Origin of the sequence: Paracidovorax oryzae ATCC 19882 (assembly GCF_000687165.1) — a bacterium.
GTDB classification, from domain to species: domain Bacteria; phylum Pseudomonadota; class Gammaproteobacteria; order Burkholderiales; family Burkholderiaceae_C; genus Paracidovorax; species Paracidovorax oryzae.
In genome coordinates this window covers 1-56,647 of the sequence record NZ_JMKU01000023.1, presented here as the reverse complement: position 1 = coordinate 56,647, position 56,647 = coordinate 1, and the positions used below count along the sequence as shown (strand labels likewise).

The window sequence follows — 56,647 nt, the reverse complement described above, 5'->3', positions numbered from 1 at the left end:
ACGCCTGCATGAACGGCCTGCTGCTGCCCGACCGCCAGGTGTTCCTGGTGGACACGCACGTCAACTACGACCCGACGGCCGAGCAGCTCGCCGAGATCACCGTGATGGCGGCCGAGGAAATGATGCGCTTCGGCATCAAGCCCAAGGCGGCGCTGCTGTCGCACTCCAACTTCGGCTCCAGCAACCAGCCCAGCGCGGTGAAGATGCGCCAGACGCTGGACCTGCTGCGCGTGCAGGCCCCCTGGCTCGAGGTGGACGGCGAGATGCACGGCGACGTGGCCCTGGATGCCGCCCTGCGCACCCAGGTGATGCCGCACAGCACGCTGGCCGGCAGCGCCAACCTGCTGGTGCTGCCCAACATCGATGCCGCCAACATTTCCTACAACCTGCTCAAGACGGCGGCCGGCGGCGGCATCGCCATCGGCCCCGTGCTGCTGGGCGCGGCCGAACCGGTGCATGTCCTCACGGCCAGCGCGACCGTGCGCCGCATCGTCAACATGACAGCCCTGACGGTGGCCGACGCCAACGCCGCGCGCTGAACTGCCCGGCCATAGCGAGCGCTAACTTTAAAGCGCCTTGAAACCCTCCAGCGCCTGCCCATTTTTTGGGCAGGCGCTTGCTTTTTGGGGGTCTTTACGTCAAACTACTGGCTCGAAATTTCGGGTAAACCCGTAGTTTCTGAAAGGTGTAGTTGATGCTGAAGGCCATCGCCATCCGGGCGTACACGGCAGGTATTGCATACGCTCTGGGTGCCGCGTTCGTTCTGGCCCCTCTCTCGGGGGAAGCCCGGAATGCTCCGTCCCCGGGCGGAACCGACACCATCGCATTGGCCGAACTTCCCCCGCAAGGACGCGCCACCTTCAGTCTCATCCGCGAAGGCGGCCCCTTCCCCCATGACAAGGACGGCAGCGTCTTTGGCAACCGGGAACGCCTGTTGCCCCCGTACAAGCGGGGCTACTACCGGGAATACACCGTCAGGACACCGGGAGCGAGCAACCGTGGTGCACGGCGGATCGTATGCGGCGGCCCCCCGCGCACGCCGGACGCCTGCTACTACACCAGCGACCACTACGCGAGCTTTCGGAAGATCGTGGAATGACTTGGCCCCCGAGCCCAGCGGGCAGGAGCCGATGCACAGAACGATCGCAGGCCTGCCGACTCTTTTCCTGAGAAACCGTGCCATCCGGGCGGTTTCCGGCGATATTCCTCATTGGTGACTACATAAAGAAAGAGCAGCGGAGATGGAAATGCCACTTCGTACCGACCAGGACAACCCACTGCGCGGCGTGCGCCCCAACATCGTGCAGTCGATCCGGGCCTTCCGCGTGCAGGATCTGCAGGCCTCCGCCCAGGCGCTGGGCCAGCACTTCCTCTATGCGAACCTCGCGCATGCGCAGACCAAGCAGGACGTCCTGGAACTCATCGCCAGCCAGTTCATGTTCCCGGCGCACTTCGGCAAGAATTTCGATGCGCTGTACGACTGCATGACGGATCCCTTGCATAAATCGGGCCCGCAGCCCGGCTTCATCGTGGTGCTGGAGCAGATCCCCACGACAGTGAAGTTCGACAAGGAAGCGCGCGAGCAGTTGCTGGACATCTTCCGCGAAGCGGCGGACTACTGGGGCGACCGCAAGATCGCTTTCCGGTGCTTCTATTCTTTTCTGTAGCCCGTTCTGCATCCAACAGCCAGGCAGAACGGGCGAACGAGGCTAAAGAAGCCGCCGCGGAGCCCATCCAGATCGCTGTCGCTCCGGGCGCCGAGAAGATGCCTACCGACAAGCTCGTGGACGTCTCTCCTCTGGCATTGCGCATGAGCAGCCCGTTCAATGCGGGTTACTGGCTCGCGGCCGCCTGATTCGGTACATCCCCCTGAGGCGCTGCGCGCCTTCCCCCTTCTCTCTACGCGCTTCGCGCTACGGGAAGGGGGACGCAGCCAGCGCGGCGGGGCGGCCCTTGCGCGGCTGCTGCTGGCCTGGGCCGTGACCGTCTCAAGCGCCGTGACGGCATCTTGCTGCGGGGTTACATGGGGCAGGCTACCTCTGCGTTGCTCCGGACACCCTCACACACATCTCAGCCCACATCCCTTCGGCGGACCAAGGCCGCAGCCTTGATGGCCCCTGTTCAGGCGCAGGCCTGCGCCAGGGCCACGTAGTCGCCCACGGGGACTTCCTCGGCGCGGCGCTGGGTGTCGAAGGTGCCGGTGAACTGGCGCGCCTCGAGCCAGCGGCCGAGGGTGTGGCGCAGCAGCTTGCGGCGCTGGCTGAAGGCCACCTGCACGAGTTCCTCGAGCAATCGGGGCGCGACCGGTGCGGGGGTGGCATGGGGCACCATGCGCACGACGGCGCTGTCCACGCGCGGGGGCGGATCGAAGCTCTCGGGCGGCACGAAGAGCACGTCTTCCATGGCGTAGCGCCACTGCAGCATCACAGAGAGGCGGCCGTAGTCGCTGGTGGCGGGTTGCGCCACCATGCGGTCGATGACCTCCTTCTGCAGCATGAAGTGCTGGTCCTCGACGACGTCCACATGCTCGAGCAGATGGAAAAGGATCGGGGTGGAGATGTTGTAGGGCAGGTTGCCCACGATCCGGATGCGGGACGCGCCCAGGTTCGCGGCCACCGCGGTGAAATCCACCTTGAGCACGTCGGACTCGATCACGTCGAGCTGGCCATGGCCGCGCAGGCGCTGGGCGAGGTCGCGGTCCAGCTCCACCACCGTCAGGCGCCCGAGCCGCTCGACCAGCGGCTGCGTGAGCGCGGCGAGGCCCGGGCCGATCTCCACCATCGGCTGGCCAGGTGCCGGCGCGATGGCGCGGACGATGGCATCGATGATGGCCTGGTCGGCCAGGAAGTGCTGACCGAAGCGCTTGCGCGGGATGTGCTTCATTGCGGCGCGTCGCGGTATTCCACGTAGGCGCGGGCACGGGCTTCCTGGGCCCAGTTGGTGAACGCTTCCTCTAGCTTTTTCTCGCGCACGGCATCGCGCACCATGTCGCGCTGCTCGCGCTGCGTGAGCTTGGCCTCGCGCCGCTCCAGCAGCTGGATCAGGTGCACGCCGAAGCGCGACACGATGGGCTGGCTGATCTCGTCCGGCTTGAGCGCCTCCACCGCCTCCTCGAACTCCGGCACGTAGCGGCCCGGGCCGGCCCAGCCCAGGTCGCCGCCCTGCTTGGCGCTGCCGTCCTGCGAATGCTCGCGCGCGAGCGTCGCGAAATCGGCTTGGCCCGACAGGATGCGGCGGCGGTACTCGGCCAGCCGCTCCGCGGCCGCGGCCTCGGTCAGCTGCGGCCCGGTGCGCAGCAGGATGTGGCGCACATGGGTCTGCACGGCCGAGGAGGGAATGCCTGCGCGCGAACGCTCCAGCACCCGCAGCACGTGGAATCCGGCGGGCGAGCGCACCGGGCCGGCGATGCCGCCCACGGGCACCTGCTGGACGGTCCGCACGAAGAGGTCCGGGTAGCGGTCGGCCGGGCGCAGGCCCAGTTCGCCGCCGATCGGCGCATCGGGCGCATCGGAGAGTTCACGCGCCACCTTGGCGAAATCCTCGCCGGCCCGCACGCGATCGGCGGCCTGCTGCGCGCGCTGGCGGCGCTGCTCCACCACCTCCGGCGTGGCGTTCTCCGGCACGGAGACGAGGATGTTGGCCAGGTTCAGTTCGATCTTGGACGGATCCGATATCGCGGACTGCTGCTGGTCGCGCATGTACTGGTCCACGTCCAGGTCGGTCACGCGCACGCGCGACTCGACGTCGCGCTCGCGCAGCCGCTGGATCAGCATCTGGTTGCGCAGTTCGCTGCGGAAGCGTTCCGGGCTGATGCCGTCGGCCGCGAGGCGGCGGTGCATTTCCGGGATGCTCACGCTGTTCTGGCGGGCCACGGACTGCTCGGCCTGCGAGATGGCGTAGTCGTCCACCTTGATGCCGCTTTCGATGGCCATCTGCACCTGGATCTTCTCGTTGATCAGGCGCTCGAGCACTTCGCGGGCGAGCACCTGCCGCGGCGGCCGCTCACCGCCCTGGGCGGCCAGCTGGTGCTCCACGCGCGCCAGGCGGGCCTGCACCTCGTTGTTGGTGATCGGCTCGGTGTTCACCACGGCGACGATGAAGTCGGCCTGCCGGGCCGCCTGGGCGCCCCGCGCCGAAGGGCCGGGATCCGGCAGGGTGATCTGGGGCGCGGCGCGCAGCGATGGCGAAGCCGACGGCGCCGACAGCCCCGCGCCGCCGGGCAGTCGCAGCCCCTGCGCGCCCGCGGGCGCGACGGAAACGATGGCGGAGGCAAAGCCCGCGAGGCCCAGGATGAATGCTCGATGGTTCATGGAAAAGCGTCGGATGCGGATCGGGGCGATGGGTCTTGGACTGCGGCCGTCAGTCGTAGTTCGTGAACCGGCTCGGCGCAGGCACCGGCTCGCGCAGGTACTGGTAGCGCGGGATGTTCTGCTTGAGCGTCTGGATCGGGTCGGAGCCCAGCGAGAGCCGGGAGAAGCCCACGAACTCGATCTGGAAGAGCAGCCGGGTGGTGGCCGTGGTCACGCTGCTCTGCAGCCGCTCGAGCACCACGCGTCCGATCCAGCAGCAGCTGTCGTACTCGAAGCCGATGACCGTGTCCACGAGCTTGCGGTCCTGCAGGCTGTAGTTCAGGCGGCCGACGGAGTACCAGCGACCACCGCCCTGCCCGCGGCCCGTGCCGAGGTTCTGGCCCTTGTCGCCCCAGAGGTCGTTGATGGGCCACTGCCAGCCCACGTCGATCTGCTCGCTGGTGCCCCGCTGGAAGCGGTAGGCCGCGTTGATGACGCGGTAGTCGCTCGGGTTGTAGCGCGCGCCGACGGTGGAGCGGATGGATCGGCCGGTCTTGGGGTTGTACTGCACGGTGGAGTCGAAGCCCCACTGGCGCGTCCAGTTGATGCCGGCGCCCAGCAGCACGTCCGAGAGGCGCTCGCTCACGGGTGTCTCGCCCGGCATGACCACGTTCTGGTCGCTGAAGCGCAGGCGCTGGGCGATGCCGAAGCGGGCCGCCTCGCCGCCGTCGTCGGGGTCCAGCAGGCGGGTGGTGACGCCCAGCGTGAGCAGGTTGTTGTCGGCGATGCGGTCGTTGCCGCTGTAGCCGTTCTCGGTGTAGATGGTGGCGAAGTTGAAATCGTTCGCCGCCGTGTCGTACACCGGGATCATGCTCTGGTCGCGGTACGGCGTGTAGGTATAGAAGGCCCGCGGCTCCAGCGTCTGCACGAAGTTGCGGCCGAAGTAGCGCGCGTCGCGCTCGAACACGAGGCCGCTGTCCAGGCTGAAGGTGGGCAGCGCGCGCGACGCCGTGCGCTGTCCGGTCGCCGTCAGGGCGCTGTCGAAGTCGTACTGCGTGGCGTGGAACTGCACGCGCGGCGTGAAGAACCCGCCCGGCGCCAGGAACGGCCGGCTGAACTGCGCCATGGCATAGCTGCGGCGGGCATTGGGCTGGCCGGTGAGCGCACGGTCCGCGCGGAAGTCGGTGTAGTCGGCCTCGACGCTGGCGTCGAAGCCGCCGGGCAGCGACGACGGCGTGTAGCCCCAATGGATCTGGGGCATGCGGTCGTAAGGCGGCACGATGGGCGCGTTCACGTCCTGCAGCACCTGCCACTTGAGGGTGCGCAGGCTCAGCGACATGTCGTTGGCGCCCCAGGACAGGGTGGCATCCGCCGGCAGCAGGCGCTGCGTGAGCTGGCTGATGCCGCCGTTGGTGCGGGTGCTGAAGTCGCGCCAGTAGTTGTCGTCGCTCACGCGCGTCGCATCCACGTTCAGGCCGATGCCGCCGATGCCGGTATCGAAGGTGCTGCGGTGCTTCAGGCCCAGCGCCCAGCGGTCGCGGTTGCGCAGCCGGTCCGACGGCATGTAGTCGCCCCGGATCTCGCCGCTGTAGGTCGGTTCCAGGTAGCGGAATTCGCCGCTGGTACTGACGCCCCGCTTGGACATGACCGTGGGCGTGATGGTGGCATCCCGGTTGGGCGCGATGTTCCAGTAGTAGGGCTGCGAATACACGACGCCGCTCACGCTGTCGATGCCCACGGTGGGTGGCAGCAGGCCGGTCTTGCGCTTGTCCGACAGGGGGAACGTGAAGCTGCCGGGTATCGGCAGGACGGGCACGCCCTGGAACTCCAGCACGCCCCCTTCGGCCGTGCCCACCTGCTCTGCGTTGTCGATCTTGATGCTGCGGGCGCGCACGATCCAGGCCGGCTTCCAGGTGGACTCGTCGTTCTTCTGGCAGGTGGTGTAGGTGGCTTCGTGGACCACGGCGCGGTCGCGGTCGATGAAGTCCACGCGGCGTGCGTCGCCATAGGCGCCATTCGCGAGGAAGCGGTAGCTGGCGTCGTCGAAGAACCCGGAAAACGCGTCCACCTGCAATTCGAGCAGCGAACCCTCGTACACGTTGCCGGCGCGGTTGATGCGCACGTTGCCGCGCGCCTTGGCGAGGTCGTCGGGCACCGCGTAGTCGAGCCGGTCGGCGTGGATGATGGTGTCGCCGCGCCGCAGCTCGGCATTGCCCTCGACGGTCGCGTTGATGTCGGGCTGGCCGGAGACATGGTCGCCCCGCACGAAGATCGGCAGCTTCGGCCGCACGTCCTCGGGAATCTTCTCCTGCAGCAGCGGGCTGGAACGCAGGGCGGGAGCGGGCTCGGCCGCGGCACCAGGGCCGGGTTCGGTCTGCGCGAGCGCTGCCAGCGGCAGCCCGCAGACCATCCAGGCGGCCAGGCGAGCCAGCGCCCGCTGCTCGAACCGCGAGGGGGCGGCACGGTTCCGGCGGCGGGCAGGCGGGCGGGAATGCGTCGGTCGGAGGGGATCGGGCAAGGAAGAAAGGTCCATGGATTCAACCGGTCGGCGGCGCGCCCGCTCGGGGCGGGCACCGCAGGCCACCCGGACGGGAGAGACCGGGTTTGTAAAATCGGATTATCCATGAGCCACCCCCGTCCCTCCTCCCCGGCCGCCGATGCCGGAGCCCACGCCGTCGCGTGGCCCGATCCTTCCCGCCGCGCCGCCTTCGATGCATGGCTGGCTCCGCTGGTGGCCGCGCACGGCCTGGTGCCGTCCAGCCTGCGCCCCGCCTCCGCCGACGCGAGCTTCCGCCGCTACCTGCGCATCGATGGCGTGGACGGCGCGAGCCGCATCGTCATGGACGCCCCGCCGGACAAGGAAGACTGCCGCCCCTTCGCGCACGTGCAGCGGCTGATGGCCGAGGCGGGCCTGAACGTGCCGCAGGTCCTGGCCTGGGACGAAGCCCATGGTTTCATGCTGCTGTCCGACCTGGGCCGGGAAACGGTGATCGAGCGCCTCGACCCGGCGCGCCCGGCCGATGCCCATGCCTGGTACCTGCAGGCCACCGACGTGCTGCTGCAGTGGCAGCAGGCGTCGAAGCCGGACACGCTGCCGCCCTATGACGCCGCGCTGCTGCGGCGCGAGCTGGCGCTGTTTCCCGACTGGTACCTGGCGCGCCACCGGGGCGTGGCGCTGGACGACGGACAGCAGGCGACGCTGGCGCGCGCGTTCGACGCCATCGTCGCGGCCAACCTCGCCGCGCCGCCGGTCTATGTGCACCGCGACTTCATGATGCGCAACCTGATGGTGCCCGCCGAGGCCGGCGCCCCCCTGGGCGTGCTCGACTTCCAGGATGCCGTGTGGGGTCCCGCCACCTACGACATCGCCAGCCTGCTGCGCGATGCCTTCATCAGCTGGGACGAGGATTTCGTCATCGACATTACCGTACGTTACTGGGAAAAGGCCCGGCGTGCGGGCATTCTCGGCAGCGCCAGCGCTTCCGGCTGGGGCGACGACTTCGGCGAGTTCTACCGCGCGGTCGAATGGATGGGGCTGCAGCGCCACCTGAAGGTGGCCGGCATCTTCGCGCGGCTCACGCTGCGCGACGGCAAGCCCCGTTACCTGGCCGACACGCCCCGCTTCATCGGCTACATCCGCTCCACGGCCGGCCGCTACCGTGAACTCGTGCCGCTGTTGCGGCTCATCGACGCCATCGAGGGCACCGAAGCCGTGGCCGGCTACGCCTTCGGCCGGGTCTGAGGGGACGGCCGTCCCCACTGCATTCCCCACTCCACCAGCAGCAACCACCGACGACCCCAGCGTGAATATTCCCCGCTTCCATTGCCCCGAGCCGCTGTCCAGCGGAGCCGCGCGGCCCCTGCCCCCCGCTGCCGCGCGCCACGTGCAGGTCCTGCGCCTGCAGCCCGGCGACGCGATCACGCTGTTCGACGGACGGGGCGGCGAGTACGCGGCCACGGTGGCGCGCATGGGCCGGTCGGATGTCGAAGTCCTGGTGGGCGCGCACGACCCGGTGGAGCGCGAGGCCGGCCGCAGCGTCCACCTCATCGTGGGCATGCCGGCCAACGAGCGCATGGACTGGCTCGTGGAGAAGGCCACCGAGCTGGGCGTGGCGCGCATCCAGCCCGTGGCGGCGGCCCGCAGCGTGCTCAAGCTCTCCGGGGAGCGGGCACTCAAGCGGCAGGCGCATTGGCAGGCGATCGCCGCGGCGGCCTGTGAACAGTGCGGGCGCAACCGGGTGCCCCCGGTGGAAGCCCCCGTTGCGCTGGCGGACTGGCTGCGGCTGCCTCCCGCGCCCGATGCCGCACGGCTGGTGCTGTCGCTGCGCGAAGGCAGCCGGCCGCTGCACGACGCTGCGGCGAGTGCCGCCTGCGTGCAGGTGCTGCACGGCCCCGAGGGCGGCCTCGCCCCGCACGAGGAAGACCTCGCCCTGGAGCGCGGGTTCCTGCCCGCCAGCCTCGGGCCCCGCGTGCTGCGCGCTGAAACGGCCTCGGTGGCGGCGCTTTCGCTGCTGGCGTGCGCATGATGGCGGCGCGCATGGAATCCTCCACCCCGGCGGCCGGTGCCGACGCCCCCTGGGCGGACCTGGCGGACGCCGATGCCCTGCTGCCCGGCGGGCCGGACGAAGCATCGGGCGCCCTGTTCGACTTCTTCCGCGACACGGACGCCGCCACGGACGATCCCCTGCTCTGGCGCATCGCGCGCGAGCAGGAGCTGTCGCAGGCGCTCAGCGGGCTGTTCCACGGCCCCGCCGCGCTGGTGCAGCTGCGCCTGTGGGCGTTCCTGCAGCTCGCCCGCCAGGGCGAGTCACAGCTGCCCCGCGAGCGCATCGACGAACTCTTCCACGCGCTGCGGCCCGAGGCGCTGGACACCGTGCTCAAGCGCTTCCGCGACGTGGGCCTGCTGGCATGGGACGACAGCCTGCGTGCTTATGCGCTGCCCCCCCTCGCGCAGAGGGTGGCCGGCCTGCTGGCCCCACTGGCCAGCGGCGACGCGGCCGGGCAGGACGCTGAGGGCGGCGAACTGGCCGCGCTGCTCGGGCAGGTGGTGGGCGCGAACCAGCTCGGGGCGCTCGACGCCGGGCAGCTGCAGATGCTGCAGGCGCAGCTCACCCGGCTGCACGGCGAGTTCGCCGACGCGATCGCGAGCGGTTCGGAATTCCGGCTGCGTGCGGCGCGCCAGCGCTACGACCGCGCGGCCCTGCTGATCGACCGGGCCTCCGACGCCATCACCGCCATCATCGGCCATGCCCACGGCCACATCGCCATGGAACGCGCGGCCCGCGCGCTGGGCCAGGCGCAATCGCGCCTGCTGGCGATGGCCAGCCAGTTCAACCGCGCGCTGCAGCAGGTGGACCGCCAGCGCGTGACGCTCGGCACCACCGGCATCACCAGCACCGACGTGAAGCGCTGGCTGCAGACGCTGCGCCATCCCGCCGCACTGCTCGACACCGCGCTGGCCATGCCGGTAGGTCTGTGCGCCCTGGCCCCGCATGAACTGCTGGACGTGACCGAGGCCGAGTTCGAGCGCGACCGCCCCACCCAGGGCCCCGCGGAAGACCTGCCCGGTGCCCAGGAAGCCCCGGCCGGAACGCTGGCCGCCGTTGCCCTGCCGCGCGAACTGGGCGATCTGTCCGACCTGCTGGCCGCCTGGACGCTGGAAGCGCCCGACGGAGATGCGGCGGGTGCGCCGCGCGACGTGGCCGCCGCATTGCTCGGCGCCGAGCCAGACTCGGCCCGCTATGCCCAGGTGGCCTACAAGGCCCAGCTGCTGCCGCTGCTGGGCGATCCGCAGGCCGGCGTGCTGCCCGGCGCCACCGGCGCGCTCGCGCGCCAGCCCTGGCGCGTGGAATGGGAGGCCGCCATCCAGGCCCTGGACCACCCGCAGTTGGAACTGGTGAGCCGGGGCCGGCTGGTGCCCGCGGACACTCCGCCGGATACCGCGGGCTGAATCCGCGTCCCGTTGCCTGCCATCGTTTTCGTTTCGATTTTTCCTGACTGCCTTTTTCGGATGGACCGCTGCCCATGGACGACGCCGCCCTGCTGATCGCAGAACTCCTCACGCGCCGCTGGCTGCCGCGCAGCCACCCGCGGGTCAAGCGCGCGCTGGTCGATGCCGAACTCTTCGCGCTGATCGAGCAGCGCCTGGCACAGTCCGGGCTGCGCTTCGTGGACAGCATCTACGCCGACCACGTCAGCCTCGCCCTGCTGCAGCCCGCGCAGAATGCCGTGCTGGGCGAAGGCGCGCTCAACGCCAACAACAACCTGGACCTGCCGCGCGACGCGCAGGCCCTGCTGGTGGTGCTCTGGGCCCTCATCGTTTTACCGAAGCGCGAGCGCCAGACCAGCCGCACCGAAGCCGAGGGCGACGGCCAGAACGACTTCTTCCCCGGCGCCAAGCCCCTGCCCTCCGCGCGCCTCGTGAGCCCCGTGCTGTCGTACAAGACGCTGCTGGAGGACTACGGCAACCAGCTCGGCAAGAAGCTGCGGCTGGATGCCAACCTCAAGCTGCTGGAGCGCCACGGCTTCATCACGCGGCGCCAGGACGAGATCGGCGAAGGCCCGCTGCTGGACGTGCTGCTCGACTACGACGTGCTCGCGCCGCGCATCCTCGACGGCGCGCTGGCCGACGTGCTCGCGCGCGAGCGCGCCGCGGCGCCGCCGGCAACGGACGCGGCGGTTGCCGCCCCCACTTCTTCCGGGTCCGAGACCCCCACGGCCTGACCGGGCCTCTCCACCCGCCCATGTTCCACCTGCAAACCCTCGAACTCGTCCACTGGGACTACTGCCAGCGCGTCGCGCTGCCGCTGGACGCCTCCATCATCACCATCGCCGGCCCCAACGGCTCGGGCAAGACCACGCTGCTGGACGCCATGCGCACGCTGCTGGGCCTGCGCTGCTCGGCCCCGCGCGACTACCGCACCTATGCCCGCCATGCCGGCGCGCAGACCGCGTGGCTGCGTGCGGTGGTGGACAACCGCCCGCAGGGCCGCCAGACCTCCAGCCGGCCCTTCGCGCGCCGGCTGCTGTACGCCGACCAGGTCACGCTCGCCTGCCGCATCGACAAGAATGGCGGCGACTGGCAGCGGCGCTACTGCCTGCTCGATGGCGATGTCTCCATCGAGCAGCTGCGCGACACGCCCGAGAAGGATCTCGGCTTCATGGGCGTGGAGGCCTGGGGCCGCGTGCTCGGCGCGGCCGGCCTGTCTCCCGCCATCGCGCGCGTGCTGTCGCTCGAACAGGGGCAGACCGACCGGCTGTGCGAATTCAGCCCGCGCGAACTGCTGCGGCTCGTGTTCGACGTGTTCGGCGACCAGCAGGTGCTGGATGCCTACGACCAGGCGCGCGAGCACCAGCAGCAGCTCTCGCGCGAAATGGCGCAGGCCGAGCGCGAGCTCGACCACAGCCGCGCCCAGCTCACCGAACTGAGCAACCGCGTGACCAGCTACAAGACCTGGCAGCTCAAGCTGGCCGAGCGCGAGCGGCTCGCCACCGAGGTCCTGCCCGTGCTCGGCTGGCATGGCGAGCGTGAAGGCCTGGCAAAGCAGGCGCGCGAACTGCGCCGCCAGAAGACGCAGCATCGCACCGCGCTGGCCGAGCAGGCCGTGCAGAACAAGCGCCTGCTCACGCTGCTGGACGAAAGCACCCGCGCCCAGGCCGATGCCGAGCGCCTGCGCGCCGAACGCGACGAGGCGCGCTCGGCGCTGGACGACGCCACGCGCCACGAGGCTCCGCTCGAGCAAGTGGCCAAGCGCGAGGCCGAGCTGCTCGCGCTCGTGGACAAGGGCAGCAACGCCGACGAGCTGCAGGCCCACCTGCGCCAGCTGCAGGAGCAGGAGTCCGGCGCGCAGGACGAGCGCTCCGCCCTGCAACAGCGCCGCCGGATCGCGCAGGACGCCCTCAAGGCGCTCGAAGGCCAGTCGCTGCCGCCCCTGCCACCCGAGGTGCAGCAGTTCCGCAGGCGCCTCACGGCCCAGGGCATCGGCCACCAGTTCGTGGCCGAAGTGATCGAGGTGGCGGACGAGGCCTGGCGCGCCGCCATCGAAGGCGTGCTGCGCGGCCACCGCTGGGTGGTGCTGCTCGACAAGGAAAGCGACCTGGCCGAGGCCTACGACATCGGCGAACGCGAGCGCTACCGCCATTACCTGGTCGGCCCCGGCGAGAAGCCGCTGCGTGGCGAGCCTGGCACCCTGCTCGCGCACGTGCGCTTCACCGCGCCCGTGCCGCGCTGGCTGGTGCAGCAGCTGCAGCAGTTGCGCTGCGTGGCCGACCCGCGCGAAGGCAAGCGCCTGGGCGGCACCTGGATCACGCCGCAGGCCTACATGCACGACGGCCGCGGGGCACGCTCCATGTGGGTGGAGCCGCGCGACCACCAGTTCGGCGCCGCCGCCGTGCAGGCGCGCCGCGCCGCCGCCGAGCGCGACCTCGCGCAGATCGACGGCCAGCTCGCGCCCGTGCTCGACCGGCTCATGGCCCTGAAGCGGCAGATCACCGACACCCGCCGCGCGCTCGAGGGCCACAGTGCTGCGGAAGAACTGGCGCGCCGCAGCGAGGAGTTCGCCCAGGCACGCGAGGAACTGCCGGCGGCCCGGCAGGCGCGCATCGCCGCGGCCCAGCGCTGGCAGCGCCTGGACACCGAGGCTGCCCGCGAGCACGACCGCCACCGCGCCTTCACGGAGGAGCACCAGCGGCTGGAGCAGCAGTTGCGGCGCTCGCGCAGCGATACCGAACGCGCCGCGCAGGAATGGACCGCGCGCCGCCGCGGGCACGTGGAGGCCGCGGCGCGCAGCCAGGTGCAGCGGCGCCAGTTCCCCGCCCGCTGGACGGCCGCGGAGACACTGGGCGCACTGGTGGACGAATACGTGAACGACACCCAGGCGAAGCTGCGCCTCTCCGCCGTCGAGCAGGAACTGGAACAGGGCACTTGGGAACAGGACGCCACCGTGGAGGAGCGCTACCGCCGGATGGAAGCCACCGTGCGCGAGCAGGCCTCAAGCCTGTCGGACCACCAGGTCAAGAACGCCCAGGCCGGCACGGCCGTGATGAATGCGCGCGAAAGCTATATCGAGGTGCTGCGCAGCACCGTGCGGCGCTACCGCAAGAACATCCAGGAACTCGGCGCCCTGGCGGGCGTGGAGGTGGCGGCCGACCTGCCGCTGCTGGAAAACGACGACACCGTGCTCGCCCAGGCCGGGCTCAAGGTGCATTTCGCGTTCGACGGCAAGGGCAGCATCGGCATGAACGACGGCGAGGCGTCGGGCGGGCAGCAGGTCATCAAGTCACTGATCCTGCTGGTGGGCCTGCTCAAGGACGAGGAAAGCGGCTCGGGCGGCTTCGTCTTCATCGACGAGCCCTTCGCTCACCTGGACGTGCGCAACATCCAGCTGGTGGGCCACTTCCTGCGTTCCACCCAGGCGCAGTACGTGCTGACCACGCCCATCACCCACAACCTCGAGGTCTTCGAGCCCGCGGAGATCACGCTCGTGACCAGCAAGAAGCCCCAGGGCTCGCGCTGGGCCCCGCCCATCGCCGTGGCCAAGCGGCGCGGCGTGCCGCAGCTGGAGCCGATGGCGGGATAACCGCCGGGCGGTCGTTGCACGGGAATTGCGCATGGCCATCGTCACCACCGCCAGGGGCCGCAGCCGCACGCGGGAGAGCGATGCCCCATTTGCCGGGCTCCCTCCGCTGTCGCCCCGCCAGGAGGCGCTGCTGCGCCGCTGGCTTGCCTCCCATGCCGCAGAGCGGCGCTGGCAGACGCTGCTTGATGCGGCGGGGCAGGATCTGCTGGACTCCACGGAGGCGCTGCTGGAGTGCCTCGTGGAAGCCGGCGCGGCGGTGGCCCGCGAACGCCTCGTGCGAGGCACGTGGCAGATCGAGCGGATGGAATGGCGCGATCTTCCGGCGCTCCAGGCCAGCCGCGGCATCCGGACATCGGACGAACGCCGGGCACTGCGGGACGACACCCGGCAGCAGCTGGCAGCCCTGGCGGACGTCCTGCCATGGCTTCAGCCCGCCATCGACAGCTGCCTGGACACCACGAAAAGCGCCGATCTGCTGAAGGCCCGTGCCGAACTGCTGCACGCACTCGCGTCATGGCATGCCGAACAGCGCTTCGGCAAGCGCCGGGACTTCGCCCTGCACGCACGGCAGGGCACCAAGGACATCACCCCGTCCGAGTGGAAATGGCTGGAAGCGCATTTCGCGCTCGAATCCCTCGGCATCGAGAAGCTCGCGTTCATTCTCTGGCTGGGCGGCAGCCTCGCGCTGGCCACCGGGAAGGGACACATCGATGTCGGCGCCGCGGGCTTCTGCGGCCTCCCCATGAGCACGCTGGCGGGAGATACGCGCATTGCGGGCGCTCCCGATCGCTACTGGCTTATCGAGAACCGCACGAGTTTCGAGCGGCAGGTGATCCGGGCGGAGCCGGGAACCTGCGTGGTCTGGCTTCCGGGCAGGCCACCGGATGACTGGCTCGGCGCGCTGGGCTGGCTGCTGGACAGGGCCCCCGCGCCCGCGTGCATCAGCTGCGATCCGGACCCGGCCGGTCTCGATATCGCGCTGACCGCAGGTGCCGTGTGGACGGCACGCGGGCTGGAATGGGCACCGTACCGGATGGAGCCTGCGCTGTGGCAGGACGGCCCCACCCTGCCGCTGAACGATTTCGACCGCGCCTTGCTGGCACGCCTGGCCACGCGGAGTGATCTGCCCGCGCCAGTGGCCGGGCTGCGCGACGTGCTGGAGCAGTTGGGCCGCAAGGCCGAGCAGGAGGCCTGGCTGTGAAAAGTGGCTGCCGCGCCCCGCTCTAGGGTTTCCCCTCGACCGGCAGTCCAGGCGTTGTCCCCACGGGGGTGGCTGGGGTAAAAACCTTTGGCGGCGTCGTTCACGCCCTCAAGGAGAAACCCGGTGTCAGAGCCGCCCCCGTCCCAGGCGCCAGCCAGGCCCCCGTACCCCGGCAGTGCCTCCCTGGTCTCGCGCCTGCTGGACGCCCTGCTCACCACCGAGCCCCGCCAGCGCATCCGGCTGGCCATGGCCGGGCTGGCCGCGCTGCTGATGGCCTGCTGCATCACGGCGATGCATATCGCGGTGGGCGCGGGGCTGGCGCAGCCGGGGCCGGTCCGGATCTGGACGGCCCTGTCGGCCGGCGGCCTGCTGGTGGTGTATGCCCTCATCCGCAGCGGCATCTCGCAGCGCTGGTCGGACCCGTCCCTGACGCTGCCGCAGATCGTCTATGCCATCGCCTGCAATGCCGCGGCCTACGCCATCGGCGGCCAGGCCCGCGGCATCGCCCTGCCGATCCTGGCGGTGATCCTGATGTTCGGCATGTTCGGGCTGTCCACGCGCCAGATGTTCGGCGTGATGCTCTACGCCATGGCCGCGTTCGGCCTGGCCACGGTGTCGGTGGAGCTGCGCGACGAACCGGGGCACTCCTCCGGCCTGTCGATGGCCTACGGCATCATGACGGCCGTGGTGCTGCTGGGCAGCACCTTCCTCACCACGCGCCTGCAGGCCACGCGCGAGGACCTGCGCCGCCAGAAGCACGACCTGGCACGCGCGCTGGAGCACATCCGTGAACTGGCCACGCACGACGAACTCACCGGGCTGCTCAACCGCCGCCACATGCTGGAGCTGATGCGGCTGGAGCAGCGGCGCGTGTCCCGGTCGGGGTTTCCGCTCGTGATCGCGCTGCTGGACGTGGACCATTTCAAGGCGGTCAACGATACCCACGGCCACGCCGCGGGCGACCGCGTGCTGCAGGCATTCGCCCAGGCGGTCCGCCGCTGCGTGCGCGACGGGGACGTGATCTCCCGGTGGGGCGGCGAGGAATTCGTGCTCATGCTCTGCAATACACCGCCCGAGGCCGCCCGCGCGCTGCTGGAGCGGGTGCGGGAGGCCGTGGCGGCACTCGCGGTGCCGGCGGACCGCGGCGACGGAGCCGAAGCCAGCGCCGCACATCTGCGCATCACCGTGTCCATCGGATTCGCGCTGCACCGCCCCCGGCACCCCATCGAGGAAACGCTGGAACGCGCCGACCGGGCGCTCTACACGGCCAAGCAGGAGGGCCGCAACCGGACCGCCGAGGAAGCGCTTGACCCTGACACCGTGGAAGCATGCAAGATCCGGCCATGACCTCCTCCCACCGCCGCCCGCTGGGCCTGCTCGCCCTCTGCCAGGGGCTGTTTCTCACCAACAACGTCGTCTTCATCGCCATCAACGGGCTGGTGGGCCTGCAGCTGGCGCCGCGCGGCTGGATGGCCACCCTGCCGGTGATGGGCTACGTGGTGGGCGGAGCGCTGTCCACGGGTCCCGTGGCCCGGGCCCAGAGGCGCTGGGGACGGCAGGCCTCCTTCCAGATCGGGCTGGCGGTGGCGGCGGCGGCGGCCTTGCTCTGCGCGCTGGCCGTGTGGATGCACGCGTTCTGGCTGCTGTGCGCCGCCACGCTGGCAGCGGGCTACTACAGTGCCAACGGCCAGCTCTACCGCTTCGCCGCGGCCGAGATCGCGCCCGCACCGCAGCGGGACACGGCCATGTCGCTGGTGATGGCCGGCGGCCTGCTGGGCGCGGTGGCCGGCCCCAACCTGGCCAACCACACGCGCGACCTGGTCTCCGTTCCCTTCACCGGGGCCTACCTGGCACTGTTCGTGGTGGCCCTGGTATCCATGGCCTGCATGGCAGGCATCCGCTTTCCGGCCGTTCCACCGGCGCCGGCGGCCGGCGCCGCCACGGGCCGCCCGGTGGCGCAACTGCTGCGCGATCCGGTATTCGCGGTCGCGATGCTGGGGGCAGCGCTGGGCTACGGGGTGATGAACCTGCTGATGGCAGCCACGCCGCTGGCGATGCAGGTGTGCGGGCACGCCTTCGGCGACGCGGCCTTCGTGCTCGAATGGCATGTGATCGGCATGTTCGCGCCGGGCTTCTTCACGGGCCACCTGATCCGGCGCTTCGGCGTGCTGCGCGTCATGGCGGCCGGCGTGGCGCTCAACGCCGCCTGCGTGGCCATCGCGCTCTCCGGCGTGGACCTCGCGCATTTCATGGCCGCGCTCTTCCTGCTGGGCGTGGGCTGGAACTTCCTCTTCACGGGCAGCACCGCGCTGGCGATGCGCGCCTACCGGCCCGAAGAGAAGGACCGGGCCCAGGCCGCCATCAATTTCGGGGTCTTCGCCACCATGGCGCTGACATCCTTCGCGTCCGGCGCGCTGGTCACCACCCAGGGCTGGACGCTGCTGAACTACGGCTCCCTGCTGCCCATCGGGCTCACCGGCGCGGGGCTCGCATGGCTGGCGCTGCGGCACCGGCCCCGGCAGGCGGCATGAAGGCGGCCGCAGGAAAGGCCAAACGCCGCGCGGCCGTGGCGCTGGCGGTCTGCGTGGCCGGCGGGGCCCTTCCCGCCCTGGCACGCCCGCCCACGGCAATGCCATCCGCAGGCGCGGACCCCGCGTTCTCCACGCCGGACCGGCGGCAGCTCCCCGGAGTCGCCGTGCTGCAGGCATTCCTCGCCACCCTGGGACGGCCACAGGGCACGCAGCGCTTTTGCTTCGTGGTCGAGCGCCTGCCCGCCGACCCGGCCACGCCGGAGCCGCAACAGCTGCTGCGCATGGTGTGGACCACGGGATCGCGCCTCTACACCCTGCCGTGGCCGTCCCGCATCGGAGACCGGGACGAGAACCCCCTCTTCGCGGGGCAGGCCCTGGCCTGGATGCGTTCCGCGGATCTCAGGGACGGCGTCGTGGACACCGATGCCGAGCTGTTCGGCAGCAGCTTCCTGGTCACCCGCGCCTGGGCGGACCGCATCACCCGGCAGTGCCGGCGCACCGGCATGCAGGTATGGATCGTGCCGGACCGGCGGCCGGCCCTCAGCTTTCCACGCCCGGCTCCGGCAGGCTGACCACCACCTGCGCCACGGCGGCCGTGAGCTTCTTGGCGTAGGGCACGTGCAGGAACTCGTTCGGGCCGTGCGCATTGCTCTTGGGCCCGAGCACCCCGCAGACCATCATCTGCGCCGTGGGGAAGCCCTGGCTGAGCATGTTCATGAGCGGAATGGTCCCGCCCTGGCCGATGTAGCCGCAGGGCGCGCCGAAGTGCGCCTGGCTCGCGGCGTTGAGGGCGTTCTCGAACCACGGCGTGATGGCCGGCGCGTTCCAGCCGCTGGCGGCGCTGCCGGGCTCGAAGGTCACGCGGGCCTGGTAGGGCGCGTTGTCCTCCAGCAGGGCCTTGAGCTTCTGCACGCTTTCGGCGGCATCCACCACGGGCGGCAGGCGCAGGCTGAGCTTGAAGGCGGTATAGGGGCGCAGCACGTTGCCCGCGTCCTGCAGCGCAGGCAGCCCTTCCGCACCGGTGACGCTGAGCGTGGGCGTCCAGGTGCGGTTGATGAGCGCCTGCACCGGGTCGGTGGTGGTGGGCAGCGCGAAAGCGGTGGAGCCGCCGCAGTCGTAGTGGGCCCAGGGAAAGCGCTTCGTCACCTCTTCGCCCAGGATCGCGGCCGTGGCACGCGCCTGCGCCAGGCGGTCGGGCGGCACCTCGCAATGGAAGCTGGCGGGCAGCAGGCGGCCGGTAGCGCTGTCCTCCAGACGGTCCAGCACCTGCCGCATGATGCGGAACGACGAAGGCACCAGGCCCGACGCATCGCCCGAATGCACGCCCTCGGTCAGGATCTGCACCTTGAGCGTACCGCTCACCATGCCGCGCAGGCTGGTGGTGAGCCAGAGCTGGTCGTAGTTGCCCGCGCCGGAGTCCAGGCAGATCACGAGCGTGACGTCGCCCAGCCGCGGGCGCAGCAGGTCGATGTAGGGCAGCAGGTCGCGCGAGCCGCTTTCCTCGCAGGTCTCGATCAGCCCCACGATGCGCGGATGCGGCACGCCCTGGCGCTGGATCTCCTGCACGGCGGCGATGCTGGCATAGACGGCATAGCCGTCGTCAGCGCCGCCGCGGCCGTAGAGCTTCCCGTCCTCGTATTTCGGCGACCACGGGCCCAGGTCCTTGCGCCAGCCATCGAACTCGGGCTGCTTGTCGAGGTGGCCGTACATCAGCACCGTCTGCTGCGAGCCGGTGCGCGTGGCCTCCACCTCGAAGAACAGCACCGGCGTGCGACCCGGCATGCGCAGGATCTCCAGGCGCAGGCCGGGGACCTTCTGGGCCTCCACCCACTCGGCAGCATTGCGCAGCACGCGGTCGAGCAGGCCCTGCTGCTCCCAGTCGGGTGCGAAGCCGGGCGACTTGGCGGGAATGGCGATGTATTCGGTCAGCTGCCGCAGGATGTCGCCATCCCAGCGCTCGCTGAGCTGGGACAGGGCCTGGTCGGGCTGGAAGGCGGTGGCGGGTACACGGGCGTTCATGGGGCTCTCCTGCTGCGCGGAACGTGCCGCGACGAGCCGATGATTGTGCTACAGGGCCTGCAGGGCGGGCCGGCGCAGGGTCTGCGAAGGCGCCTCCCCGAAGAGGGTCTTGTAGTCCTGGGAGAAATGGCCCATGTGGAAGAACCCCCAGCGCTCGGCGAGCTCCTGCACGGTCTCGCCCGGCGCGGCCGTGCGCAGCGCCCGGCGGCAGGCGTTCAGGCGCACCGCCTTCAGGAACTCGGCGGGCGACTGACCCAGCACGGCGTGGAAGTGGTTCTGCAGCGTGCGCCGGGTGACGTGCAGGTGCCGGCACAGGGCATCCACGTCCCGTGCGTCGCCGCAGCACGGCTGGCCGGCCCATGCACGCGCCGCCATCACCAGCGCGAAACGGCGCTGGGCAGCGCCTTGCGAAGGTGCCGCGGCGGGGGCCTCTGCGGCGGGATCGCTGCACAGCTGGCGCAGCAGGCGCCGCGCCAGCGCCTGGTGCCGGCCGATGTCCGCCGGCTCCGGGGCCGCCTCGGCGATGCCCAGCAGCGATTCGATGGTGGCGCACAGCGCGGCATGCGCCGCGGCGTCCACGGGCACGGCGTGCGCCGGGCCGGACAGCAGGAGGGACGCGCCGTGCAGGCCCATGGCATCGGCCTCGGCACGCAGCCATTCCTGGTCCATGACCACGCCGTAGATGCCGAAGTCTTCCGGCGTGCGCAGCGTGAAGCCGTCGCTGGCCCGGGCGCGCAGAACGAAGCGCTGCGCATCGGTGCGCCGCTCGCCGCCGCAGAAGTGCAGGGGCCGCGCGCAGCGGGCGTCGGGCACCCCGAACCACACCGAGCCCCGCCAGGGCGCGCACTGCTGGCTGGTGGGCGGGGAGGTGTACTCGTGGAAAACCTGCAGGCGCGGGCCGCCCATCCACAACTCGCGCACCCGGCCGGCAAAACGGCCACCGCGCAGCTGGTCGTACTGCTGCGACCAGTCCGAGAGCTGGTCGGCATGCTCATCCACGTCCTCGCTGGCGCGAACCCGCCAGCGCAGTGCGCCCGCCCCCGTGGAAGGCACCAGGGCAGTGCGGGAGGAAAGCGCGGCAGCCATGTCGTGGAGCGTTCGGGCGATGGAATGGGGAATGTGATGCAAGAAAAGCGCCAGCTCCTGCGAGAAAACCCCGATACCGCTATCCCGGATCGGAAAAAAACCGGCACGGCCCGGTTTTTCCGAATCCGGATAGACGCCGGCGGCCCGGAATGGGTGCAATGGCGGCACGTCGCCCAACGACTTATCGAACGCAGCAAGGCACTCCATGCACACCTCCACCCCTTCCGATCCGGCCCACGCACCGCACCTGAAGAAGGTGCTGGGCACCTTCCAGCTCTGGGGCATCGCCGTCGGGCTGGTGATCTCCGGCGAATACTTCGGCTGGAGCTACGGCTGGGCCACCGCAGGCACGCTGGGCTTCCTGGCCGCCACTGTGCTGGTGGCTGCGATGTACACCAGCTTCATCTTCAGCTTCACCGAACTGACCACGGCCATTCCGCACGCTGGCGGCCCCTTCGCCTATGCGCGCCGGGCATTCGGGCCGGCGGGCGGCTTCGTGGCGGGCTACGCCACGCTGGTGGAATTCGTTTTCGCGCCGCCAGCCATCGCGCTGGCCATCGGCGCCTACCTGAACGTGCAGTTCCCGGCCATCAACCCCAAGACCATCGCGCTGGGCGCCTATGCGGTGTTCATCGGCCTGAACTGGCTGGGCGTGGGCATCGCGGCCACCTTCGAGCTGATCGTCACGCTGCTGGCCATCTTCGAATTGCTGGTGTTCATGGGCGTGGTCAGCCCCGGCTGGTCGTGGGCGAACTTCGCCCACCTGGGCTGGGCCGGCAGCGACACCTTCAGCAGCGCCACCGTGGCGGGCATCTTCGCATCCATACCGTTCGCGATCTGGTTCTTCCTGGCGATCGAAGGCGCGGCCATGGCCGCCGAGGAAGCGCGTGACCCGCAGCGCACCATTCCCCGTGCCTACATCGCCGGCATCCTGACACTGGTGGCGCTGGCCTTCGGCGTGATGGTCATGGCCGGCGGCGTGACCGACTGGCGCACGTTGGCCAACATCAACGACCCGCTGCCCCAGGCCATGAAGGCGCTGCTGGGCGCCAACAGCGGCTGGCTGCACATGATGGTGTGGATCGGCCTCTTCGGGCTGGTGGCTTCGTTCCACGGGATCATCATGGGCTACTCGCGCCAGATCTTCGCGCTGGCGCGCGCCGGCTACCTGCCCAGCGCCTTCGCCCGGCTCAGCCCGCGCTTCAACACGCCGCACCGTGCCCTGCTGGCGGGCGGCGCCGTGGGGGTGGCCGCGATCTTCAGCGACGAATGGATCCAGTTCGGTGGCCAGACGCTCACCGCCAACATCGTGACCATGGCGGTCTTCGGCGCCATCGTGATGTACATCGTCTCCATGGCCGCGCTGCTGCGCCTGCGCCGCACCGAGCCCGGCATGCACCGCCCCTACCGCGCGCCGCTCTACCCTTTCTTTCCCATGCTGGCGCTGGCCCTGGGCATGGTGTGCCTGATCGCCATGGTGTGGTTCAACACCGTGCTGGCGGGGGTGTTTCTTGCACTGATGGCGCTGTCGTGGTTGTATTACGCTGGCACGGCCAGCCGCCGCGCGCAGGCCACGCCCGATGCCCTGCTGGATGCCTCCCGGTAAAGAAGGGATTCCGCCATGCGCTACCACGCGACCCTGGGCGGCCAGGGCCATGCCTTCGACGACCTCCGCCAGGTGATGGCGCATGCCAGCCCGGCGCGCTCGGGCGACTACCTGGCCGGCGTGGGCGCGGCCACCGCGCAACAGCGCATGGCCGCGCGCCACGTGCTGGCCGACCTGCCGCTTTCCACCTTCCTGAACGAGGCCCTGGTGCCCTACGAGGACGACGCCATCACCCGCCTGGTGATCGACGGCCATGACGCCGCCGCCTTCGCGCCCATCCGCCACATGACGGTGGGCGACTGGCGCAACTGGCTGCTGGGCGACGAGGCCACGCCCGAGGCGCTGGCGGCCCTGGCGCCCGGGCTCACGCCCGAGATGGTGTCGGCCGTCAGCAAGATCATGCGCAACCAGGACCTGATCGCCGTGGCGCGCAAGTGCCGCGTGGTCACGCGTTTCCGCAACACCCTGGGCCTGGCCGGCCGCATCGCCGTGCGGCTGCAGCCCAACCACCCCACCGATGACCTGCGCGGCGTGGCCGCCTCGGTGCTGGACGGGCTGATGCTGGGCGCGGGCGACGCGGTGATCGGCATCAACCCCGTGTCCGACAGCATGGCCACGCTCGAGGGCCTGTGCCGCATGTTCGACACGCTGATCCAGGGCCTGGAGATCCCCACCCAGGCCTGCGTGCTGACCCACGTCACCAACACGCTGCAGCTCATGAACGCGGGCGTGCCGGTGGACCTGGTGTTCCAGTCCATCGGCGGCACCGAGAAGACCAACAGCGGCTTCGGGGTGAGCATCTCCGTGCTGGACGAAGCCTACGACGCCGCCCTGCAGCTGCGGCGCGGCACTATCGGCGACAACGTCATGTACTTCGAGACCGGCCAGGGCAGCGCCCTGTCGGCCGGCGGCCACCACGGCGTGGACCAGCAGACCTGCGAGGTGCGCGCCTATGCGCTGGCGCGCCGCTACCACCCGCTGCTGGTGAACACGGTGGTGGGCTTCATCGGCCCCGAATACCTCTACGACGGCAAGCAGATCATCCGCGCCGGCCTGGAAGACCACTTCTGCGGCAAGCTGATGGGACTGCCCATGGGCTGCGACATCTGCTACACCAACCATGCCGAGGCCGACCAGGACGACATGGACACGCTGCTGGTGCTGCTGGGCACCGCCGGGCTCAACTTCCTCATCGGCGTGCCGGGCGCGGACGACATCATGCTGAACTACCAGAGCACTTCCTTCCACGACGCGCTCTTCCTGCGCGACACGCTGGGCCTGCAGCGCGCGCCCGAATTCGAGGAATGGCTGCAGCGCCAGGGCGTGACCACCGCCCGAGGCCGGCTGCGCGACGGGGCCGCTCCACTGGCGCTGGCACACGTGCTGGGAACGCAGGTCCACTGAACATGCCGACTGCCCCGCCCCGACGGATCGACATGGAGGCCTCCTCCCACGACGACCGGACTGCCGGCGCCGCGCCAGCGCCCTTGCCGGCGGCCACAGGGCCGTCGCCCTCCGTCACCGCCATGCCATGGCACCACTGGCGCCAGGCCACGCCCGCACGCATTGCCCTGGGCCGCGCCGGCGTGGCGATCCCCACCGAAGAGGCCCTGCGCTTCGGCTGGGCGCACGCCATGGCCCGCGATGCCATCCATGCGCCGCTGGACGCCGAGGCCCTGGCCGCCGCGCTGCAGGGCGCCGGCCACGAGGTGCTGCAGGCCCGCAGCCGTGCCGAGGACCGCGCAACTTACCTGCGCCGCCCCGACCTGGGCCGCCAGTTGCACCCGGAAGACGCCATGGCCCTGCAATCGCATGCCGCGCGGGCCGGCGCACCGAAGCCCACGCTGTGCGTGGTGGTGGGCGACGGCCTTTCGTCGCTCGCCGTGCAGCGCCACGCCGTGCCCCTGCTGCAGGCGCTGGCGCCGCTGCTGCCCCCAGAGGCCACAGTAGCGCCCATCGTCGTGGTGCAGCAGGCCCGGGTGGCGGTGGCCGACGAGGTGGGGGAACTGCTGGGCGCCGGCATGAGCGCGATGCTGATCGGCGAGCGGCCGGGCCTGAGCTCGCCCGACAGCCTGGGCATCTACCTCACGCACGCACCCCGGCGCGGTCGCAGCGACGCGGAGCGCAACTGCATCTCCAACGTGCGGGCCGAGGGCCTGGGCTATGCCGCCGCCGCCTTCAAGCTGGCCTGGCTGGTGCGCCAGGCCCGGCGGCTGGGCGCCACGGGCGTGGCGCTGAAGGACGACAGCGACGCCGAGTGGGCCCTGCAGGCACAACAGCAGGCGTCAGCGCGGCTGGGTGGCGGCTGAATCCGCCCCCGGCCCGCCCGCCGCGGGCCCCGGAGCCCCGGCCACTGCCACCTGGTTGCGTCCCGCGCGCTTGGCACGGTACATGGCCTCGTCCGCAGCCGCGACCAGCCCGTCCCAGCGATCGCCGGGCTCGAGCACGCCGCCGGCCACGCCGATGCTGAGGGTGACGGGCACCGTGCGGCCGACGAATTCGAAGTGCGCCTGCTCCACCGCGGCCCGCAGCTCGTCCGCCAGCACCCGGGCACCGGCCAGCGGAGTGCGCGGCAGCAGCACCAGGAACTCCTCGCCGCCATAGCGGCCGATGAGGTCCTGCGATCGCAGCCGCTCGCCCAGCACATCGACGACGCCACACAGCACCTGGTCCCCCGCCAGGTGGCCCAGGCCGTCGTTGATGCGCTTGAAATGGTCGATGTCCAGCATCATCACCGACAGCGGCTCACCCGAGCGCACGGCCTGCGCCACGCTGCGGTCCAGCGCCGCGATGGTCGCCCGGCGGTTGGGCACGTCCGTGAGCGGATCCCGCGCGGCCATGCGCTCATTGGCGGCATCGGCGCGGTCACGGGCCATGAAAATGAAACCGAAGGACGAGGCCTGGACCGTGACGAAGGTGGCGAGGAAGGTCGCGTGCTGCCAGAAATTCGCCGCCAGCAGGCCGGAAGCCGGCATGTGCCCCGTGATCGCCGCCAGCGCCCGCACCACCAGCACGACGGCCTGCAGCCAGATGCCCGCCGCCACCATGCGCGCGCCATAGCCTTCGGAGGGGTGCCGGCCGAGCGTCCACAGCACCAGACCCAGCTGGGCCGGATAGATGAGGCCGGCAAGCACCAGCCGGGCCGTGTAGTCCCCCAGGAAGGCAACGAACAGGGCGATCGTCAGCAGGACCGGCGGCACGGTGTGCAGCCACGGCACCGGCCGCCGCAGGAACTGGTACACGGCCGCCAGCAGGCTTGCGAACACCCCGGCCAGCAGGCCGTTGGCCACCACGACCGACAGCACATCGGGAATGCGGCCGCGCAGCGCGAGCAGAACGTAGGCCAGCGACTGCATCAGCAGGGCCGCCGCCCACAGGCCCAGCCCCTCGCGGCGGCGGCGGGCCGCCACCAGCAGCAGCCCGGCAGCCATCACCAGCGAGCCCACGACGGTCATCACCAGCATGGTCGGCAGGTGCAGCAGGGACTCGGACATGGCGTGGAACGAGAAAAGAGCGGTCGTGCCGGGCGCCGGAGAATACGCGAAGGCGCTGCGGCACGCTACCGCCAGGGTTACCGGCCACGGGGAATTCCGGCGTGCAGCGCGCCGGGACGCGTCAGTCGTGTTCGAAATGGAACACGGCCGTGCCGGCCATGGCGTTGGGCAGCCAGCGCACCTCCCGCCCGTTCTGCAGGCCGAACGCATCGAGAACGCGCAGGCGGTTCTTGTGCGCGAGCACCTCGAAATCCTTGAAGGTGCCGACACGGATGTTGGGCGTGTCGTACCACTGGTAGGGCAGGCGCCGCGTCACGGGCATGCGCCCGCGCAGCACCGACAGCCGGTTGGGCCAGTGCGCGAAATTGGGGAACGCGACGATGCCGGCCCGCCCCACCCGCGCCGTCTCGCGCAGCATCACCTCGGCGTTGCGCAGGTGCTGCAGCGTGTCGATCTGCAGGACCATGTCGAACGAGTTGTCGCCGAACATCGCCAGGCCCTCGTCCAGGTTGAGTTGCACCACGTTCACCCCGCGGCGCACGCAGGCCAGCACGTTCGCGTCGTCGATCTCGACGCCGTAGCCCGTGCAGCCGCGCTCGCGCCGCAGCATGTCGAGCAGCGCGCCGTCGCCGCAGCCCAGGTCGAGCACGCGCGCGCCATGGGGCACGAGGCGCGCAATCGCATGCATGGTGGATGGATCGCTCATGCGGCGGTCTCCCTGGCAATGCCGTCGAAGTAGGAACGCATCACGCCCATGTAGCGCGCATCGTCTAGCAGGAAAGCATCGTGGCCGTGGGGCGCGTCGATCTCGGCATAGCTCACGTCGCGCCGGTTCTCCAGCAGGGCCTTGACGATCTCCCGGCTGCGCGCGGGCGAGAAGCGCCAGTCGGTGGTGAAGCTCACCAGCAGGAACCTCGCCTGGGCGCGGGCGAGCGCCAGCGTGAGGTTGCCGCCGAAGGCGAGTGCCGGATCGAAGTAGTCCAGCGCCCGCGTGATGAGCAGGTAGGTGTTGGCGTCGAAGTAATCGCTGAACTTGTCGCCCTGGTAGCGCAGGTAGCTCTCGATCTGGAACTCGATGTCCTGCGTGCTGTAGCGGGGTGCCAGGCCTTCGCGCAGTTGCCGCCCGAACTTCTCGTTCATGACGTCGTCCGACAGGTACGTGATGTGGCCGATCATGCGCGCGATGCGCAGCCCCCGCTTCGGGATGGTGCCGTGGCGGTAGAAGTGCCCGCCGTGGAAGTCCGGGTCGGTGACGATCGCGCGGCGGGCCACCTCGTTGAATGCGATGTTCTCCGCGGTGAGGTTGGGCGCGCTCGCCACCACCACCGCATGGCGCATGCGCTCGGGGTACTGCAGCGCCCACGACAGCGCCTGCATGCCGCCCAGGCTGCCGCCCAGCACGGCGGCGAGCTGCTGCACGCCCAGGCGGTCCAGCAGCCGCGCCTGGGCATTCACCCAGTCCTCCACCGTCACCACGGGAAAGTCGGCGCCATACACCTCGCCGGTATCCGGGTGCGTGTGCATCGGCCCGGTGGAGCCGAAGCACGAGCCCAGGTTGTTGATGCCGATCACGAAGAAGCGGTCGGTGTCCACCGGCTTGCCCGGGCCGATCATGTTGTCCCACCAGCCCTCGCTGCGGGGCTGCCCTTCGTACACGCCAGCCACGTGGTGCGATGCATTGAGGGCATGGCACACCAGCACCGCGTTGGAGCGGTCGGCGTTCAGGGTGCCGTAGGTTTCGTAGGCCAGCGTGTAGTCGCGGATCGATGCGCCCCCCTGCAGGGGCAGCGGCTCCGCGAAGTGCATGGATTGCGGTGTGGCGATGAACGACATGGATGAAAAAACCCGGCATCGCTAAAAACGAGGCCGGGTCGTCGCACTGCACCAACGGTCGGGTCTTTAGCTGGATTTATAAAGCGCCCGCAAGCGGTGGCAAATCGGCGCGTGTCCGGCAATTATGCCAAAGGACCGGGCGCCGGTGCGAACAGCGCGATGAGTCCCAGCACCAGGAAGATGACGGCCGACACCACGTGCACCGCACGGATCGGCACGCGCCGGGTGATGCGCTCGCCCAGCCACACCACCGGCGCGTTGGCGAGCATCATGCCCAGCGTCGTGCCCGCAACCACCCAGAAATAGGCGCTGTACTGGGCAGCCAGCATGACGGTGGCGACCTGCGTCTTGTCGCCCATCTCGGCGAGGAAGAACGCCACCACCGTGGTGCCGAACACGCCGAAGCGCGGGGTCCCCCCCGTCTCGTCGTCGTCCAGCTTGTCGGGAATGAGCATCCACACCGCCATGGCGATGAAGGACAGGCCGAGGATCCAGCGCAGCACCTGCGGCCCGATGACGGTGGTCACCCAGGCGCCCACGGCGCCGGCGAGCGCATGGTTGGCAGTGGTGGCCACCAGGATGCCGAGCACGATGGGCCAGGGCTTGCGGAACCTGGCCGCCAGGACGAGGGAGAGGAGTTGGGTCTTGTCGCCCATCTCCGCGAGCGCGACGATGGACGTGGATACGAGGAAGGCTTCCATGGGGTGGGGTTATCCGGCCGGATAGGTGGACAGCATTGACTGCGCCCCGACTCCGGCCTTGGGATCGGTGCACAGTCAATGGTCTCGCCCAGTCCGGCTGAACCGCGTGCGCCATGGGCCGCGAGGGCCCAAGTTTGTTGACGCATGCCCCCGTGCGCGCATGGCGCCGGGCGGGCTACTCCCCAGAGACTTCCGCGATTGTAGTGCAACCAGGGCAGCCGCTCCGCAGCGCGTCCAGCCCGGCAGCTGGCGCAAAGTTCGGGTAAATACCCATCATGAACGTTGCAAGCGCGCCAATTTCCACGGGCCGGATCAGAACAATTGGTTGATAATGGCCCGGTCTTTCTGCTTGCAGGAAGCAAATTGCGGTGATTGGTCGGTTTCGCGTCTCTGAAATTCGTCACAGGTTTGCTGGTTGCGTCGGGCTCCATCGCGTTTTCATGTTTCTTTAAGGAGTCCTTCATGGGCAACAAACTCTACGTGGGCAACCTGCCCTATTCCTTCCGCGATGAAGACCTGCAACAGACGTTCAGCCAGTACGGCAATGTCAACAGCGCCAAGGTCATGATGGAACGCGACACCGGCCGCTCCAAGGGCTTCGGCTTCGTCGAAATGGGCAGCGATGCCGAGGCGCAAGCCGCCATCCAGGGCGCACACGGCCAGAACTTCGGCGGCCGCGACCTCGTGGTCAACGAAGCCCGTCCGATGGAACCCCGTCCCCCCCGCAGCGGTGGCTTCGGTGGCGGCAATGGCGGCGGCTTCGGCGGTGGCCGCAGCGGCGGCGGTGGCTACGGTGGCGGCAATGGCGGTGGCTACGGCGGCGGCCGCGGCTACTGATCCACCAGCAACCTCCGGGTTGCAAACGGATACAAAAAAGGGCCTCTCGGGGCCCTTTTTTTATTGATGCGCAGGTGTGGGAAGAGTGTGGTAAGGCTTGATCTTTTCGGGGCTTTATGGCCCATAATGCTTCGGCGAAAAATGTTTTTTCGCGTTGCATTGCGGGGATCCGTCAGTTTCGCGCGTAGGGACTCTTTGTGACCGACCGGCTGCGTTTTCGGGACTCCATCGCTTTTTCCATGTGTTTTTGAGGAGTCCCGTGATGGGCAACAAACTGTACGTCGGCAACCTGCCGTACTCCGTTCGCGACAACGATCTCGAGCAGGCGTTCGGCCAGTTCGGCGCCGTGACCAGCGCCAAGGTCATGATGGAACGCGACACCGGCCGCTCCAAGGGCTTCGGCTTCGTGGAGATGGGCAGCGACGCCGAAGCGCAGGCCGCCATCAATGGCATGAACGGCCAGGCCCTGGGCGGCCGCAGCATCGTGGTGAACGAAGCGCGCCCCATGGAGCCGCGCCCGCCCCGTAGCGGTGGCGGCTTCGGCGGCGGTGGTGGCGGCGGCTACGGCGGTGGCCGCAGCGGCGGTGGTGGTGGCGGCTATGGCGGTGGCCGTGGTGACGGCGGCGGCGGTTACGGCGGTGGCCGTGGCGGCGACAGCGGCGGCGGCTACGGTGGCCGCGGCGACGGTGGCTTCCGCAGCCCGTACGGCTCGGGTGCCCGCAATGGCGGCGGCGGCGGTGGTGGCCGCGGCGGCTACGGCGGCGGCAACAACGGCGGCTATTGAGCCCCTTGCCGGCGGGCACCCCACGGGGTCCTTGCCGGCCAGCCACTCCAAGGTTTCCCAGGCCCCTCTCGCAGGGGCCTTTTTCTTTTCCGGCGGCAGGCGATCAGGAGGCGGGACCGGCCCCGCCGCGCCGGTGCTTGCGCGGCCGCCCGGCCAGCAGCCGGTCGAACAGGCCGTTCGGCAGCATGCGCAGCAGCTTGGCCACCACGCCCATCTGCCAGGGAATCACGCGGTAGCGCGCGCCCGCCGCGATGGCCGCATACGCCTTGTCCGCGAAGTCCCCGGGCTGCATGAGGAACGGCATGGCGTAGCGGTTCTGGCGGGTGAGCGGCGTATCGATGTACCCAGGGCACAAAGTGACCACCCGCACGCCGCTGGCCCGCAACTCGCCCCGCAGGCTCTCGCAATAGCTGATCACGGCAGCCTTGCTGGAGCAGTAGGCGCCATGCCCGGGCAGCCCGCGGATGCCCGCCACGCTGCCGATGCCCACCAGCGCGCCGCTGCCGCGCTCGACCATGCCGGTCACGAACGGATGGAAGGTGGCCGCCATGCCGAGGTTGTTGGTCGCGAAGGTCTGCGCCATGACATCGAGATCCTCGCGCTCCGCGGTGTCCATGCCCACGCTGATGCCGGCATTCGCGATCACCACGTCGGGCAGCCCCAATTCCGCGATGCAGGCCTTGCCGGCCGCGATGATGCTGTCGGCCTGCGCCACATCGGCGCCATACACGCGGAAGTCGTCCGGCCCGAGCCCGCTGGCGGCCGCCCAGGCCTGGATGTCCGCGGTGCGCCGCGCGACCAGCGCCAGGCGGAACCCGGCCTGCCGGTAGCGCAGGGCCAGGGCTTGCCCGATGCCGCTGGAAGCGCCGGTGATGAAGGCCAGGGGACGAGGGTGCATGGAGGCCTCTTGGGGGTCGATGGCGTGCCCGGATCTCAGCGTGCCGGCGGGGGAATGAGCATCCCGCGCACGCGGCCGCGCAGCTGCATGATCTGGTCCAGGTTGTCGTAATCCATGTTGTCCGCGGTGAACTGGTCGGAACCGCGGACCAGCGTGACCGGCTGGTTCGAGCGGACGCGCTCGCTGTTGAGCCAGGCGTGCAGGAACTCCCCGCGGAACTGCAGCCGCGGCAGGGGTTCGCGGCCAGGCCGGTTGAGCGGCTCGCGCGTGACGACCGCATTGCCGAAGAGCTGCACTTCGGAGGCATCGGCATTGGTGAGCGCCCGCTTCGCAGTGGCCACCGTCACGCGCCCGTCCAGGGCCACGGAGCGCATGTGGGCGTTGTCGATTTCCAGCGTGTCGGTGTCCGGATAGTGCCGCGCGACGTCGCCGCGGATCTCGCTCTGCAGCCGGCCGTTCGCGTCGAAGTTCTTGACCGAGAAGCCGCGCATGAAATAGTCGGGCTCGTGCGTGGGCGCCACCGCCTGCGCGGGGCGCACCGGCTTGGGGGCATTGCGCACCAGCCACCAGGTGCCCAGGGCCATCACGCCCATGAGCACCACGGGCAGGTAGAGGGACAGGCGCTCCCATGCCTGGCGCAGGCGGCCCATCATGCGGCGTGTGCCTCCAGCAGGGCCGCATAGCGGCCGGCGGCCACCAGCAGCAGGTCGCAGAACTCGCGCGCAGCGCCGCCACCGCCGGGGGCTGCGGTGACATGGTGGGCCACGGCACGCGCTTCGGCATGGGCGTGGAACGGCGCGCAGGCCAGCGCGCAGCGCCGCATCACGGGCAGGTCGGGCCAGTCGTCGCCGATCGCCGCGGCCTGGTGCCAGCCCAGCCCCAGCTCCGCCAGGATGGCTTCGGCGGCGGGGCGCTTGTCCTCGGTGCCGAAGCGGGCATGCACCACGCCCAGCGCCTGCAGCCGCAGGCGCAGCGCGGGCGAGTCCCGCCCGGTCACCACGGCCGGCACGATGCCGGCCTTCTGCAGCAGCTTGAGGCCGTGCCCGTCCAGGGTATGGAAGCGCTTGAGAGTCTCGCCCGCTTCGGAGATGTAGAGCCCGCCGTCGGTGAGCACGCCATCGACGTCGAAAAACGCGACGCGCACATCCTGCGCGCGCAGCAGCAGTGCGGGGTCGAACTGCAGCACGGGCCGCAGGGCCGGCAGCGCGGCCGTGTCCGGCACGGGACTGCCCACGGGGGGCGTGGAAGCGATCCGGCCGTCCATCAGATGACCTTCGCCCGCATGAGGTCGCCGATATGGACCACGCCCGCCAGCACTCCGCCTTCCGAGGCGACGAGCACGCTGGTGATGGCATGGCGCTCCATCATCTCGGCCGCATCCGCCGCGAGCGCGTCGGGGGCGATGGTGCGCGGCCCGGCATGCATCACCTCGCCGGCCGTGACGCTGCGCAGGTCCGCGCCGGCCTCGATGCGGCGGCGCAGGTCGCCATCGGTGAAGATGCCCAGGATGCGGCCCTGCGCGTCCGTGATGGCCGACGCGCCGAGGCGCTTGGCGCTCATCTCGCGCATCAGCTCGCTGAACGAGGCCTCCGGCAGCACGCGCGGCACGTCGGCACCCGAGCGCATCACGTCGCTCACGTGCGTGAGCAGCTTGCGGCCCAGGGCGCCGCCAGGATGGGAGCGCGCGAAATCCTCGGAGCGGAAGCCCCGGGCGTCCAGCAGCGCCACCGCCAGGGCGTCGCCCATGGCCAGCTGGGCCGTGGTGCTGGTCGTGGGCGCCAGGTTGAGCGGGCAGGCTTCGCGCTCCACGCCGCAATCGAGCACCAGGTCGGCATGGCGGGCCAGGGTGGACTCCAGTCCGCCCGTCATCGCCACCAGCGGCACGCCCAGGCGCCGGAGCACCGGCAGCAGCACGGTCAGCTCGCCGCTCTCGCCGCTGTTGGAGATGGCCAGCACCAGGTCGCCGGGCGTCACCATGCCGAGGTCGCCGTGGCTGGCCTCGGCCGGATGCACGAAGAAGGCCGGCGTGCCGGTGGAAGCCAGCGTTGCCGCGATCTTGCGGCCCACGTGGCCGCTCTTGCCCATGCCCATGACCACCACGCGGCCGGAGGTGGCCAGCACGCGGTGCACCACGTCCGCAAAGGCACCGCCCACGCGGGCGGCGAGCGCCGAGAGGGCGGCAGCTTCGGTATCGAAGGTTTCGCGGGCCAGGCGCACGGCCCGTTCGGCGGAGAAAGGCGCGGGCGGCAGGGCCGGCCCCTGCGCGGGGGGGGCGGAAAGCATCCGCGGATTCTATGCGGCGCCCCCGCCGCCCGTGAGCCCGCCGGGCCGAAAGCCCCACGTGGCCCGCATCGCGGTGCCGGCGGGGCGCGATGCAGGAAAACACGCGAAAACCCCTACGGGCTCGGCTAGCATCGGGCATGTCTTCCCTCGCCCTGACGCTGCTGTACCTGCTGGCCGCCGTGCTGGGCGTGGTCGCCTGCCGCAGCCTCAAGCTGCCGCCGATGCTCGGCTACCTGGCCGCCGGCATCCTGATCGGCCCCCATGCGCTCGCGCTCACCCAGAATTCCGAGGGGGTGCGCCACCTGGGGGAATTCGGGGTGGTGTTCCTGATGTTCTCCATCGGCCTGGAGTTCAGCCTGTCGAAGCTGCGCGCCATGCGGCAGTTCGTGTTCGGGCTGGGGCTGCTGCAGGTCACGCTCACCCTCACCGCCGGCATGGTGGGCATGCTGCTGCTGTCGCACTTCGTGGGCGGGCTGTGGCGCATGGGCTGGCAGACCGCGCTGGCGCTGGGCGGCACCCTGGTCATGAGCAGCACGGCCATCGTGGTCAAGCTGATGAGCGAGCGCGCCGAACTGGAGAGCGAGCACGGCCGCCGCGTGCTGGGCGTGCTGCTGTTCCAGGATCTGGCGGTGGTGCCCCTGCTGGTGCTCATCCCCGCCCTGGGCTCGTCCCCCGAGCGGCTGCTGGTGGCGCTCGGGCTCGCCCTGCTGAAGGCCACCGTGCTCGTGGGCGTCCTGCTGGTGGGCGGCCAGCGCGTGATGCGCTGGTGGCTCACCCTGGTGGCGCGGCGCAAGAGCGACGAGCTGTTCATGCTGAACCTGCTGCTCATCACGCTGGGCCTCGCCTGGCTGACCGAGGCGGCCGGGCTGTCCCTGGCGCTGGGCGCCTTCATCGCGGGCGTGCTGGTGTCCGAGACGGAATACCGGCACCAGGTGGGCACGGACATCCGCCCCTTCCACGATGTGCTCCTCGGGCTCTTCTTCATCACCGTGGGCATGATGCTCGACTGGCACATCCTGCTGGAGCGCTGGGCCCTGGTGCTGCTGCTGCTGGCCGTGCCGCTGCTGCTCAAGGCCGGCGTCATCCTGCTGCTGGCGCGCGGCATGGGGGCGACGACGGGTGTGTCGCTGCGCACCGGGCTCTACCTCGCGCAGGCCGGCGAGTTCGGTTTCGTGCTGCTGTCGCTCACGCAGGAGCACGGCCTGGTCGAGCCGGCGCTCATGAACCCGGTGCTGGCCGCAATGGTGCTGTCCATGCTGGCCACGCCTTTCCTGATCCAGTACAGCAACCCGATCGTCATGAAGCTCGTGGCCAGCGACTGGCTGCAGCAGTCGCTGCAGATGACCTCCATCGCGCGCAAGGCGATCAACACCAGCGGCCATGTGCTCATCTGCGGCTACGGCCGCTGCGGCCAGAACCTGGCCCGCATGCTGGAGCGCGAGCACATCCCCTACATGGCGCTGGACCTCGACCCCGACCGTGTCCGGCAGGCCGCCGCCGCGGGCGACTCCGTGGTCTATGGCGACGCCACGCGGCTGCAGGCGCTGATGGCCGCCGGCCTGGTGCGGGCCAGCGCCGTGGCGGTGACCTACCTCGACATTCCCGCGACCCTCAAGGTGCTGGCCAATACCCGCTCGCACGCGCCCCAGGTGCCCGTCGTGGTCCGCACGCAGGACGACCTGCACCTCGACAAGCTGCAGGCGGCCGGGGCCACCGAAGTCGTGCCCGAAGCCATCGAAGGCTCGCTCATGCTCGCCAGCCACGCGCTGGCCCTAGTGGGCGTGCCCATGCGGCGGGTGCTGCGCCTGGTGCAGGACCAGCGCGAAGCCCGCTACAACCTGCTGCGCGGCTACTTCCACGGCGCCGACGACGACACGACCACGGAGCGCGACCAGGAGCGCCTCGCCACCGTCACCCTGCCGCCCGGCGCCGGCACCGTGGGACGGCCGCTGTCGGAGCTGCCGCTGCACGCCATGGGCGTGCGGGCGGTCAACCTGCGCCACAAGGACGGGCGCAGTTCCACCCCCACCGACGACAGCGTGCTCTCCGAAGGCGATACGCTGGTGATCTCCGGTCACCCCACGGCGCTGGCGCTGGCGGAAGACGCGCTGCTGCGCGGCTGAAACCACCTGCGCCGGCGCGCCCGGGAACGCCCGGCGCAGCGGCAGGCTCTAAACTGCCGCCCTTTTTCCCGCCCCCGCCATGCAAGACCTCAGCGTCAACGAATACCTCCGCCAGTACATCCGCACCGTGCCCGACTGGCCCGCGGCGGGCGTGCAGTTCCGCGACATCACCCCGCTGCTGCAGGACCCGAAGGTGTTCCGCGTGCTCATCGATGCCTTCGTGCACCGCTACATGGACCGGGCCCTGCGCCCCGACGTGGTCGCGGGCCTGGATGCGCGCGGCTTCATCCTCGGCGCCGTCGTGGCCTACGAGCTCAACGTGGGCTTCGTGCCCATTCGCAAGAAGGGCAAGCTGCCCTTCACCACGGTCGAGGAAACCTACGAACTGGAATACGGCAGCGCCACGGTCGAGCTGCATGCCGATGCGGTGAAGCCCGGGGACCGGGTACTGCTGATCGACGACCTCATCGCCACCGGCGGCACCATGATGGCCGGGCGCAGGCTCCTGGAACGGCTGGGCGCCACGGTGACCGAAGGCGCTGCCATCGTCGATCTGCCCGAGCTGGGCGGCTCCTCGCGGCTGCGTGAATCCGGGCTGTCGCTCTATACCCTGGTGGACTTCGCGGGGCACTGAAGGCGGCTTGCGCCGGTGCAGGCCAGGAGGGCCCCTGCACGCCCGGCGATAGAATGACAATCATTCTCATGGCAACGGCCTGGCGGTGTCCTCCGCCGGGCCGGCCGTGCTTTCCGCCCTCCACCCATGGCCCTCGATCCCGCGCATCCACAGGCAGCGCCCATTCGCATGCCCTCACCTGCCCAGGCCGCGCCGGGCCATCGACGCAGGGCTTTCGCATGGCCCGGGCTGCGGGCCGCCATCGTCCAGCTGCACTGGTTCGTCGGCATCACGGCCGGCACCCTGCTCGTGGTCATCGGCCTGTCGGGCGCGCTGCTGGCCTTCCGCGAGGAAATCCTCGACCTGTTCAATCCGGGCGTGCGGCATGTCGCGCCCCAGGCCGGCCCGGCACTGACGCCGTCCCAGCTGCTGGAAGCCCTGGCCCGCGACGGCGCTGCCGGGCGCCGCGTGAACGTGCTCATCGTGCAATCCACGCCGGGCGTGGCTGCACGGGTGGGTTTCGCCGCCCTGCCCGGCGAGCGCCGCGGCGACACGGAATACCTGCATCCCTACACCGGCGCCGCGCAGCCCGCACTGCGCGGGAATGACTTCTTCGAATGGGTCGAGGCACTGCACCGCTGGCTGCTGCTGCCGCGCGAGCCGGGCCGCGTGGCCTCCGGCGTGCTGGCCCTGTGCCTGCTGGGACTGTCGCTGTCCGGGCTGTATTTGCGCTGGCCCCGCCACCCGCTGCGCTGGCGCACCTGGTTCGCGCTCGACACGCACCGCAATGGCCGCCCCTTCCTCTGGAGCCTGCACGCGGTCGCCGGCACCTGGGTCCTGGCCGTCTATGTGGGGCTCACCGCCACCGGGTTGTACTGGGCCTTCGACACCGTCCGCGACACCGTGGACGCCTGGGCCGGACAGCCGCGCCCACCCCGCCAGGCCTTGGCCGCTCCACCGCGCACCGACAAGGCTCCAGCCCAATCCGCTCCGGCCCACACCATGGACCTCACCGCTGCCTGGCGAGCGTTCTCGCAGCGGGCCCCGGACTGGCAGACGGCCGTGCTGCGGATGCCCCAGCGCGCGGACCAGCCCCTGCAGATCCTCTGGCTGGACCGCAACGCGCCGCACGACCGGGCCCGCCACCGCATGGTGATCGACACGGCGACCGGCGTGGTCGCCACGGACGACCGCTACGGCCAGCGCAGCGCCGCGGTACGTGCGCTCTCCACCTTCTACCCGCTGCACATGGGTACGTACTTCGGCCTGCCCGGCCGCATCGCAGTCACCATCGCCGCCCTGGCCCTGCCGCTTTTCGCCGTGACGGGCTGGATGCTCTACCTCGGCCGGCGCCGCCAGCGCAGGGAGGCCGAAGCCGCCCGGCAGGCCGTGGTGGTGCCGGCCGGCCCACTCACCACCAGCAACTCCGCGAACGCAGCGAACACCGTCCTGGTGGTCTACGCCAGCCAATCGGGAACGGCCGAGCGCATCGCCCAGCAGACGGCAGCGGCCCTGCACCGGTCCGGCCTGCCTTCGCAAGTCAGCGCGCTGCAACATCTCGCGCCGGAAGACCTCGCGGGCCATGCACGCATCCTGGTCGTGGCCAGCAGCTTCGGCGAAGGTGAGCCGCCGGACACGGCACGGCGCTTCATGCGCCTCCTGCAGCGCGGACCGGCGCAGGGCGCCCAGCCGCTCACATCCGTGCGCTACGCAATGCTGGCGCTCGGCGACCGGCACTACGCGCACTTCTGCGGCTTCGGCCATGCCCTGGATGGGGAGCTGCGCCGCTGGGGAGCGCAGCCCCTGTTCCCGCTGATCGAGGTGGACGGCGGCGATGCCGGCGCCCTGGCCCGCTGGCGCGAAGCACTCACGGCACTGGACGGCGCGAGGGCCTGGTCCGCCGACGCCCCCGCCCTGCAGGCCCTGCCCCCTTCAGCAGACCTGGAGCCCTGGCGGCTCGAAAGCCGTGAAACGCTCAATCCTGGCAGCCCGGGCAACCCCCTGGTGGAGATCACGCTGAAGCCCGCGGTGGCCGGCACCCCGCTCCGCTGGCCGGCCGGTGCCCTCGTGGACCTGCTGCCCCGCCAGCCCGCGGATGCGCTCGAGCGCTGGCTGCACGAGGCAGGCCTCGACGGCCAGGCTCCCGTGCAGGCCGGCGGAGCGCCCGAGCCGCTGGCCGACGTGCTGGCGCGCAGCGTGCTGCCCGCCCTGCCGCTACCGGAGCGCCTTCATCCACAGGCCTGCGCGGATGCACTCGTTCCCCTCGCACCACGCACCTATTCCATCGCGTCCCTGCCCGAAGACGGGGCGCTTCAGCTGCTGGTGCGCCAGCAGCGGCATGCGCAGGGCCTGGGCATCGCGTCCGGCTGGCTGACCGCGCATGCCCCCCTGGGCAGCATCCAGACGCTGCGCTTCGTCGACAACCCGTGCTTCGGCCTCGAGGGCACCGCAGGGCGCCCCTGCCTCTTCATCGGCAACGGCTCCGGGCTGGCGGGCCTGCGATCGCTGCTGCGCGCCCGCGTGCGCACCGGGCAGCAGCGCAACTGGCTGCTCTTCGGCGAGCGGCAGCGCGCGGCCGATACCCTGTGCGCCGAGGAAATCGCGCACTGGCAGGACCGGGGCTGCCTGCCGCGCCTGGACCGGGTGTTTTCCCGCGATGCCGATGCCCCGCACCGCTATGTGCAGGAAGCCCTGCGGGCGGCCATGCCGGAGCTGCGCCGGTGGCTGGACGATGGGGCCGTGGTGTTCGTGTGCGGCAGTGCCGAAGGCATGGGCGCCGGCGTGGACCACGTGCTCTCCGACGCGCTGGGCGCCGAAGGCATGGACGCGCTCATCGACGCCGGCCGCTACCGGCGCGACGTCTATTGACGGGCGGTGGCGCGGTTCCTCCCCGCAGCCGCCCCTTCAGCGCAGCTCGCCGTACTGGGTGTTGCTCAGGTCCGAGGCAGCCCGGTCATGGCCAGGCATCTCGGTGTCCTCGAAACCAGGCGCCGAAGGTGCGGGCGGCAGCAGCGGCCCGGACCGTACCGTGGTACCCGGCACGCTGGCCGCCGCAGGCTGGGTGCGGCCCGTGGCAGCGGCGCTGCCCAGCGCACGCCGGAAGGCCGCGACTTCGTCCGCATCGATCGGTTCGTAGCCCTTGCCGGGTACTGCACCCGGCCGGGCGCCCTCCGCCGGCACGGACGGCGCCAGGGAAGGGGGAATCTCGCGCGGAGCCAGAAGCGACACCGGTTCGGCGGCCGCAGGTGCAGGCACGGGAGCATGGGCGGGAACAGGCGCGGTGCGGGGCGGCAGCAAGGGCGCCGGCGCCGAGGCCGCGCCCTGCTTCGGATGCGTGTGTCCAGGGCCGGCGCCGGCGTGCGCCGGCGCGAGCGAGGGATGCGGCGCGCCGTGCCCCGGCACCCCTACCGCCACGTGGTCATTGATGCGCCAATAGACGGCCGTGACGAGGATGTCGAAGCGCGACTTCGCGGTCTGCGCGATCAGGGCCTCGATCTCGCTCAAGCGCGCGGTCTCTCCGCCGTATTCGCGTCCCAGGTCGATCATCACCAGGAACTGCCGGCCGCGCTGGTCGAGCGACAGCACCTTGAACTTGTAGCCCGCCGACAGCACGCTCGCGCGCACCATGGCGTCGCGCACCACCGTGTAGAGCAGCTCGCGCCGCTCCATGCGCTCGTTCTTGCGGTTGGCGGCATGGTCGGCCGGCGCTGGCGGCACGGCCGGCCGGCCGCTGCGCCCGGGCATGAGCGGCACCGTGGCATCCGCGTTCAGCAGCCCGGCCGGCTCCACCGCAGGGCGTGGCCGGGACGAGGGCTTTTTGCGGGAAAACCAGCTGAACAGCGACATGCGGAGGGCCTTCTTGTCAGGATGCGGGCGAATGGCGCGAGTGTAGCTGCGGCTCTCCCTCCGGCCAGGCCCCCATGCAGGAACCTGGCAGCGCGGTCATCGCCACGGCGCCCGGGTGTCAGGTTGCCGCAACACGGCGGCGCCGGTTGCCCAGGCGCCGGGCCAGCACCGAGCCCGTCGCCATCGCCAGCGCCAGGGCCACGGCCGGCTGCCGGTTCGACAGCTCGGAAAACCGCAGCGCGGTGAGCGTCCACAGCTTGCTGGGCGAACCCGCCTGCACCGTCGCGCTGCGCGGCCGGTGCGAGAAAAAAGCCCCCTCGCCCACCACGGACCCTGCGCCCACGATGGCCAGCCGCAGGCGGCCCTTCTCGTCCTCGTAGTGCACGCTGCAGTTGCCGCTTTCGATGAAATACAGCGTCCGGTCCTGCACCCCCTGGGTGAAGAGCGTGTGGCCCGCCTCCACCTGCATGGGCAGCAGGTAGCCGGCCAGCATGTCCCACTGCTCCGGCGTGAACGGGTTGTGCAGACCATCCTCCGCCGTGGACTGGGACACGGCCTGCACGAGGCCGCCGAGGTCGGCCTGCAGCACGGTCGAGGAAGCGGGAGGGGTGGAGGACAGCACAGCATTCATGGTGGCGGGACGGTATCCCCCCGCGCGCCGGCACACAAGGCAGGATTACGTCTTTTTACACACGCTGATCCACGCCGTGGAAACCAGCCGCCCCGGACGCTATTTCCCGATGCAGAAGCTCGAGAAGATGACCCCCAGCAGATCGTCGGACGTGAACTCCCCGGTGATCGCGTTGAGCGCCTGCTGGGCCAGCCGCAGTTCCTCGGCCAGCAGATCGAGCGCGGGGCCGTCGGACTCCAGCTGAGCCGCCGCTTCCATCAGGTGCGCATCCACTGCCTGCAGCGCTTCCAGGTGGCGGGCACGGGCGGTATAGATCCCCTCAGGGGCGGACTGCCAGCCGGCGATGTCCAGCAGCACGCGCCGCAGCCCGTCCAGGCCCTCGCCCGTGCGCGCGGACAGGCGCACGGCGGCGGCACGGCCGGGAGCGGACGCCGAGGCGACTCCGCCCTGCCCGGCCCCTGAGGAGCCTTCTGCGCGGTCGCTCTTGTTCCACACATCGACCACGGGTACCTGGGCCGGCGCCATGCCGGCGAGGCGGGCCGCGATCTCCGCATCCGCGGCTTCGTAATCCGGCTGGCCCGCGCGCGCGAGGTCGTGCAGGAACAGCACCGCGTCGGCCGCCGCGATCTCCTGCCAGGCCCGCTCGATGCCGATCCGCTCCACCTCGTCGTCGCTCTCGCGCAGGCCCGCCGTGTCGATCACGTGCAGCGGCACGCCCTCGATCTGGATGGTCTGCTGCACCTTGTCGCGCGTGGTGCCGGCGATCGGCGTCACGATGGCCAGTTCGGCGCCCGCGAGCGCGTTCAGCAGCGAACTCTTGCCCGCGTTGGGCTGGCCCGCGATCACCACCTTGATGCCCTCGCGCAGCAGCGCGCCCTGTCGCGTGCGGCCCATCACCTCCGCCAGCGTGCGCTGCAGCGCCGCCAGCTGGCCATGGGCATCCGCCTTGCGCAGGAAGTCGATCTCCTCCTCGGGGAAGTCGAGCGTGGCCTCCACGAGCATGCGCAGGTGCACCAGCGCGTCGCGCAGCCGGTGGATCTCGTCGGAGAACGCGCCCGCCAGCGAGCGGCTGGCGCTGCGCGCGGCGGCCTCGGTACTGGCGTCAATCAGGTCGGCGATCGCCTCGGCCTGCGCGAGGTCGATCTTGTCGTTCAGGAAGGCACGCTCGGTGAACTCGCCGGGCCGCGCCAGCCGCAGGCCCGGCAGGCACGGCCGGCCCGTGGCTCGGTCGAGTTCGCCTGCGGCCTGCAGGCAACGGGCCAGCAGCAGTTGCAGCACCACGGGGCCGCCGTGCGCCTGCAGCTCCAGCACATCCTCGCCGGTGTAGCTGTGGGGCGCAGGAAAGTACAGCGCCAGCCCCTGGTCGATGGACTGCCCCGCGGCATCGCGGAACGGCAGGTAGGTCGCCTCGCGAGGGCGCAGCACACGCCCGCAGAGCGCTTCCACCAGCGGGCCGACCCCGCGGCCCGACACGCGCACGATGCCCACGGCGCCCCGCCCCGGTGCGGTGGCGATGGCGGCGATGGGATCGGTGTGGCGGGGCAGCATGGGCGGAACGGCCGCGGGGCAGCGGCAGGCGATGAGGGGGAGGCGCGCATGATAAGCCCGCCCCCCTGCCCCGGTTGCCTATCGCCGCCCCGGGCCAGGCCCGGGGTACCGGCCCCGGATCCGCCAGCCCGGTTTACTTGATGGTGGTCCAGGCCGGCATCGGACGGTCGTCCGCGCGGTGCGGCGTGTCCATGCCCTTGCGCATCGCCCAGGGCCGGATCTGGTGGTGCAGCGGCAGGTAGTAGTACTCGTCCTTGACCAGCTTCAGCGCATCGGCGATCAGCGCATCGCGCTTGGCCGGTTCCATCTCCACCTTGATCTGGCCGATCATGCCGTCGAGCTTGGCATCGCTGAACCGGCCGCCGTTGTACACGCCCGCAGAGGTCTTGCCGTCCTTCGTGGACATCAGCGAATCCAGCGAATAGAGCGCATCGAACGTGGCCACGCCCCAGCCGAACAGGTAGGCATTCACGTCGTTGTTCATCACGCGCGTGACGAACTGCGACATCGGGGCCGTCTGCAGCGTGGTCTTCACGCCGATGCGCGTCCACATGGCCGTCACGGCCTGGCAGATCGCCTCGTCGTTCACGTAGCGGTCGTTCGGGCAGTCGAGCTTGATCGCGAAGCCGTTGGGGTAGCCGGCATCGGCCAGCAGCTTCTTCGCGGCCTCGACGTCGTACTTGGAGGCGCGCTCCTCCAGGCTCTTGCTCCAGCCGTGCACCATCGGTGCCACCATGGTGCCGGTGGGCACCGAGAGGTTGCGCATGGTGCGGCTGTGGATGGTCGCGGAATCGATGGCCTGGTAGAGCGCCTGGCGCACGCGCTTGTCCTTGAGCGGGTTCTTGCCCGGGGTGCCTGCGCCGGGCAGCTCATCGCGGAACTGGTCCAGGCCCAGGTAGATGGTGCGGTTCTCGGCCCCCTCGATCAGCTTGATGTCGGGGCTGGCCTTCATGCGCGCCAGATCCTGCGGCGGCGGATCGGGCACGAAGTCCACCTGGCCCGAGATGAGCGCGGCCGAGCGCGTGGCGGCCGACTTGATGGGTGTGAACACCACCTCGTCGATGTTGCCCGTCGGCTTGTCCCACCAGTTCGGGTTCTTCTTGAGCGTGACCTTCACGTCGGGCTGCCAGCCCACCATGATGAAGGGCCCGGTTCCGTTGGCGTTGCGCGAGGCGTAGTTCTCTTCCTTGCCGGCGTAGTCCTGTGCCTTCACCGAGTTGTTCTTCTCGGCCCAGGCCTTGTTCATGATGCGCGCCTCGGTCAGCTCGCGCAGCAGCACCGGGCTGGGCCCCTTGAGGATCAGGTCCACGGTGAAGTCGTCCACCTTCTTCACTTCCTTCACGCTCTGCACCGACGACTGCATGTTGGACGGCGGCGTCATCGCCCGCGTGAGCGAGAACACCACATCGTCCGCCGTGAACGGGGCGCCGTCGTGGAACTTGACCCCCTTGCGCAGTTCGAAGCGCACCTGCGTGGGCGAGACCTGGGTCCATTTCGTGGCCAGCGCGGGCTCGACCTGGTAGGTCTTGTCATAGCGCACGAGGCTCTCGTACACCTGCTGCAGGAAGGCATGCGTGGTCTGGTGGTTCTGCGCGTGCGGGTCCACGGTCAGGATGTCGTTCGCGCCGGCCCAGCGCAGGGTGGCCGCATGCGCGGCCCCGGCGCCGAGGAGCACGGCGAGGGCGATCGTTCCGAGGGATAAATTCAAACGCTGCTTCATCTGCAAGCCTCCGGGAAAAGGGGGGTCGATGGAAAGACCACTAGCCTAGCAATCCTCGTACCCAAAAGACAACGGCCACACGCAGGTGGCCGTTGGGGATTGCCCGGATGGCGCGCCGAAAAACGGCGTCCGGATCACGCAGCGAAGCGGATCAGCTCATGTCAGCGGAACTTCGGCAGGTTGAACTGCGGCGGCACGCCCATGCGCTTGTTGATGATCCACTGCTGGGCGATCGACAGGATGTTGTTCGTCAGCCAGTACATCACCAGGCCGGCCGGGAAGAAGAAGAACATCACGCTGAAGATCAGCGGCATGAACCACATCATCTTGGCCTGCATCGGGTCCGGCGGCGCGGGGTTGAGCGCGGTCTGCAGCAGCGAGCTGGCCGTCATCAGCAGGGGCAGGATGAAGTACGGGTCGGGCGAGGACAGGTCGTGGATCCAGCCGATCCAGGGCGCATTGCGCATTTCCACGCTCGACAGCAGCACCCAGTACAGCGCGATGAACACCGGGATCTGGATCACGATGGGGAAGCAGCCGCCCATCGGGTTGACCTTCTCCTCGCGGTAGATGCGCATCATCTCCTGCTGCATCTGCTGCGGCTTGTCCTTCAGGCGCTCGCGCATCTCCATGATCTTCGGATTGATGGCCTTCATCTTGGCCATGGACGCGTACGCCTTGGCGTTGAGCCAGTAGAACGCGATCTTGAGCAGCAGCACCAGGCCCACGATGGACCAGCCCCAGTTGTTCAGGATCTTGTGCAGCTGTTCCAGCAGCCAGTAGAGCGGCTTGGCCAGGATCGTGAGCCAGCCATAGTCCTTCACCAGTTCCAGGCCGGGCGACAGCTTCTCCAGCATGGTCTCGATCTGCGGGCCGGCGAACAGGCGCGCGTCCAGCGTCTTCGACTGGCCCGGGGCGATCTCGCCCACCGAGGTGATCATGCCCACCGAATAGAGGTTCGTATCCACCTTGCGCACGAACAGGTCGCGCTGGATGCCGTCGGCCAGCAGCCAGGCGGTGGCGAAATAGTGCTGCACCATGGCCACGTAGCCGTTGGTGGACGACTTGTCGATCTCGGCCTTGCCGCTCTCGATGTCCTTGAACTCGACCTTGTGGTACTTCTTGGCCTCGGTATAGACGGCCGGGCCGGTGAAGGTGGAGTAGAACGACGACTCTCCCGGCGGCTTGTTGCCGTCGCGCACCAGCTGCATGTACAGCTGCGGAGACACCGGCGCCGTGCCCGTGTTCACCACCTCGTGCTTCACGGCGATGTCATACGCCCCGCGCTTGAGCGTCCAGGTCTTGACCAGCTTCACGCCGCCCAGGTCCGGAGACTCGAAGCGGATGCTGATGTCGTTCTGCCCGTCCTGCAGGGTGCGGTTGCCCGGCACCACGGTCATGGGCGTCTTGTGCGTGGGATAGCCGGCCCCCCCGATCAGGCCGGTCTGCGCCACGTAGACGCGCTGGGCACTGTCGTCCAGCAGCGTGAACGGGCGGGACTTGTCCGCCATGTCGGGATAGCCCAGCAGTTCGCCGTGCGTGAGGGTGCCGCCTTCGCTGTCGAAGGTCAGGCGCAGCACGTCCGTGGTGACGGTGACGCGCTCGCGCGGCGCGGCAGGAGCCGCGGCCGCGGTGCCGCCCGGCGGCACCTGCTGCGCGCCCGCAGCGGGCGCGGCGCTCGGCGTGGGCACGCTGCCCGGGGCGCTGGCACCGCCGCCGGCCGGCGCGGACGCCACCTGGGCCGGCACGGGTTCCGGGAAGAACGTGGCCTTGTGGCCGTTGTGTACTTGCCACTTGTCCCACAGCAGAACCATGGAAAAGCCAAATATCACCCACAGGATGGTACGGCGAATGTCGTTCATGAAGACTTCTTTGGAGAGGAAGGGGTGGGGGTCGCGGCCGCGGCGGCCGTTGCCGGCCGCTCGGCCAGCCGGGAAAACAGGCGCGTCGCGCGCGGCGCTTCGGCAGGCACCGGATCATGGCCGCCATCGCACCACGGATGGCAGCGCGCGAGGCGCCGCAAGGTGAGGTAGGAGCCCGCGCCGGCGCCGTGCCGCTCCAGCGCCTGCAGCGCATAGGCGGAACAGGTGGGCTCGAACCGGCATGCCGACCCGAGCCACGGGCTCAGGAAGAAACGGTAGCCGCGCACCAGCGCCATGAGCAGCGAGCGCATCATGGCCGCGCAGCCTCCGGCGCGGGCGCAGGAGCCGGCACGGCAGCCGGTGCCGGTGGCCGTGCCGACGGGGCGGGCTTGCCGCCGCGCTGCGGGCGGACTGCCTGCCCGAAGAGCTGCAGCAGCTCCTCGCGCACGGCACGCCGCAGCGCGTCGGAGGTCGCGCTCGGAAACTGCTTGCGGTCGAACACGGCACGCAGGCGCACCACGTGCGCGGCATGGCCCAGCTGCGGCGCGAAGTCCGGCGCCACGGCGTAGATCTGCCGCTTGATGGTGTTGCGCGTCACCGCGCGCCGCGCCCAGCGCTTGGGCACCATCGCGCCCAGCCACGGTCCCGCAGAGTCGTCCACGGCAAACAGGGCCTGCGGAGCCTGCCGTTGCGGCGGAGCTCCGGGCCCTGGATGGGAGTCGGAAAGGGTGACAGAGCCTGCATCGAGACGCAGGCGGTGCAGGGCGAAGTGCGCCGTCCGGGAAATGGTTCCCCCGGCCATGGCGGCCTGGAACTGCGGACGGGTCTTGAGCCGGTGCATGGAACCATCCTCGCCCGCGTCACGGGCGAGACGCCGTGGCGGCCTCATACGGATCGGCAATCAGGGAAGCGAACGGAGCAACGCGGCCTCCCCGAGCGCGAAGCCGTATCAGACGGCCAGGCGCTTGCGGCCCTTGGCGCGGCGTGCGTTGATGACGGCACGGCCGCCGCGCGTCTTCATGCGCACGAGGAAACCGTGGGTGCGCGCGCGGCGCGTCTTGGAAGGCTGGTAGGTACGTTTCATGATCGATTCCTCGAAGGTTCTTGGGTTTGCAGGCCCGGCTTCGATCGGCCGGACCCGTTGCGCGGACCACCCATCAAAAGTGCCGCGCGAGCCGCACGCGCCGCCTGCCTCGAAACCGCTGCATCGCAAAGCAAAGCAGCAAGGCAGGAAGCCGCCCGGGCTTCATCGCCCTGAACGCATTCAGGGAAACCGGCGATTATCACAGGCTTGGCGGCAAGTGGCAATGCTCGGGCTGCGGATGCCCGGCGGGTGCACGGTTATAGCAGGCCCGCGGCCACCCCGCCCAGCTTGTGGATAACCCCTTGAAAAGCTACAATCCCAGGCCCTGATCCGTTCCTCCTATCCACAAAAAGAACCCGCCTTCATGACCGAGGAACCCTCCCGCAGCCCCGACTTCGACACCGACGCCGATCCCGGCCAGGGGCTGTGGCAAGCCTGTGTCGAGCAGCTCGCGCAGGACCTGCCCGAACAGCAGTTCAACACCTGGATCAAGCCGCTCGTCGCCCAGGTCGCCCCCGACTTCTCCAAGGTCACCCTGCTGGTGGCCAACCGCTTCAAGCTCGACTGGATCCGCGCCCAGTACGCGGGCCGCATCACCGCGTTGCTCGAGGGCCTCTACGGCCAGCCGGTCACGCTGGAGTTAGCGCTCGCTCAGCGGGAAAGCGTTACCCGTACGGTGGTTCGCCCCGTGGTGCAGCAGCCCACGGCCCCGGCAGAGACGCCCATCGGCTCTACCCCGTCGGACGAGCCCGCTGCCGCCCCGTTCCGCTCGCGCCTCAACCCGGCACTCACCTTCGAGACCCTGGTGGAGGGCACGGCCAACCGCATGGCGCGTTCCGCCGCCATGCACGTCGCGGGCTCGCCCGGGCACCTGTACAACCCGCTTTTCATCTACGGCGGCGTGGGCCTGGGCAAGACCCACCTGGTGCATGCCGTGGGCAACCGCCTGCTGCAGGACAAGCCCGACGCCAAAGTTCTCTACATCCATGCCGAGCAGTTCGTCTCGGATGTGGTTAAGGCCTACCAGCGCCGCACCTTCGACGAGTTCAAGGCCCACTACCACTCGCTCGACCTGCTGCTGATCGACGACGTGCAATTCTTCGCCAACAAGGACCGCACGCAGGAGGAGTTCTTCAACGCCTTCGAGGCGCTGCTGGCCAAGAAGAGCCACATCGTGATGACCTCGGACACCTATCCGAAGGGCCTCGCGAACATCCACGAGCGGCTCGTCTCGCGCTTCGACTCCGGCCTCACCGTCACGATCGAGCCGCCCGAGCTCGAGATGCGCGTGGCCATCCTGATCAACAAGGCCCGGGCCGAGAGCGCCGAGATGCCCGAGGAAGTCGCCTTCTTCGTCGCCAAGAACGTGCGCTCCAACGTGCGCGAGCTCGAAGGCGCGCTGCGCAAGATCCTGGCCTATTCGCGCTTCAACCAGAAGGAAGTCTCCATCCAGCTCGCCCGCGAGGCGCTGCGCGACCTGCTGTCCATCCAGAACCGGCAGATCAGCGTGGAGAACATCCAGAAGACCGTCGCCGACTACTACAAGATCAAGGTGGCGGACATGTACAGCAAGAAGCGCCCCGCCTCCATCGCCCGGCCGCGCCAGATCGCGATGTACCTCGCCAAGGAACTCACGCAGAAGAGCCTGCCCGAGATCGGCGAGCTTTTCGGGGGGCGCGACCACACGACGGTGCTGCACGCGGTGCGCAAGATCGCGGGCGAACGGCAGCAACTGACCGAGCTGAACCAGCAGCTGCACGTGCTGGAGCAGACGCTCAAGGGCTAAAAGCGGCCCGCAAGACCACGGTGAAGCCCGCCCGCGCCCAGGAAATGCCCCGGTTCCCGGGCAAAATGCCAGGTTGGCCGAGGGGGTGCCGGCAAAGGCACCGCCCAAGCGGCCGCCGGGCGGCCCGGCACCGTCGCACAAATCACTAGGGGTTGAAGACATGATCGTCCTGAAGGCAACACAAGACAAGGTTCTCGCGGTACTGCAATCGGTCGCGGGCATCGTCGAGCGCCGGCACACGCTGCCCATCCTGGCCAACGTGCTGATCCGCAAGACCGGCAATGCCCTGCAGCTCACCACCAGCGACCTGGAAATCCAGATCCGCACCACCGCCGAACTCGGCGGCGACACGGGCGACTTCACCACCACCGTGGGCGCGCGCAAGCTGATCGACATCCTGAAGACCATGCCCGCCGACCAGACGGTCAGCCTGGAGTCACAGCAGTCCAAGCTGGTGCTCAAGGGCGGCAAGAGCCGCTTCACCCTGCAGTCCCTGCCCGCGGAAGACTTCCCCCTGGTGCAGGAATCCGCCGCCTTCGGCCCCGCCTTCAGCGTGCCGCAGAAGGTGCTGAAGGACCTGCTCGGCCAGGTGTCGTTCGCCATGGCGGTGCAGGACATCCGCTACTACCTCAACGGCATCCTGTTCGTGGCCGAGGGCAACACGCTGAGCCTGGTCGCCACCGACGGCCACCGCCTGGCCTTCGCCAGCGCCACGCTGGACGTGGAAGTGCCCAAGCAGGAAGTCATCCTGCCGCGCAAGACCGTGCTGGAGCTGCAGCGCCTGCTGTCGGACGCCGGCGGCGAGAACCAGCCCCACATCGAGATGCAGTTCGCCAACAACCAGGCGAAGTTCACCTTCGGCGGCATGGAGTTCGTCACCAAGCTGGTGGAGGGCAAGTTCCCCGACTACAACCGCGTGATCCCCAAGGGCCACAAGAACAGCGTCACCCTGGGCCGCGCGCCCCTGCTGGCCAGCCTGCAGCGCACGGCCATCATGACCAGCGACAAGTTCAAGGGCGTGCGCCTGAACATCGAACCCGGCACCCTGCGCGTGGCGTCCAACAACGCCGAGCAGGAAGAGGCCGTGGACGAGCTCGACATCGACTACGGCGGCGACACCATCGAGATCGGCTTCAACGTCACCTACCTCATCGACGCGCTCGCGAACATGGGCCAGGACATGGTGAAGGTGGACCTCTCCGACGGCAACAGCTCCGCGCTGATGACCATCCCCGACAACGACAACTTCAAGTACGTCGTGATGCCCATGCGCATCTGACGCACCGGTCCCCTGACTTTCTTTCGACCCCACCGGAAGCCGCACGCGGCTTCCCCGGACCCCAAGGCCTTCCATGACCGCTGAGAACACCCTGCCCGAGCCCACCCTTCCCACGGGCGACAGCCAAGCGCAGTCCGTCGCAGCCCCCGCTTCCGTGCCCGCCCAGGCCGCCGCGCCCAGCGACGGCTACGGCGAAGGCGCGATCCAGATCCTGGAAGGCCTGGAGGCCGTGCGCAAGCGCCCCGGCATGTACATCGGCGACACGTCGGACGGCACGGGCCTGCACCACCTCGTCTTCGAAGTGGTGGACAACTCCATCGACGAGGCGCTGGCCGGACACTGCGACGACATCGTCGTCACCATCCACTCCGACAACTCCATCAGCGTGGTGGACAACGGCCGCGGCATCCCCACCGGCGTGAAGATGGACGACAAGCACGAGCCCAAGCGCTCGGCCGCCGAGATCGCCCTCACCGAACTGCACGCGGGCGGCAAGTTCAACCAGAACAGCTACAAGGTCTCGGGTGGCCTGCACGGCGTGGGCGTGAGCTGCGTGAACGCGCTCAGCAAGATGCTGCGCCTCACCGTCCGCCGCGACGGCAAGGTGCACCTGCTGGAATTCAGCCAGGGCTTCGTGCAGAACCGCATCCTGGAGACGGTGAACGGTGTCGAGGTCTCGCCCATGCGCGTGACCGGCGAAACCGACAAGCGCGGCACGGAAGTCCACTTCCTGCCCGACACCGAGATCTTCAAGGAGAACAACGACTTCCACTACGAGATCCTCGCCAAGCGCCTGCGCGAGCTCTCGTTCCTGAACAACGGCGTGCGCATCCGCCTGAAGGACGAGCGCACCGGCAAGGAAGACGACTTCTCCGGCGCGGGCGGCGTGATGGGCTTCGTGCAGTTCATCAACGCCAGCAAGAAGGTGCTGCACCCCAACGCCTTCCACGCCACGGGCAGCCGCCCCGCGGAGACCTACGGCGGCATCCCCGGCACCGAGATCGGCGTGGAAGTGGCCATGCAGTGGAACGACGGCTTCAACGAATCCGTGCTCTGCTTCACCAACAACATCCCGCAGCGCGACGGCGGCACCCACCTGACCGGCCTGCGCGCCGCCATGACGCGCGTCATCGGCAAGTACATCGAGCAGAACGAGATGGCCAAGAAGGCCAAGGTCGAGGTGAGCGGCGACGACATGCGCGAAGGCCTGTGCTGCGTGCTCTCCGTGAAGGTGCCCGAGCCCAAGTTCAGCAGCCAGACCAAGGACAAGCTCGTCTCCAGCGAGGTGCGCGCGCCCGTGGAAGACATCGTCGCCAAGGCCCTCACCGACTACCTGGAAGAGCGCCCCAACGACGCCAAGATCCTCTGCGGCAAGATCGTGGAAGCCGCCCGTGCCCGCGAGGCCGCGCGCAAGGCCCGCGAGATGACGCGCCGCAAGGGCGTGCTCGACGGCATGGGCCTGCCCGGCAAACTCGCCGACTGCCAGGAGAAAGACCCGGCGATGAGCGAGATCTACATCGTCGAGGGCGACTCCGCCGGCGGCTCCGCCAAGCAGGGCCGCGACCGGAAGTTCCAGGCCATCCTGCCGCTGCGCGGCAAGATCCTGAACGTGGAGAAGGCGCGCTACGAGAAGCTGCTCACCTCCAACGAAATCCTGACGCTCATCACCGCCCTGGGCACCGGCATCGGCAAGGCCAGCGCCGACGGCACCGGCAAGAGCGGCGCCGACGATTTCAACGTCGACAAGCTGCGCTACCACCGCATCATCATCATGACCGATGCCGACGTGGACGGCGCGCACATCCGCACCCTGCTGCTCACCTTCTTCTACCGCCAGATGCCCGAGCTGGTCGAGCGCGGCCACATCTACATCGCCCAGCCGCCGCTCTACAAGGTCAAGAACGGCAAGGAAGAGCTCTACCTGAAGGACGGCCCCGCGCTCGACACCTTCCTGCTGCGCGTGGCCCTGCGCGACGCCAGCGTGACCACCGGCGGCGAGCAGGCCCGCACGCTCGATGGTGAAACCCTCGGCACCCTGGCGCAGAAGCACCAGGTGGCCGAGGCCGTCATCGAGCGCCTCTCCGCCTTCATGGACCGCGAGGCCCTGCGCGCCATCGCCGACGGCGTCGCGCTCAACCTCGACACCGTGGAAGACGCCGAGGCCAGCGCCGTCGCCCTGCAGGCCAAGCTGCGCGAACTCACCACCACGGGCGTGCCCGCCGAAGTGGCCGGCGAATTCGACGCCCGTACCGACAAGCCCGTGCTGCGCATCAGCCGCCGTCACCACGGCAACATCAAGAGCAGCGTCATCACCCAGGACTTCGTGCACGGCGCCGACTACGCCGCCCTGGCCGAAGCCGCCCACACCTTCCGCGGCCTGCTCGGCGAAGGCGCCAAGGTGCTGCGCGGCGAAGGCGAGCGCCAGCGCGAAGAGAAAGTCGGCGACTTCCGCCAGGCCATGGCCTGGCTCATCAAGGAAGCCGAACGCACCACCAGCCGCCAGCGCTACAAGGGCCTGGGCGAGATGAACCCCGAACAGCTGTGGGAAACCACCATGGACCCCGAAGTGCGCCGCCTGCTGCGCGTGCAGATCGAGGACGCGATCGAGGCGGACCGGGTGTTCACGATGCTGATGGGGGATGAGGTCGAGCCGCGCAGGGACTTTATTGAGACGAATGCGTTGCGGGCGGGGAACATCGACGTTTAACGATGCATTTCCTTGCATCTTTGATCTTCCCCAAGCGATGCATGGTCGTCATTTGACGGGTTAGGTTCCCCTAACTACAATGCTTGCAACACGGCCCCCTTCAGTGATGCATCTCGGTGCTAGCTGCTTGGGGGTTTTTCTTTGGGCGCTCCGCTACCAATTGCGCTCTTCCCAACCCGCATCCACCCCCATACCTTGCAGCGTGATGCCCAGGTGCGCCACATCTGGAAACACCTGCAGATGCTGCTTTAATCTGCGGCCCCAGCCAGATGACGGATTGATCACCTGCATCATGTGCTGGCACATGCACAGCAGCAGAAACGGCCGGGTGCGCAATGCACTGTCGTTCACGAACGCATCGAGCGCAGGCACCGCACCCAAGGCAGGCAATTTGGGCCCTTCCACCACGTTACGGTTCCACAAACGGCTGTGGTGCGCGCACACATTGCGCAGATAGTTCAAACTGCGCAGCCAACTGGCGAACACACGCCCGTCTTCCACTCCGTAGCTTTGGGCAATGGCATCCTGGTCTTCCGACTGCAGACCTGAAAACAGGGTGGACATGCACCCGAAGTCCCATACCTCGCAGGCCACCCAAATTGCCAGAGGCAACCCATACTTTTCCCGGTTGTGCACCATGAAGGTCTCGCGCGAGCGCATGACCAATGCCGCGTGCTTGGTCAGCCATTCGTGGTGCCGCGTCAGGCCGTTTTGGGTGTCCAGCTTGCGCGCAAAGTTGTCGTGAAACAGCTCGGGCTTCAAGTAGGCGAAAGCGTCTTTCTCTCCCAGCCTATGCGACAGGTCCACCCGCAACGCCACCTCGATGCGCTCCAGCCCGTCCAGCGCCAGCAATCGCAGCTTCTTGTCGAAGACGTATAAATCCACGGCGTCGTGGAAACGCGTGCCGGGCTTGAATTCATCCAGCACCGGGCGCTCGATCCGCACTTTTTTAGGCTTACGGCCTGTTTCTGCATCCAGCGGACAAAACGGCTCGCCGCGCACCCGAAAGTCATACCAATACCCGCTGAGCCGGTAGTACCCAATGCGCTCCAGATAGTCCGTGGCCTTGGCTGCATCGCCAATCTGCATGCCACGGGCTTGCAACTGCGCCAGTTGATCGACGACGCTTCGCCAGGGTTTGGAATAGGCCATGGTGGATGTGCTGTGTTCAGGCCACCGCTTGCACCAGCGCCTCGGCCAGACGGGCCTGCAATGCTCCGCGTTCGGCCAGGCGCTGGCGCAGGTCGGCGCACAGGCGGCGCAGGGCTGTGACGCGGGTGACGATGCGGGATTGTTCGGCGAGGGGTGGCAGCGGGACCAGAAATTCTTGAATACTTTTTAAACCCACGTTTGGCTGCGTAGTCCTGTTCGTCGCGCTGGCAGCCTGCGCCTTGGCGCACCGAGATACGGAGAAAAGATACTGGTAATCAGTCTCTATGAAACCAGGGAGGACTTTAATAACTGCACAAGAATAGGAAGCGAGAAATTCACGATCGGTAGTTACCTTCCTGACAACACCAATAGTTCCGTACCGGGGATAGATCAAATCGCCGGCTTCAGGCCGAATCTTTGAGGCCAACTCGACGTAATCGCTGTACGCGATCTTCTTGGCACCGTCAAAATCAATTTCATTGATGCCATAAAAATCACGAGGCGACACATAGGGCACACCGTCTTTAGCTTCAGATGGCATCTTGTGGTCGATATCGCCAATCTTCATTGCAATATTGGCCCACCTCACCCACTCCCACCCCACCGGCACCTCAAACGGCTTTTCCTCGTCGGTGATGGGAGGCAAGGGTTTGTCGCGCTTGATCTGGGCGGTGGCAACGAGGCGATCTTTTTCGGCGCGGATTTTTTGCAGCAGGGCGCTGGCGGGTTCGTCGGTGGGGTCTTGGGGCACGAGCAGGCCGCGCACCGCCAGTTGCAGCAGGGCTTGTTCCAGGGCGTCGATGGCTTCGGGGCGGTCCAGCAGCAGGTCGAAGTGCTGGGCCACGCGCTGCCAGTTGTCGGCCAGCTCTTCGGGCGTGGTACTGGCAGTGAGCGTGCCCAGCAGGGTGTTGACCAGTTGCGCGTGTTGCGTGGCCTCCAACTGGCCCTTGGCCTCCAGCGCATTGCACAAGCGCATGAGGGCTTCGACGCGGGCGACGATGCGGGACTGTTCGGCCTCTGGTGGCAAAGCGATAAGACCCTGGAAAAAATTGGCGTCGTTAATTGCTGGATAGGCAATTCCAACAGCTTTGCTATTCACGTAGTCCGAGAACGGTTGACTGCGCAAGTAATGCATCAAATACTTTGGCAAAACACCAGAGTGCGGATGCATAACCGCAAACGCTGTGCTCGCAATGGCTCTTGGTGAGTAATCTCGCTCGACTACTGCGATGTTCTTCAAGTACGGACGTATCGTGGAATAAATCACCGTTCCAGGCGCGACATTCTTACGCGCACGCGAAGGCGCATCGGCTGCCTCTAGAACTTGAATCTCGGAAGCGACGCACCCCTTCAGGTTATCAACCGAGGCAACGTCGATATAGTTAAATGCCCCAGTTGGCTCCCCTTGCCCTAAGTTATGAGTCACCTCGGGTATGCGCACCCACACCCACCCAGCTGGCAACTCAAACGGCTTTTCCTCCTCGGCAATCTCCGCCAACGGCTTGTCCCGCTTGATCTTCCCCTCGGCGATCAACCGATCCTTCTCCGCCCGAATCTTCTGTAGCAGCACGCCCGCCGGCTCATCAGCAGGGTCTTGCGGCACCAGCTTGCCTTGCACCGCCAGGGTGAGAATGAGTTCGCGCAACTTGGCGACGCCACCGGGGGCGGTGGCAAGTAGCTCCATATTTGATAGCAGCATGCGCCGGTTACTCAAGCGCCAGAGGCGTTTTTGTTCAATAACGGGGCCAGCTTCTGCTGCACGAGCTGGCTGAGCGCCTGGGCTTGTTGCAGGCATTCGCGCAAGGCTTGCTCGGTGACCAGCTCGCCGTCGTAGTCGCTCAGGTTGCGCTGTTTGCGCAGGGCGTCCAGCACACGTACGGTGGCGGGGCTGACGCCCAGGGTGTGCGTGAGGCACTGCAGCGTAGTCTGGTGGTGGCCGGGCTTGCTAGTGGAGGTGCGCCAGCCCTGGGCGTGCAAGGCGGCGTCGGCCACGGCTCGGATGGCTGTGTAGGCGCAGTCGAAGCGGGTCTCGGCACTGTTGTCGGTGCGCTGTGCGTCTTGCAGGCGGGTGTGCGCGGTGGCGAGCATTTTTTGCAGCAGGGCGGCAGAGAACGGCACCTTGTCGAGCATGCCGATGCGGGCCAGGTTGTTCAGTTCTTCTTCAGGCATCGAGGTTTCCTGTCAGCACGATGCGGGGTTTGGCCAGCAGTTCCTGCACGAAGGGGTGGCCTTCTGCGCGCTGGCGTGTCCACTCGGCGGGGGTCATGACCTTGGGGTTGATCTCGCGGCCCAGTTGGGCCTGGGCGGCGTAGGTGGCTTCCACCACCTGGGCAAAGCTGGCGCTGCCCACCACCAGCAAATCCACATCGCTGCCTGCGTGGGCGCTGCCGCTGGCCATGGAGCCGAAGACAAAGGCCAGCGTCACCTGGTCGCCCAGCGGCTGCAGGGCCTGGCGCAGCACGTCGGCCAGGCCAGTCGTCTTGCGGATGAGGGCCTGCAGCTCGGCAAAGACAGGGTGGCCCGGGTTGGCCTGAAACTGCACCTGGTTGCCCACGCGCTCACTGGTGAGCAGGCCGACATGGCACAGCGCGTCCAGTTCTTTTTTCAGGGTGCCGGGGGCGGCCTGCGTCTGGCGGGCCAGTTCGCGCAGATGCATTTTCTGATCGGGCTGCATCAGCAGCAGCGCCAGCACTTTGCGCCGGTACTGGTTGGGGAATAGCAGCTCAGCAAGCGCAGGTTGTGTTTTCAAATGGGAAACGCTTGTTTTCTATAAGAAAACACATTATGCCTTCCAGCGACTAAGAGCGGCTAACACTACCGTCTGAGACCAGTTCAGAGCCGTTATGCTTGGCGTCCTCATGGCAAGAAGACCGGTCAGCAAAGAACTGTGGCGACAGCTGCAACCCCTCATCCCGGCCTTCGTGCCATCGGCCAAGGGCGGAGCGCGCAAGCGTACCGTCAGCGACGAAGCGGCCCTCAACGGCATCCTGTTCGTGCTGCACACCGGCATCGCCTGGGAAGATCTGCCGCAGTCGCTGGGCTTTGGCAGCGGCATGACCTGCTGGCGGCGGCTTCGCGACTGGAACGCTGCCGGAGTGTGGCAGAAACTGCACCACGCCATGCTGGTGCGCCTGCGCGAACATGACCAGATCGATT

At 69.1% G+C, this 56,647-nt stretch carries 49 protein-coding genes and 1 riboswitch (1 of these 50 cut by a window edge); of the genes, 24 read left to right on the top strand and 25 right to left on the bottom strand.

What is annotated here, in order from left to right; translation table 11 throughout:
* From T336_RS0117525 to T336_RS0117515, 3 genes are all read left to right on the top strand, one after another.
* A protein-coding gene (locus tag T336_RS0117525) for an NADP-dependent malic enzyme (protein WP_019703940.1) crosses the window boundary here: on the top strand, window positions 1-539 show its 3' portion. It extends 1,774 nt beyond the left edge of the window; the window shows 539 of its 2,313 coding nt (coding positions 1,775-2,313); the start codon falls outside the window, past its left edge; the stop codon is at window positions 537-539.
* Between the two features lie 155 nt (window positions 540-694).
* Window positions 695-1,099, top strand: coding sequence for a guanyl-specific ribonuclease (locus tag T336_RS0117520; protein WP_026433530.1), 405 nt, complete (start codon window positions 695-697; stop codon window positions 1,097-1,099).
* Window positions 1,100-1,241: 142 nt separating this feature from the next.
* On the top strand, window positions 1,242-1,667 hold the full coding sequence (locus tag T336_RS0117515; protein ID WP_019703941.1) for a barstar family protein: 426 nt from the start codon (window positions 1,242-1,244) through the stop codon (window positions 1,665-1,667).
* Between the two features lie 454 nt (window positions 1,668-2,121).
* Here the strand turns inward: T336_RS0117515 and rsmA are convergent, their stop codons facing one another.
* The 3 genes from rsmA to T336_RS0117500 are packed head-to-tail and all read right to left on the bottom strand — an operon-like array spanning window position 2,122 to window position 6,822.
* Window positions 2,122-2,883, bottom strand: coding sequence for a 16S rRNA (adenine(1518)-N(6)/adenine(1519)-N(6))-dimethyltransferase RsmA (gene rsmA / locus T336_RS0117510; protein WP_026433529.1), 762 nt, complete (start codon window positions 2,881-2,883; stop codon window positions 2,122-2,124).
* On the bottom strand, window positions 2,880-4,310 hold the full coding sequence (locus tag T336_RS0117505) for a peptidylprolyl isomerase (protein WP_019703943.1): 1,431 nt from the start codon (window positions 4,308-4,310) through the stop codon (window positions 2,880-2,882). Before T336_RS0117505 ends, rsmA begins: the two co-directional genes overlap by 4 nt.
* Window positions 4,311-4,359: 49 nt before the next feature.
* Window positions 4,360-6,822: an LPS-assembly protein LptD gene (locus T336_RS0117500; RefSeq protein WP_026433528.1), complete on the bottom strand. Its 2,463-nt coding sequence runs from the start codon at window positions 6,820-6,822 to the stop codon at window positions 4,360-4,362.
* 90 nt (window positions 6,823-6,912) lie between these two features.
* Here T336_RS0117500 and T336_RS0117495 point away from each other — a divergent pair, with 90 nt between their 5' ends.
* The 9 genes from T336_RS0117495 (at window position 6,913) to T336_RS0117455 (ending at window position 18,171) form a co-directional block, all read left to right on the top strand.
* Window positions 6,913-8,031, top strand: a complete 1,119-nt coding sequence (locus T336_RS0117495) for an aminoglycoside phosphotransferase family protein (protein WP_026433527.1) — start codon at window positions 6,913-6,915, stop codon at window positions 8,029-8,031.
* A gap of 67 nt (window positions 8,032-8,098) precedes the next feature.
* Complete coding sequence (locus tag T336_RS0117490) at window positions 8,099-8,815, top strand: 16S rRNA (uracil(1498)-N(3))-methyltransferase (protein ID WP_026433526.1); 717 nt, start codon at window positions 8,099-8,101, stop codon at window positions 8,813-8,815.
* On the top strand, window positions 8,812-10,239 hold the full coding sequence (locus T336_RS0117485) for a hypothetical protein (RefSeq protein ID WP_019703947.1): 1,428 nt from the start codon (window positions 8,812-8,814) through the stop codon (window positions 10,237-10,239). The genes T336_RS0117490 and T336_RS0117485 overlap by 4 nt, the downstream gene beginning before the upstream one ends.
* A gap of 74 nt (window positions 10,240-10,313) precedes the next feature.
* Window positions 10,314-11,012, top strand: coding sequence for a hypothetical protein (locus tag T336_RS0117480; protein ID WP_019703948.1), 699 nt, complete (start codon window positions 10,314-10,316; stop codon window positions 11,010-11,012).
* Window positions 11,013-11,032: 20 nt separating this feature from the next.
* Entirely contained in the window at window positions 11,033-13,867 is a 2,835-nt protein-coding gene (locus T336_RS0117475; RefSeq protein ID WP_026433525.1) for an ATP-binding protein, read from the top strand.
* Window positions 13,868-13,898: 31 nt separating this feature from the next.
* On the top strand, window positions 13,899-15,068 hold the full coding sequence (locus T336_RS0117470; protein ID WP_026433524.1) for a toprim domain-containing protein: 1,170 nt from the start codon (window positions 13,899-13,901) through the stop codon (window positions 15,066-15,068).
* Window positions 15,069-15,191: 123 nt separating this feature from the next.
* Window positions 15,192-16,415 carry a GGDEF domain-containing protein gene (locus tag T336_RS0117465; protein ID WP_026433523.1) on the top strand — a complete coding sequence of 408 codons (1,224 nt, stop codon included), beginning with the start codon at window positions 15,192-15,194 and terminating at the stop codon, window positions 16,413-16,415.
* Window positions 16,412-17,599: an MFS transporter gene (locus T336_RS0117460; protein WP_026433522.1), complete on the top strand. Its 1,188-nt coding sequence runs from the start codon at window positions 16,412-16,414 to the stop codon at window positions 17,597-17,599. The genes T336_RS0117465 and T336_RS0117460 overlap by 4 nt, the downstream gene beginning before the upstream one ends.
* Window positions 17,596-18,171 carry a hypothetical protein gene (locus T336_RS0117455; RefSeq protein WP_026433521.1) on the top strand — a complete coding sequence of 192 codons (576 nt, stop codon included), beginning with the start codon at window positions 17,596-17,598 and terminating at the stop codon, window positions 18,169-18,171. Before T336_RS0117460 ends, T336_RS0117455 begins: the two co-directional genes overlap by 4 nt.
* Here T336_RS0117455 and T336_RS0117450 read toward each other — a convergent pair.
* Together T336_RS0117450 and T336_RS0117445 are read right to left on the bottom strand one after the other, a co-directional pair.
* Window positions 18,140-19,618, bottom strand: a complete 1,479-nt coding sequence (locus T336_RS0117450; protein WP_026433520.1) for a M20 family metallopeptidase — start codon at window positions 19,616-19,618, stop codon at window positions 18,140-18,142. The two genes, T336_RS0117455 and T336_RS0117450, sit on opposite strands and share 32 nt — an antisense overlap.
* Before the next feature lie 48 nt (window positions 19,619-19,666).
* Entirely contained in the window at window positions 19,667-20,704 is a 1,038-nt protein-coding gene (locus T336_RS0117445) for a helix-turn-helix domain-containing protein (protein WP_019703955.1), read from the bottom strand.
* Between the two features lie 205 nt (window positions 20,705-20,909).
* Between T336_RS0117445 and eat the strand changes: the two genes are divergently transcribed.
* From eat to eutC, 3 genes are read left to right on the top strand one after another with little or no spacing between them, the layout of a single operon-like run.
* Window positions 20,910-22,310, top strand: coding sequence for an ethanolamine permease (gene eat, locus T336_RS0117440; RefSeq protein WP_026433519.1), 1,401 nt, complete (start codon window positions 20,910-20,912; stop codon window positions 22,308-22,310).
* A 15-nt stretch (window positions 22,311-22,325) separates the two neighbouring features.
* Window positions 22,326-23,714, top strand: a complete 1,389-nt coding sequence (locus T336_RS0117435; protein ID WP_019703957.1) for an ethanolamine ammonia-lyase subunit EutB — start codon at window positions 22,326-22,328, stop codon at window positions 23,712-23,714.
* Between the two features lie 32 nt (window positions 23,715-23,746).
* Window positions 23,747-24,619, top strand: coding sequence for an ethanolamine ammonia-lyase subunit EutC (gene eutC, locus T336_RS0117430; RefSeq protein ID WP_026433518.1), 873 nt, complete (start codon window positions 23,747-23,749; stop codon window positions 24,617-24,619).
* On the opposite strand, the gene T336_RS25350 is transcribed toward eutC, so the two are convergent.
* The 4 genes from T336_RS25350 to T336_RS0117410 form a co-directional block, all read right to left on the bottom strand.
* Window positions 24,596-25,804, bottom strand: coding sequence for a GGDEF domain-containing protein (locus tag T336_RS25350; RefSeq protein ID WP_035226414.1), 1,209 nt, complete (start codon window positions 25,802-25,804; stop codon window positions 24,596-24,598). The two genes, eutC and T336_RS25350, sit on opposite strands and share 24 nt — an antisense overlap.
* 121 nt (window positions 25,805-25,925) lie before the next feature.
* Entirely contained in the window at window positions 25,926-26,510 is a 585-nt protein-coding gene (metW, locus tag T336_RS0117420; protein ID WP_019703960.1) for a methionine biosynthesis protein MetW, read from the bottom strand.
* Window positions 26,507-27,637, bottom strand: a complete 1,131-nt coding sequence (gene metX / locus T336_RS0117415) for a homoserine O-succinyltransferase MetX (RefSeq protein WP_019703961.1) — start codon at window positions 27,635-27,637, stop codon at window positions 26,507-26,509. The genes metW and metX overlap by 4 nt, the downstream gene beginning before the upstream one ends.
* A 122-nt stretch (window positions 27,638-27,759) precedes the next feature.
* Window positions 27,760-28,338, bottom strand: coding sequence for a TMEM165/GDT1 family protein (locus T336_RS0117410; RefSeq protein ID WP_019703962.1), 579 nt, complete (start codon window positions 28,336-28,338; stop codon window positions 27,760-27,762).
* Window positions 28,339-28,344: 6 nt separating this feature from the next.
* Window positions 28,345-28,543: riboswitch (yybP-ykoY riboswitch) on the bottom strand.
* 257 nt (window positions 28,544-28,800) lie between these two features.
* Between T336_RS0117410 and rbp (T336_RS0117405) the strand changes: the two genes are divergently transcribed.
* Complete coding sequence (gene rbp, locus T336_RS0117405) at window positions 28,801-29,175, top strand: RNA-binding regulator (RefSeq protein WP_013597110.1); 375 nt, start codon at window positions 28,801-28,803, stop codon at window positions 29,173-29,175.
* Between the two features lie 262 nt (window positions 29,176-29,437).
* Window positions 29,438-29,959, top strand: coding sequence for an RNA-binding regulator (rbp, locus tag T336_RS0117400; protein ID WP_019703963.1), 522 nt, complete (start codon window positions 29,438-29,440; stop codon window positions 29,957-29,959).
* Window positions 29,960-30,062: 103 nt separating this feature from the next.
* Here rbp (T336_RS0117400) and T336_RS0117395 read toward each other — a convergent pair whose 3' ends face one another.
* Genes T336_RS0117395 through T336_RS0117380 form a run of 4 tightly spaced genes read right to left on the bottom strand, consistent with a single transcriptional unit; the run spans window position 30,063 to window position 33,140 of the window.
* A complete protein-coding gene (locus tag T336_RS0117395) occupies window positions 30,063-30,857 on the bottom strand; it encodes an SDR family oxidoreductase (protein ID WP_019703964.1) in 795 nt (264 codons plus the stop codon).
* Window positions 30,858-30,892: 35 nt separating this feature from the next.
* Entirely contained in the window at window positions 30,893-31,510 is a 618-nt protein-coding gene (lptC, locus tag T336_RS0117390) for an LPS export ABC transporter periplasmic protein LptC (protein WP_026433517.1), read from the bottom strand.
* Window positions 31,507-32,121 (bottom strand): KdsC family phosphatase, encoded by a 615-nt coding sequence (locus tag T336_RS0117385; protein ID WP_019703966.1) that lies wholly within the window; start codon window positions 32,119-32,121, stop codon window positions 31,507-31,509. Before T336_RS0117385 ends, lptC begins: the two co-directional genes overlap by 4 nt.
* A complete protein-coding gene (locus T336_RS0117380) occupies window positions 32,121-33,140 on the bottom strand; it encodes a KpsF/GutQ family sugar-phosphate isomerase (protein ID WP_035226411.1) in 1,020 nt (339 codons plus the stop codon). The genes T336_RS0117385 and T336_RS0117380 overlap by 1 nt, the downstream gene beginning before the upstream one ends.
* Window positions 33,141-33,277: 137 nt before the next feature.
* On the opposite strand from T336_RS0117380, the gene T336_RS0117375 reads away from it, so the two are divergent.
* The 3 genes from T336_RS0117375 (at window position 33,278) to T336_RS0117365 (ending at window position 38,744) form a co-directional block, all read left to right on the top strand.
* Window positions 33,278-35,263, top strand: coding sequence for a monovalent cation:proton antiporter family protein (locus T336_RS0117375; protein ID WP_026433514.1), 1,986 nt, complete (start codon window positions 33,278-33,280; stop codon window positions 35,261-35,263).
* 79 nt (window positions 35,264-35,342) lie between these two features.
* Window positions 35,343-35,897: an adenine phosphoribosyltransferase gene (locus T336_RS0117370; protein WP_013597117.1), complete on the top strand. Its 555-nt coding sequence runs from the start codon at window positions 35,343-35,345 to the stop codon at window positions 35,895-35,897.
* A gap of 126 nt (window positions 35,898-36,023) precedes the next feature.
* The gene (locus T336_RS0117365) at window positions 36,024-38,744 is read left to right on the top strand and encodes a PepSY domain-containing protein (protein ID WP_244883978.1); all 2,721 of its coding nucleotides are present in this window, start codon (window positions 36,024-36,026) and stop codon (window positions 38,742-38,744) included.
* Between the two features lie 36 nt (window positions 38,745-38,780).
* Here the strand turns inward: T336_RS0117365 and T336_RS0117360 are convergent, their stop codons facing one another.
* From T336_RS0117360 to rpmH, 8 genes are all read right to left on the bottom strand, one after another.
* Complete coding sequence (locus T336_RS0117360) at window positions 38,781-39,722, bottom strand: hypothetical protein (RefSeq protein ID WP_026433512.1); 942 nt, start codon at window positions 39,720-39,722, stop codon at window positions 38,781-38,783.
* 118 nt (window positions 39,723-39,840) lie between these two features.
* Complete coding sequence (locus tag T336_RS0117355) at window positions 39,841-40,353, bottom strand: Crp/Fnr family transcriptional regulator (RefSeq protein WP_019703971.1); 513 nt, start codon at window positions 40,351-40,353, stop codon at window positions 39,841-39,843.
* 99 nt (window positions 40,354-40,452) lie between these two features.
* Window positions 40,453-41,901, bottom strand: a complete 1,449-nt coding sequence (gene mnmE, locus T336_RS0117350) for a tRNA uridine-5-carboxymethylaminomethyl(34) synthesis GTPase MnmE (RefSeq protein WP_026433511.1) — start codon at window positions 41,899-41,901, stop codon at window positions 40,453-40,455.
* A gap of 133 nt (window positions 41,902-42,034) precedes the next feature.
* Window positions 42,035-43,621: an ABC transporter substrate-binding protein gene (locus T336_RS0117345; RefSeq protein WP_026433510.1), complete on the bottom strand. Its 1,587-nt coding sequence runs from the start codon at window positions 43,619-43,621 to the stop codon at window positions 42,035-42,037.
* Window positions 43,622-43,782: 161 nt separating this feature from the next.
* A complete protein-coding gene (gene yidC, locus T336_RS0117340) occupies window positions 43,783-45,483 on the bottom strand; it encodes a membrane protein insertase YidC (protein WP_026433509.1) in 1,701 nt (566 codons plus the stop codon).
* Window positions 45,480-45,797 (bottom strand): membrane protein insertion efficiency factor YidD, encoded by a 318-nt coding sequence (gene yidD, locus T336_RS0117335; RefSeq protein ID WP_026433508.1) that lies wholly within the window; start codon window positions 45,795-45,797, stop codon window positions 45,480-45,482. The genes yidC and yidD overlap by 4 nt, the downstream gene beginning before the upstream one ends.
* Entirely contained in the window at window positions 45,794-46,324 is a 531-nt protein-coding gene (locus T336_RS0117330; RefSeq protein WP_026433507.1) for a ribonuclease P protein component, read from the bottom strand. The genes yidD and T336_RS0117330 overlap by 4 nt, the downstream gene beginning before the upstream one ends.
* 108 nt (window positions 46,325-46,432) lie before the next feature.
* Window positions 46,433-46,567 (bottom strand): 50S ribosomal protein L34, encoded by a 135-nt coding sequence (rpmH, locus tag T336_RS0117325; protein WP_005798102.1) that lies wholly within the window; start codon window positions 46,565-46,567, stop codon window positions 46,433-46,435.
* Window positions 46,568-46,931: 364 nt separating this feature from the next.
* On the opposite strand from rpmH, the gene dnaA reads away from it, so the two are divergent.
* The 3 genes from dnaA (at window position 46,932) to gyrB (ending at window position 52,339) form a co-directional block, all read left to right on the top strand.
* On the top strand, window positions 46,932-48,353 hold the full coding sequence (dnaA, locus tag T336_RS0117320; protein WP_084151456.1) for a chromosomal replication initiator protein DnaA: 1,422 nt from the start codon (window positions 46,932-46,934) through the stop codon (window positions 48,351-48,353).
* Between the two features lie 160 nt (window positions 48,354-48,513).
* Entirely contained in the window at window positions 48,514-49,632 is a 1,119-nt protein-coding gene (gene dnaN / locus T336_RS0117315; protein ID WP_019700677.1) for a DNA polymerase III subunit beta, read from the top strand.
* 73 nt (window positions 49,633-49,705) lie between these two features.
* Window positions 49,706-52,339, top strand: a complete 2,634-nt coding sequence (gene gyrB / locus T336_RS0117310) for a DNA topoisomerase (ATP-hydrolyzing) subunit B (RefSeq protein ID WP_013592519.1) — start codon at window positions 49,706-49,708, stop codon at window positions 52,337-52,339.
* A gap of 153 nt (window positions 52,340-52,492) precedes the next feature.
* Here the strand turns inward: gyrB and T336_RS0117305 are convergent, their stop codons facing one another.
* From T336_RS0117305 to T336_RS0117290, 4 genes are read right to left on the bottom strand one after another with little or no spacing between them, the layout of a single operon-like run.
* Complete coding sequence (locus T336_RS0117305) at window positions 52,493-53,491, bottom strand: Abi family protein (RefSeq protein WP_026433505.1); 999 nt, start codon at window positions 53,489-53,491, stop codon at window positions 52,493-52,495.
* A 16-nt stretch (window positions 53,492-53,507) separates the two neighbouring features.
* Window positions 53,508-55,190 (bottom strand): restriction endonuclease subunit S, encoded by a 1,683-nt coding sequence (locus T336_RS0117300; RefSeq protein ID WP_035226408.1) that lies wholly within the window; start codon window positions 55,188-55,190, stop codon window positions 53,508-53,510.
* A gap of 11 nt (window positions 55,191-55,201) precedes the next feature.
* A complete protein-coding gene (locus tag T336_RS0117295) occupies window positions 55,202-55,660 on the bottom strand; it encodes a hypothetical protein (RefSeq protein WP_026433503.1) in 459 nt (152 codons plus the stop codon).
* Complete coding sequence (locus T336_RS0117290) at window positions 55,653-56,240, bottom strand: nucleotidyltransferase domain-containing protein (protein WP_026433502.1); 588 nt, start codon at window positions 56,238-56,240, stop codon at window positions 55,653-55,655. The genes T336_RS0117295 and T336_RS0117290 overlap by 8 nt, the downstream gene beginning before the upstream one ends.
* A gap of 109 nt (window positions 56,241-56,349) precedes the next feature.
* Between T336_RS0117290 and T336_RS0117285 the strand changes: the two genes are divergently transcribed.
* Window positions 56,350-56,647 (top strand): transposase (locus T336_RS0117285; RefSeq protein WP_156957893.1); only part of this gene is annotated, 298 nt, incomplete at its 3' end.

Excerpts from the sequence above, each read along its gene's own strand:
- T336_RS0117305 (WP_026433505.1), bottom strand. The coding sequence starts at position 53,491 with ATGGCCTATTCCAAACCCTGGCGAAGCGTCGTCGATCAACTGGCGCAG.
- T336_RS0117380 (WP_035226411.1), bottom strand. The coding sequence starts at position 33,140 with ATGCTTTCCGCCCCCCCCGCGCAGGGGCCGGCCCTGCCGCCCGCGCCT.
- T336_RS0117520 (WP_026433530.1), top strand. The coding sequence starts at position 695 with ATGCTGAAGGCCATCGCCATCCGGGCGTACACGGCAGGTATTGCATAC.
- T336_RS0117300 (WP_035226408.1), bottom strand. The coding sequence starts at position 55,190 with ATGCTGCTATCAAATATGGAGCTACTTGCCACCGCCCCCGGTGGCGTC.
- T336_RS0117365 (WP_244883978.1), top strand. The coding sequence starts at position 36,024 with ATGGCCCTCGATCCCGCGCATCCACAGGCAGCGCCCATTCGCATGCCC.
- yidD (WP_026433508.1), bottom strand. The coding sequence starts at position 45,797 with ATGATGCGCTCGCTGCTCATGGCGCTGGTGCGCGGCTACCGTTTCTTC.
- T336_RS0117360 (WP_026433512.1), bottom strand. The coding sequence starts at position 39,722 with ATGTCGCTGTTCAGCTGGTTTTCCCGCAAAAAGCCCTCGTCCCGGCCA.
- T336_RS0117450 (WP_026433520.1), bottom strand. The coding sequence starts at position 19,618 with ATGAACGCCCGTGTACCCGCCACCGCCTTCCAGCCCGACCAGGCCCTG.
- T336_RS0117515 (WP_019703941.1), top strand. The coding sequence starts at position 1,242 with ATGGAAATGCCACTTCGTACCGACCAGGACAACCCACTGCGCGGCGTG.
- T336_RS0117410 (WP_019703962.1), bottom strand. The coding sequence starts at position 28,338 with ATGGAAGCCTTCCTCGTATCCACGTCCATCGTCGCGCTCGCGGAGATG.
- T336_RS0117330 (WP_026433507.1), bottom strand. The coding sequence starts at position 46,324 with ATGCACCGGCTCAAGACCCGTCCGCAGTTCCAGGCCGCCATGGCCGGG.
- T336_RS0117475 (WP_026433525.1), top strand. The coding sequence starts at position 11,033 with ATGTTCCACCTGCAAACCCTCGAACTCGTCCACTGGGACTACTGCCAG.
- eat (WP_026433519.1), top strand. The coding sequence starts at position 20,910 with ATGCACACCTCCACCCCTTCCGATCCGGCCCACGCACCGCACCTGAAG.
- T336_RS0117500 (WP_026433528.1), bottom strand. The coding sequence starts at position 6,822 with ATGGACCTTTCTTCCTTGCCCGATCCCCTCCGACCGACGCATTCCCGC.
- T336_RS25350 (WP_035226414.1), bottom strand. The coding sequence starts at position 25,804 with ATGTCCGAGTCCCTGCTGCACCTGCCGACCATGCTGGTGATGACCGTC.
- dnaN (WP_019700677.1), top strand. The coding sequence starts at position 48,514 with ATGATCGTCCTGAAGGCAACACAAGACAAGGTTCTCGCGGTACTGCAA.
- T336_RS0117375 (WP_026433514.1), top strand. The coding sequence starts at position 33,278 with ATGTCTTCCCTCGCCCTGACGCTGCTGTACCTGCTGGCCGCCGTGCTG.
- T336_RS0117355 (WP_019703971.1), bottom strand. The coding sequence starts at position 40,353 with ATGAATGCTGTGCTGTCCTCCACCCCTCCCGCTTCCTCGACCGTGCTG.
- dnaA (WP_084151456.1), top strand. The coding sequence starts at position 46,932 with ATGACCGAGGAACCCTCCCGCAGCCCCGACTTCGACACCGACGCCGAT.
- T336_RS0117455 (WP_026433521.1), top strand. The coding sequence starts at position 17,596 with ATGAAGGCGGCCGCAGGAAAGGCCAAACGCCGCGCGGCCGTGGCGCTG.
- T336_RS0117495 (WP_026433527.1), top strand. The coding sequence starts at position 6,913 with ATGAGCCACCCCCGTCCCTCCTCCCCGGCCGCCGATGCCGGAGCCCAC.
- T336_RS0117460 (WP_026433522.1), top strand. The coding sequence starts at position 16,412 with ATGACCTCCTCCCACCGCCGCCCGCTGGGCCTGCTCGCCCTCTGCCAG.
- mnmE (WP_026433511.1), bottom strand. The coding sequence starts at position 41,901 with ATGCTGCCCCGCCACACCGATCCCATCGCCGCCATCGCCACCGCACCG.
- metX (WP_019703961.1), bottom strand. The coding sequence starts at position 27,637 with ATGTCGTTCATCGCCACACCGCAATCCATGCACTTCGCGGAGCCGCTG.
- T336_RS0117485 (WP_019703947.1), top strand. The coding sequence starts at position 8,812 with ATGATGGCGGCGCGCATGGAATCCTCCACCCCGGCGGCCGGTGCCGAC.
- T336_RS0117505 (WP_019703943.1), bottom strand. The coding sequence starts at position 4,310 with ATGAACCATCGAGCATTCATCCTGGGCCTCGCGGGCTTTGCCTCCGCC.
- T336_RS0117395 (WP_019703964.1), bottom strand. The coding sequence starts at position 30,857 with ATGCACCCTCGTCCCCTGGCCTTCATCACCGGCGCTTCCAGCGGCATC.
- eutC (WP_026433518.1), top strand. The coding sequence starts at position 23,747 with ATGGAGGCCTCCTCCCACGACGACCGGACTGCCGGCGCCGCGCCAGCG.
- rpmH (WP_005798102.1), bottom strand. The coding sequence starts at position 46,567 with ATGAAACGTACCTACCAGCCTTCCAAGACGCGCCGCGCGCGCACCCAC.
- lptC (WP_026433517.1), bottom strand. The coding sequence starts at position 31,510 with ATGATGGGCCGCCTGCGCCAGGCATGGGAGCGCCTGTCCCTCTACCTG.
- yidC (WP_026433509.1), bottom strand. The coding sequence starts at position 45,483 with ATGAACGACATTCGCCGTACCATCCTGTGGGTGATATTTGGCTTTTCC.
- T336_RS0117345 (WP_026433510.1), bottom strand. The coding sequence starts at position 43,621 with ATGAAGCAGCGTTTGAATTTATCCCTCGGAACGATCGCCCTCGCCGTG.
- gyrB (WP_013592519.1), top strand. The coding sequence starts at position 49,706 with ATGACCGCTGAGAACACCCTGCCCGAGCCCACCCTTCCCACGGGCGAC.
- rbp (WP_013597110.1), top strand. The coding sequence starts at position 28,801 with ATGGGCAACAAACTCTACGTGGGCAACCTGCCCTATTCCTTCCGCGAT.
- T336_RS0117370 (WP_013597117.1), top strand. The coding sequence starts at position 35,343 with ATGCAAGACCTCAGCGTCAACGAATACCTCCGCCAGTACATCCGCACC.
- rbp (WP_019703963.1), top strand. The coding sequence starts at position 29,438 with ATGGGCAACAAACTGTACGTCGGCAACCTGCCGTACTCCGTTCGCGAC.
- T336_RS0117445 (WP_019703955.1), bottom strand. The coding sequence starts at position 20,704 with ATGGCTGCCGCGCTTTCCTCCCGCACTGCCCTGGTGCCTTCCACGGGG.
- metW (WP_019703960.1), bottom strand. The coding sequence starts at position 26,510 with ATGAGCGATCCATCCACCATGCATGCGATTGCGCGCCTCGTGCCCCAT.
- rsmA (WP_026433529.1), bottom strand. The coding sequence starts at position 2,883 with ATGAAGCACATCCCGCGCAAGCGCTTCGGTCAGCACTTCCTGGCCGAC.
- T336_RS0117295 (WP_026433503.1), bottom strand. The coding sequence starts at position 55,660 with ATGCCTGAAGAAGAACTGAACAACCTGGCCCGCATCGGCATGCTCGAC.
- T336_RS0117435 (WP_019703957.1), top strand. The coding sequence starts at position 22,326 with ATGCGCTACCACGCGACCCTGGGCGGCCAGGGCCATGCCTTCGACGAC.
- T336_RS0117480 (WP_019703948.1), top strand. The coding sequence starts at position 10,314 with ATGGACGACGCCGCCCTGCTGATCGCAGAACTCCTCACGCGCCGCTGG.
- T336_RS0117385 (WP_019703966.1), bottom strand. The coding sequence starts at position 32,121 with ATGGACGGCCGGATCGCTTCCACGCCCCCCGTGGGCAGTCCCGTGCCG.
- T336_RS0117470 (WP_026433524.1), top strand. The coding sequence starts at position 13,899 with ATGGCCATCGTCACCACCGCCAGGGGCCGCAGCCGCACGCGGGAGAGC.